Source organism: Citrobacter sp. Cpo100 (assembly GCF_030332595.1).
Taxonomy (GTDB): domain Bacteria; phylum Pseudomonadota; class Gammaproteobacteria; order Enterobacterales; family Enterobacteriaceae; genus Citrobacter; species Citrobacter portucalensis.
The window spans coordinates 116,823-174,493 of sequence record NZ_JAOWHM010000033.1 but is presented as its reverse complement, the minus strand read 5'-3'; the positions used below and the strand labels follow the sequence as shown (position 1 = coordinate 174,493).

Genomic DNA, 57,671 nt, shown 5'->3' with positions numbered 1-57,671 from the left:
AGATCGACGTCGCGCTCGGATCCTACGGCGAGAACCCACGGGGAATTACGGACAAAATGACCAGTTCCGACATGCTGCGTATGGCGGAGGCCCTGAATACAAAAGTGGTGATCCCTTTCCATCACGATATCTGGTCAAACTTCCAGGCCGATCCTCAGGAGATCCGCGTACTTTGGGAGATGAAAAAAGATCGGCTGAAGTATGGCTTTAAGCCTTTTATCTGGCAGGTGGGTGGCAAGTTCACCTGGCCGCTGGACAAAGATAACTTTGAATATCACTATCCGCGCGGCTTTGACGACTGCTTCACGATTGAACCGGATTTACCGTTTAAATCGTTCTTGTGATCCACACAAAATGCCGGGCCATCCCGGCATTTTTTCCCATTTACTTTAGTATTTCCAGGCTATTTCAAATATCATCTTTTCAAATCAATTTGTATCGGAATAGCTCATGACTGAAGCACAAAGACATCAAATATTGCTGGATATGCTGGCGCAGTTGGGCTTTGTTACCGTTGAGAACGTGATTGAGCGTCTGGGGATTTCACCCGCCACAGCACGCCGGGACATCAACAAACTCGACGAAAGCGGCAAACTCAAGAAAGTCCGCAACGGCGCAGAAGCTATTACCCAGCAGCGACCGCGCTGGACGCCAATGAATCTGCACCAGGCACAGAACCACGATGAAAAAGTTCGTATTGCCAAGGCGGCATCCCAGCTTGTGAATGCGGGTGAAAGCGTGGTGATCAACTGCGGATCGACCGCCTTTCTACTGGGTCGCGAAATGTGCGGCAAGCCGGTGCAGATCATCACTAATTATCTGCCGCTGGCGAACTATCTGATCGACCAGGAGCATGACAGCGTGATTATCATGGGAGGGCAATATAACAAAAGCCAATCCATCACGCTTAGCCCGCAAGGCAGTGAAAATAGCCTGTATGCCGGGCACTGGATGTTCACCAGTGGCAAAGGGTTGACCGCGGACGGACTGTATAAAACCGATATGCTGACCGCGATGGCCGAGCAGAAGATGCTTAACGTGGTGGGCAAACTGGTGGTACTGGTCGATAGCAGTAAAGTCGGTGAACGTGCGGGAATGCTGTTCAGTCGCGCCGACCAAATCGACATGCTGATTACTGGCAAAAATGCAAACCCTGAGATTCTGCAACAGCTTGAAGCCCAGGGCGTGAGCATTATGCGCGTTTAAAGGTGCTGGCGGAAAAACGTCACTGTTGCGGCCAACGCTTCTGGCGTGATGCGATGTCGTACGCCCGCTTCCCACAGGCAGGTCAGATTGTTGTCCAAACCTGCCTGAGTCAGCGCTTGCTGTAAGCGGAAGGTTTCAACAGCGGGTACAACATCATCATCCTGTCCATGCCACAGCAGCAACGGCCTGTCAGCGAGGCGTGGTAACTGATGCGTAACATCCCATTCGGCAAGCGGGGCGATAACGGCATCAAATTCCGCCTGCTGCTCTGGGGTCTGAATCAGTAGAGGGGGAAAAAGCGTCTGCGCAAGCCGGGTAAAATAGCCAGAACCCATCAGGCTGGCTACACATTTAACCTCAGGATGGCGCGCCATTATGCCCAGTGCTGTCATTCCCCCCATCGACGCCCCACCGACGGCAAGCCGCTCATCTGAAAGCCAATTTTCCGCCACCAGCGCCGCACGTAACGTCGCAAACTCCTGCATATTTTGCTGCAAAATATGCCAGAAGCGGAACATTCGCCCCTGAGCATCACCTTTGAAGCGGGCACCGTGGTCAGGCGCATCTGGCATGACGACGCGGAACCCGGCCTGAGCCAGCGCAACGGCAAAATAGCTGTAAACCAGGCTTGAAGAGGTAAACCCGTGATAGAAGATAATACAAGGGAGTGAACATTCGCGTTTGCCAGCCGGAACGGCGTGCAGGACAGGGATACCAGCTAGCCGTCGTGTTTCAATTTCAATCATTTGTCGCCTCTTTCTTTCTGGTATGCCATGCAGCAATACTTAACGCAAGCGAATGTGTTCGGCAATGATTCATAATGTTGAGAACTGGGTTACGCTTTCGCAACATTTTCATTCGAAAATCGCGTGAGAGATAACAATTCGGGAACATTCCCCTAAAGGGAAATTAATAAGGCACTACACTATGGCTATCAGGAAACGAGATAGAGTTATGCGTCGGTTTGCCTCTTTGTTGTTGGTTATGTTTTTAAGCGCCTGTAGCGTGCTACAGGGAACGCCACAACCCGCACCGCCCGTTGCCGACCACCCGCAGGAGATCCGCCGTGACCAAAGTAATGGGTTACAGCGATTAGGGACGGTTAGCGCACTGGTAAGAGGCTCTCCGGATGATGCGCTGGCAGAGATCCGTGCCAAAGCCGCCGCGGCTAAAGCTGATTACTACGTGGTTTTATTAGTGGATGAAACCATCGTGACAGGCCAATGGTATTCACAGGCTATTTTGTATCGTAAATAACATTGGGTTGAAATTTAGTCAGCTTTACATTGCTTTGCGCCCCTATGCGTTTACCTGTGCACAATAAACCAACAGCAGGAAGCTTGAGGTTTATTATCGCGATGGAATGCCCTGCCGTGTGTAGGGGTACGAATAATGGAGCTGACGATGAAACAATCACTTGCCTTATCCTCACTGCTGCTTTCTGCCGGACTGGTAGGTACTACGGCACAGTCTGCCGAATTCGCCAGTGCTGACTGTGTTACTGGCCTGAACGAAATTGGCCAGATATCTGTCAGTAACATTGCAGGAAATCCGCAGGATGTAGAACGTATAGTCGCGTTAAAAGCGGATGAACAAGGTGCCTCATGGTATCGGATCATTCAAATGTACGAAGATCAGCAGCCCGACAACTGGCGCGTACAGGCCATACTCTATGCTTAACACATTGCCGGATGGCGTAAACTTATCTGACCTACAGTGAACTGTAGACATGATAAGACGCGAAAGCGTCGCCATCTGGCATATTATTATCGTAATCCCCCCGTTGCCCGCAGAAGCAAATCGTTCAGCACCTGCTCAGACAATCGTAGTCCCCCCCGCGTATCAAGCATCATTTGGCACCAGGCCTGCGCCACTGGCGGAGAAGAATAACGCAACATCTGCGCCCCGCAACCGAGCAGGAAAAGCTGCTGTGTAATCTCCCTTCCCATCTCCTCGCTGGGTTTACGTAAACGCTGCTGGAGCTGACGTACCATTCGATCGTAATGTCGATCTTGCCCTTTGACTTCCGCAAAGGCTTCGCTGAGCATATCGTACATGCCGGGTTGTTTGGTCAGTACCCGCAATACATCAAGGCACATAATGTTGCCAGAGCCTTCCCAGATACTGTTTACCGGCATTTCACGATACAAACGCGGCAGCTCGCTCTCCTCGCAATAGCCAATCCCACCCAGCACTTCCATCGCTTCTGCCACAAATGGCATACCGCTTTTGCAAACGGAGAATTTCGCCGCTGGCGTGAACAACCTGGCCCACAGCGCTTCTTTAGCATCAGCACAGCGGCCCCAGGCCCGCGCCAGTCGAAACAGTAACGCCGTTTGACCTTCCAGTTGGAGCGCCATCCGACCTAACACTTGACGCATCATCGGCTGTTCAATCAATGGCTTGCCAAAGACCTGCCGCTGGTGCGCATGGTAAATCGCGACGGAAAAAGCACGCCGCATCATACCGTGACTGCCGAGCGCACAGTCAAAACGCGTCATCCCCCCCATTTTCAGGATATGGCGTATACCTTCCCCTTCGTCACCCAATAGCCAGCCAATCGCATCGTGGAATTCAACCTCGCAGCTGGCGTTGGAGCGGTTGCCTAACTTATCTTTCAATCTCTCAAGACGGATAGCATTACGCTGCCCGTCAGGTAAAAATCGCGGCACAAAAAAGCAGGATAATCCCCCCTTAGCCTGGGCCAGCACTAAATGGGCATCGCTTTGCGGCACGGAGAAAAACCACTTATGTCCCACCAGCCGATACGAGCCGTCAGCAAAACGTTCTGCCTGAGTGGTATTGCTCAGCACATCTGAACCACCCTGTTTCTCAGTCATGCCCATGCCGATAAGCAGCCCACGCTTTTGCCCACCTGGCAGTAAATGCGAGTCATAACGGTCGCTTAGCAGCGGCGTAAGCCAGTCGTGAAAGGGGGCGGGTAACATCTGAAGTAACAGCGGCGTGGCGGCAAAAGTCATGGTCACCGGACACAACGTGCCAGCCTCCACCTGCGCATGCAGCATGAAACGGGCCGCCCGGGCAACAAATGTTCCCTGCCTCGCATCTTCTTCCCAGGCCAGATTATGTACGCGGTTGGCGCATAATCCCTGCATCAGCAAATGCCAGGCAGGATGAAAACGCACATCATCCAGCCGCTGCCCCTGCGGGTCGTAGCGCAACAGTTCAGGTGGAAAAGCATTGGCCAGACGGCCCAGTTCGAGCGACTCGGCAGTCCCTAGCTGCTGACCAATACTGGCGAGAAGATCGCTGTCCCAACCAGCGCCTTCGCGGATAACCGCTTCGCACAGCGCGCCATCGGACAAATATAAGTTACTGTTATTGAGCGGTACAGGTTGGTTAAAAACGGTATGCGTTTGCCAGTGCATTGTGTCTCCCTCCTTCAATGGCCGTCGCTTTAAGTATGGTCAGCCAGACAAGAGAGTGCCTGGGATTCAGGTCACAAAAAAGCCATCCCGAGGGATGGCTTAAGAGACATAGAGAATGAATTAGCCGCGCTGGCGGACGGCTTCAAACAGGCAGATACCCGTCGCAACTGAAACGTTCAATGACGAAACGCTCCCTGCCATCGGGATGCTGATCAGTTCGTCACAGTGTTCACGGGTCAGACGGCGCATACCTTCACCCTCTGCGCCCATCACCAGCGCCAGACGACCGGTCATTTTGCTCTGATAGAGAGTATGGTCGGCTTCACCTGCGGTTCCGACGATCCAGATATTCTCTTCCTGCAGCATACGCATGGTGCGCGCCAGGTTGGTCACGCGGATCAGCGGTACGCTTTCTGCCGCACCACAGGCCACTTTTTTCGCCGTCGCATTCAACTGTGCGGAACGATCCTTCGGTACGATTACAGCATGTACGCCAGCAGCATCAGCGCTACGCAGGCATGCACCCAGGTTATGCGGATCGGTGACGCCATCGAGAATCAAAAAGAACGGCTGATCGAGCGTAGCAATCAGATCCGGCAGATCGTTTTCCTGATACTGACGGCCCGGCTTCACGCGAGCAATAATCCCCTGATGTACCGCACCCTCGCTTTTCTCATCCAGAAACTGACGGTTAGCCAGTTGAATGACAACACCCTGTGCTTCCAGTGCGTGGATCAGCGGCAGCAGGCGTTTATCTTCACGACCTTTGAGAATAAAGACGTCCTGGAAGCGCTCAGGCGCACGTTCCAGCAGGGCCTGCACCGCATGGATGCCGTAAATCATTTCACTCATGAATGTACTCGTTAATAGTTTATGCGTAACGCCGGGCAACGCGAAGGTTGCCCGACTTACAGTCTATGGCTGTTATTGTGCGACTTTCTTTTTCGCCGCACGTTTAGCTTTAGTGGCGGCAGCAATTTTAAGCGTTTTTGCCGAAGGCTTTTTCGCTTTTTTATCACCTTTCTTCTCAGCCGCATTCTTATCCGCCTGAGGTTTGGCTCTGCCTTTCTTCTCGCCGCGGAAAGCGCTGTCCGGCTCGAAATTCACCTTTTTGCCCATCTGACGACGTTTACCGGTATTTTTACCCGCATCGCCTTTTTTGGCTTTTTCGCGCGCGGTTTTACCTTCATTACGCGGCGCACGTTCGCTGGAGATCAAGCTGAAGTCGATCTTACGCTCGTCCATGTTGACTGCTTCCACGCGAACTTCCACGCGATCGCCCAGGCGATACATCTGGCCGCTGGATTCCCCCGTCAGGCGCTGCCCAACCTGGTCGAAACGATAGTAGTCGTTATCCAGAGAGGAGACATGCACCAGACCATCGATAAACAGTTCATCGAGACGGACAAAGAAACCAAATCCGGTCACGCTGGCAATCACGCCTTTGAAGACATTACCCACCTGGTCCAGCATGAAGTCGCACTTCAGCCAGTCAGAGACATCGCGCGTGGCTTCATCAGCACGGCGCTCGGCCATCGAACAGTGCTGACCCAGTTGCAGCATCTCTTCCATCGAATAATGGTAGCCACCGGTTTCCGTGGTGTTGCCCTTATGGCCCTGCTCCTGCGCCAGCAGATACTTAATCGCCCGGTGCAAGGAGAGATCCGGGTAACGACGGATCGGTGAAGTAAAGTGTGCATAAGATTGCAGCGCCAGGCCAAAGTGGCCACGGTTTTCCGGATCGTAAATCGCCTGCTTCATCGAACGCAGCAGCATGGTTTGCAGCATTTCTGCGTCAGGACGGTCAGCAATCGACTCCAGCAGTTCAGCGTAATCACGCGGCTCAGGTTTGTTGCCACCAGGTAGCTCCAGCCCCAGCTCTGCCAGGACGGAACGGAACGAGTTAATCGCTTCGGTCGTCGGCTTATCGTGAATACGGAACAGCGCTGGCTCTTTGGCTTTCTCAACGAATCGCGCCGCTGAGATGTTCGCCATGATCATGCACTCTTCAATCAGCTTGTGTGCGTCGTTACGCTGCGTCTGCTCGATACGCTCAATACGGCGTTCAGCATTGAAGATAAACTTCGCCTCTTCACTTTCAAACGAGATACCGCCACGCTCTTCACGGGCTTTATCCAGCACTTTGTAGAGGTTATGCAACTCTTCAATGTGTTTAACCAGCGGTGCGTACTGCTCACGCAGCTCCTGGTCGCCCTGCAGCATGTGCCAGACCTTGGTGTAGGTCAGACGTGCGTGGGAACTCATGACCGCTTCGTAGAATTTAAAGCCGGTTAAACGGCCTTTCGACGAAATGGTCATTTCACAGACCATACACAACCTGTCCACCTGCGGATTGAGTGAACACAATCCGTTAGACAGCACTTCCGGCAGCATCGGAACTACCTGCGACGGGAAGTAAACGGATGTGCCACGGCTACGCGCTTCCTGGTCCAGCGGAGTCGGCGGGCGAACGTAATAGCTTACGTCAGCAATCGCCACCCATAAACGCCAACCACCGCCGCGTTTCTTCTCGCAATAAACCGCATCGTCGAAGTCGCGCGCATCTTCGCCATCGATAGTCACCAGCGGCAGATCGCGCAGATCGACACGTCCTACTTTCGCCTCTTCCGGCACTTCTTCTTTCAGCCCGGCGACCTGTTTCTCAACCGCCTGAGGCCAGATATATGGGATTTCATGAGTACGCAGGGCCATATCCACGGCCATGCTGGTTCCCATGTTATCGCCCAGCACTTCAACAATTTTGCCCACCGCTTTGGTGCGGCGAGTCGGACGCTGGGTCAGTTCAACGACGACCACAAAGCCCATACGAGCGCCCATTACCTCTTCCGGCGGGATCAGAATATCGAAGCTCAGGCGGCTGTCGTCTGGGACGACAAACCCAACACCAGCGTCGGTGAAGTAGCGACCGACAATCTGGCTGGTTTTCGGCACCAGTACGCGCACAATTCGCGCTTCGCGGCGACCTTTACGGTCCGCGCCCAACGGCTGCGCCAGCACCTGATCGCCATGAATGCAGGTTTTCATCTGCTCGCTGGACAGATACAGGTCATCTTTGCGGCCTTCAACGCGCAGAAAGCCGTAGCCATCACGGTGGCCAATAACGGTACCTTTCAGCAGGTCGAGACGCTCCGGCAGCGCATAGCACTGACGACGGGTGAAGACCAGTTGTCCGTCACGCTCCATCGCGCGCAGGCGACGACGCAGCGCTTCTTGCTGCTCTTCACCTTCAATATTGAGTTCAGCGGCCAGCTCATCGCGGTTGGCCGGCTTTTCACGTTTAGTTAAATGTTCGAGGATAAATTCCCGGCTCGGGATAGGATTCGCGTATTTTTCTGCTTCGCGTTCCTGGAAAGGATCTTGTGACATGTCGGTTCCTCCGTCATCATCGCTGCTGGCGGGAGTCGTTACTCCACCAGCAATAATTTATAAAGCGGTTGATTCTTTTCAACCAAATCAGCAAGTGTGTAGTTGTCCAGTTCCGTGAGAAAACTTTGCACTGCTTTAGAAAGCGCCTGTTTGAGTCGACAGGCCGGGGTAATGTGGCAAAACTCGCTGCTACAGTTGACCAACGATAAGGGTTCCAGCTCGCGAACCACATCACCAATACCAATATCCTTAGCGGGTTTACCCAAGCGGATACCGCCATTTTTTCCTCGAATAGCAGTAACAAAGCCCGCCCGGCTAAGTTGATTGATTATTTTGACCATATGATTACGGGACACGCCGTAGACTTCTGTCACCTCAGAAATACTGGTCATACGTCCTTCGGGAAGTGACGCCATGTAGATTAGCGCACGTAATCCGTAATCGGTGAAACTTGTTAACTGCACATCAACCTCAGGAAAAGGGATAAAACGGATAAACCTGGTAGTATTAATTACATTGATGATAAACCAGCCACCAGCCAGGTCGCTAATTTATTTCAGTTCGGGAAGGAAAAAAGCGAGGAACTTACGTGATTTTAAGCCGGATTCTGATGCAAAGCACCTTATCCGGCCTAAATTAGTGCAAGCGCAGCGCCGTTTGACGCTACGCTATAACCAGAATTATGCGTCGAACGGGTCGCGCAGGATCATGGTTTCAGTACGGTCTGGGCCAGTTGAGATAATATCAATCGGCACACCGGTCAGTTCTTCAATACGCTTGATGTAGTTCAGCGCTGCCTGCGGCAGACCGCTACGTTCCTTCACGCCGAAGGTGGATTCAGACCAACCCGGCATGGTTTCGTAAATCGGCTCGATACCTTTCCAGTCGTCAGCTGCCAGCGGAGTAGTCGTTACTTCGCGGCCATCCGGCATACGGTAAGCAACACAGATTTTCACCTCTTTCAAACCGTCCAGTACGTCCAGTTTGGTCAGGCAGAAGCCAGACAGGGAGTTAATCTGTACTGCACGGCGTACAGCAACGGAGTCCAGCCAACCGGTACGACGACGACGACCGGTGGTCGCGCCATACTCGTTACCTTGTTTGCACAGGAACTCGCCAACGTCATCAAACAGCTCTGTCGGGAACGGACCCGCACCTACACGAGTAGAGTAAGCTTTGATGATACCCAGAACGTAGTCCACATAACGTGGGCCCAGGCCGGAGCCGGTTGCCACGCCACCTGCGGTGGTGTTGGAGGACGTTACGTACGGATAGGTACCGTGGTCGATATCCAGCAGCGTACCCTGCGCACCTTCAAACATGACGAAATCGCCACGCTTACGCGCCTGGTCCAGCAGATCGGAAACATCAACAACCATTGAGGTCAGGATGTCGGCGATAGCCATCACATCATCCAGTACTTTCTGGTAGTCAACGGCTTCAACTTTATAGAAATTCACCAGCTGGAAGTTGTGATATTCCATCACTTCTTTCAGTTTTTCAGCGAAAGTTGCTTTATCAAACAGATCGCCAACACGCAGACCGCGACGAGCTACTTTGTCTTCATAAGCCGGACCGATACCACGACCGGTAGTACCGATCGCTTTCTCGCCACGCGCTTTCTCACGAGCGTTATCCAACGCAACGTGATAATCAAGGATCAGCGGACAAGCTTCAGACAGCAGCAGGCGCTCGCGAACCGGGATACCACGATCTTCCAGTCCTTTCATTTCTTTCATCAGCGCGGACGGAGACAGAACAACACCGTTACCGATGATGCTGATTACGTTTTCGCGAAGAATGCCTGATGGAATAAGATGGAGGACGGTTTTTTCACCGTTGATTACGAGAGTATGGCCTGCGTTGTGACCACCCTGGTAGCGCACAACATATTTAGCCCGTTCAGTCAGAAGATCGACGATCTTCCCTTTACCTTCGTCACCCCATTGGGTGCCCAGTACGACGACGTTGTTACCCATTTTTCAAAATCACCGTTTGCTTAAAAATGGATTCTACCACCGCTTTTTCAGATATACAGCACTTTTTGCATGCGAAAATCCGCAAATTAGTCTACTTATTGTTCAGCCAATCGTTTTCCTCAACATGTAGTAGACCACAACGCCCGCAACCACAAGACCTCCACCAAAACGACGCAAAATATTTTCGGGAAGTTGCGCCATTGCAGAGATCATTTTCTTCCATGCGCTGGGATAAAGCATCGGCCCCAGCCCTTCCAGCACCAAAACCAGCGCGAGCGCCAGCAAAATTGTTGAATTCATCCATCGCCCTTATATAAAAAGAAAACCACCGCATCCCTGGAGATGCCGGTGGTTTTGCTGCTTTAAAACCGCTGGAACGCGATTAGCGTGTCGCGGTATTTGGTGTCTTCATGTAGCGGAAGAAATCGCTGTCCGGGCTCATGACCATTACGTCCTGATTCCCTTCAAAGCTCTTCTCGTAAGCACGCAGGCTACGGATGAAGGCGTAGAAGTCCGGATCCTGACTGAACGCATCGGCAAACAGCTTAGCGGCTTCTGCATCGCCTTCACCGCGCATAATACGACCCTGACGCTCAGATTCTGCCAGCGTTTTAGTGACTTCATAGTCAGCCGTTGCACGCAGTTTTTCCGCCTCTTCCTGGCCTTGTGAACGATGGCGACGCGCTACCGCTTCACGCTCAGCGCGCATACGGTTGTAGATAGCCTCGGACACTTCAGCAGGCAGGTTGATTTGCTTAATACGCACGTCAACCACTTCGATGCCCAATGCCGCCATACTGTTCGGGTTGATGACCGGTACTTTACCGTTCGTTTCAGCCTGAACACGTTCAGCCGCTTCGGCAATCGCGCTATCTGCTGCCGGAGTCGCCACTTCATCTTCTGTGCCAGCAGAACCGGAGTTCAGCGCGTCACGAACTTCCAGGGTCAAACGACCGCGGGAATCGGTAACGATGTCCTTCACGTCCAGACGACCAATTTCAGAACGCAGACGGTCAGAGAATTTACGTTTCAGCAGGACTTCCGCCTGAGAAACATCGCCACCGCCCGTTGCCAGGTAGTAACGGCTAAAGTCACTGATGCGCCACTTGATGTAGGAGTCAACGATCAGGTCTTTCTTCTCTTTGGTAACAAAGCGATCGGCCTGGTTGTCCATGGTCTGAATACGCGCATCCAGCATCTTCACAGATTCAATAAACGGAATCTTGAAGTGCAGGCCAGGTGCTACGACCAGCGGCTTGTTTTCATCGTCACGCAGAACTTTACCAAAGCGCAGAGTAATACCGCGCTCGCCTTCTTTGACCACAAAGACAGACATGAACAGAACTACCAGAACGATGATGATAATCGCAATAACTGACTTACGCATCGTTATTCCCCCTGACGCTGGTAGTCGTTACGCTGCGCATTCGCGCGGCGTTGGTCCATAATATCGCCCTGACTGGTGGACGATGTGTTGCTTGCTCCAGTGCTGGAAGTCGTTGCTGGCGGCAGACGCAGCAGGTTTGAACTGCTGTCAGTCTTTGCTGCTGGCGCACTACCACCTTTCAGCATTTGATCCAGCGGCAGAACCATCAAATTGCTGCCTTTATCGTTAACCAGGACTTTGCGGGTATTGCTCAACACTTTTTCCATGGTTTCGATATACAGACGCTCGCGGGTAATTTGCGGTGCGGCTTTATATTCCGGCAGAATTTTTGCGAAGCGAGCCACTTCACCCTGCGCTTCCAGGATTGTCTGAGTCTTATACGCACGCGCTTCTTCCAGAATACGCTGCGCCTGACCGTTTGCACGCGGCTGAACTTCGTTGGTGTACGCTTCCGCTTCACGGATGTACTGCTGTTCGTTTTCACGTGCTGCGATAGCATCGTCAAACGCGGCTTTTACTTCTTCCGGCGGACGTGCAGCCTGGAAGTTGACGTCCAGCAGGGTGATACCCATGTTGTACGGACGGATCGTTTCTTCCAGTTCACGTTGGGTATCGCTACGAATAACGGTACGACCTTCGGTCAGGATACGGTCCATGGTGTATTTACCGATAACCCCACGCAGGGCACTGTCGGTAGCCTGACGCAGACTGTCATCCGCGCTGGTTACGCTAAACAGGTAACGCTGCGGATCGGTCACGCGGTACTGTACGTTCATTTCGACGCGCACGACGTTTTCGTCAGAGGTCAGCATGACGCCGGATGCGGCAAGTTCACGCACGGCTTCAACGTTGACCGGTGTCACTTCGTCGACAAAGGTCGGTTTCCAGTTCAGACCCGGTTCAACCAAATGGCTGAATTTACCGAAGCGTGTCACCACGCCGCGTTCCGCTTCTTTAATGGTATAGAAACCGCTGGCCGCCCAGATAATGACGATAGCGGCCGCTGCGATAGTAAAGACTCGACCGCCCAGTTGCGGACGCGGGCCTTGCGATGAACTACCGCCGCCAGAGCCAGTACCTTTACCGCCACCCAGACCACCGAGCTTTTTACTCAGTTTGCGGAAGATATCGTCCAGATCGGGAGGTCCCTGCTCGCGACCACCTTTGTTTCCATTTCCCTCAGGGTTGCCGCCAGGTTTGCTGCTTCCCCAGGGGTCGCGGTCTTGTCCGTTATTACCGGGCTGATTCCACGCCATTTTTGTGCTCCATATTTGTTATGCGATGCTATACCTGCGTCTTTTGCGCTGCCGTTGCGTTGGCTGCGTCCCTCAACGCCAGTCACATAGTTGACTATGCTCCTGGAGATTTCAGGACTTGCCGCCTTCCTGCCGCACAAAATCCACAAGGTATAGAGGCGAAAAAATCTTCAGGCCATATCCGTCAGATCAGACAACATAGTCTTCCAGTGCCGGTTCTTGTTTACAGAGGCGACGCCAGTCTACGATCGGCATACGAACCTGCAGACCTACGCTGCCGTCCTCCTCCATCCACTCTTTTTCTATTGCCTGAAGTTGATAAAACCGGCTTCTCAAACGCCCTTCCTGCGGCGGCAAACGCAACGTATGCTGCGCCACCTCACCGGAAAGTCGCTCAGTCAAAGCCTGAAAAAGTTGTGGTATACCAATCCCCGTTTGCGCTGATACCCAAACGCGAATGGGTTTATTCTCTTCATCTCTGTCGATACGCGGCTCAAAGTCATCCAACATATCGATTTTATTCATCACCAGCAGGGTCGGGATCTCATGCGCATCGATCTCTTCGAGCACCGTATCGACGGCCTCAATGTTTTCCTGCACACGAAAATCTGCTGCATCAATAACGTGCAGTAGCAATGTCGCCTGACGTGTTTCCTGCAAGGTGGCCTTAAACGCCGCCACCAGGTCGTGCGGCAAATGACGGATAAACCCAACGGTATCCGCCAGCACGGTCTCACCCACGTCCGCCACGTCTATTCTGCGTAGCGTCGGGTCCAGGGTCGCAAACAGCTGATCCGCTGCGTAGACCTGGGCTTCGGTGATCTGGTTGAACAGGGTGGATTTTCCGGCGTTGGTATATCCCACCAGTGATACGGTTGGGACATCCGCTTTCTTGCGCGACTGTCGCCCCTGCTCACGTTGCTTTTCAACTTTTTCCAGGCGCGACTGTATCTGCAAAATGCGATTACGCAGCAAACGACGGTCGGTTTCGAGCTGGGTTTCACCCGGACCGCGCAAACCAATCCCGCCCTTTTGCCGTTCAAGGTGAGTCCAGCCACGGACCAGACGCGTAGCCATATGGCGCAACTGCGCCAGCTCAACCTGCAACTTACCCTCATGGGTTCGCGCACGCTGGGCAAAAATATCTAAAATGAGACCAGTCCTGTCGATAACAAGACACTGGCACAACTGTTCCAGGTTACGTTCCTGGGCAGGGCTTAGAGCATGATCAAAAATCACCACCGCAGCGCCAGTCGCTTTTACGGCTTCGGCAATTTCGATTGCCTTACCTTCACCAACAAAATACTTCGGGTGCGGTGCTTTACGGCTCCCGGTAATCACCTGCATTGCTTCGACACCGGCGGAAGAAACCAGAGATTCAAACTCCTGGAGGTCTTCCATATCTTTGCCTTGCGAAAAATAGATGTGTACCAGTACCGCCTGCTCACCGGCATCATAACGGTCAAACAAGCGTCAACCCCTTAATATAAATCAACGGGGAACACAGGATCGCTGGCTCCCCGTATGTAAAACAGCTAATAACCTTATTCGGTTTCTTCGCTGTCCTGTTGCGCAGATGAACCTTGCGCGTTGCTACCGTGATGGTAGTTGCTGCCTGTGCCGCCGGTGGCATTATTGCTGTGATGAGAAACCGGACGAGACGGGACAACAGTAGAAATCGCGTGCTTATAAACCATCTGGCTGACCGTGTTTTTCAACAGGATCACGAACTGATCAAAAGACTCGATTTGACCTTGCAGCTTAATACCATTCACCAAATAAATAGAAACTGGAACACGTTCCCGACGCAGTGCGTTCAGGAACGGATCTTGTAAAGATTGCCCCTTAGCCATTCTCTCTTTTCCTTATATGCTTATTTGTACTTTGAACCTTTCGATTCTGAAAAATTGCGCACGATACGTTTCAATTGTACACATTCAGTTCGCGATAGCACCAACAACCTGTAATACTTCGTTTCGCGCCTGGTCAGGCTTTTCACTGTCAAGCCAGTGCACCCCTTCCCAACCACGCAACCAGGTTACCTGTCGCTTCGCCAACTGCCTCGTGGCGCAAACACCTCTATAAACCATTTCATCGTATGAAATTTCACCTTCAATGTATGACCACATCTGGCGATACCCTACACAACGAATGGAAGGCAAATCCGTATGCAAATCTCCACGGGCAAAAAGCGCCCGGACTTCTGCTTCAAAACCTGAAGCTAACATCTGATGAAAACGCTGCTCAATTCGCTGATGGAGCAGTTCACGGCTCGCCGGGGCGATTGCAAACTGATGCACCTGATACGGCAAAGCATCTCCTGACGTTTGCGTCAGCTCCGTTAAAGTTTTACCCGAAATGAAAAAAACTTCCAGTGCCCGGGAAAGTCTTTGCGGATCATTTGGATGAATACGCGCCGCTGCCACGGGATCGATGTCCTGAAGCTGTCGGTGTAACGCGTCCCAACCCTGCTCTGCCGCCTGCTGCTCAATTCTGGCCCTGACTACCGGGTCCGCCGACGGTAACGGCGACAGTCCTTCAAGCAAGGCTTTGAAATATAACATTGTGCCGCCCACCAGCAACGGGATACGGCCCGTGGCGGTGATGTCGGCCATTTCGGCTAACGCATCGCGACGAAAATCCGCAGCGGAGTACGCCTGCGATGGATCGCGGATATCCAGCAATCGGTGCGGTGCGGCCCGTAATTCAGCTGCATCAGGTTTGGCTGTACCGATATCCATCCCCTTGTAAATAAGGGCGGAATCAACGCTTATCAACTCTATGGGCAAAACTTTACGCAATTCAATTGCTAATGCCGTTTTACCGGAGGCCGTTGGCCCCATCAAAAAAATCGCCTTTGGCAGGCTCGCCTTACGGGTATCACTCATGTTTCAGGGCATTCATTACCGAATGTAAATCAACAGGTTGTAACAGACCACCCGGCGGTGCCTTCACGAGTTGTGGGCAGAGCCGCTCAACATCCGCTAACAGCGTAATCGCCTGTGCCATGCTCCACTGTGGATGCTCGCTCATCAGGTTACGTGCGATCCACTGTGCAATATTGCCCGGCTCGAATACGGATTGCTGCGCCAGGTAGCCTATCAGTTCAGGAATCAAGATTTGTAAATTTTGTTGGCGTAAGGGTAAAGGCACCGCCCGGATGGTCACATGCTGCGCATCCAGCTGAAATTCAATGCCCAACTCAGCCAGTTGGCTCTGTCCTTTTTGCAGTGCCACTTTTTCATCGGCGGTCACTTTTAGACGTAAAGGGATCAGTAACGGTTGAGCACAAACCGCTCCCTGACCCGGCGTTAACTGCGCCTGACGCAACCAACGCTCAGCCACCGGTAATGCCAACAACCGAATATGGCCATCACACTCGAGTAACGCGCAGTCTGCACCAACAATCGTTAGCACCCGGCCAAAGCCCTGACTGTTGCCAGTCAGAGGCGTCGATGGCGTTTCAGAGACCGGCGTTTTACGCGTTGGAGCAGGCGTCTGCATCAGTTGCTGATAAATTTCGCCCTGCTGCTTTTGGTATCCGGGTTGAGCATGAGGCCAACTGGCTCCCGCCTGACGGCCACCGCCACCACTATTGCCACTTCCAGTGCCAGCGGATGCTGAGTACCGCGGTGTCGCAGGTTCACGCGCGGGAGCCGGCTCGGCAAAATGGTTGCGTCCAGCAGCAACGCGGTTTTCCGGGATGTGCCTTGGAGCGGGTTCGTCGTCATCAGCCAACGGCAGCGGCGTTTCAAGCTGCTGTTGCAGGACGCTCAACACGCCCTGGTAAATAAAATCGTGCACCAGGCGGGATTGATGGAAACGGACCTCATGTTTAGCTGGGTGTACGTTGACATCCACTTGATGCGGATCGATTTCCAGATACAGCACAAATGCGGGCTGTTGATCGGCTCCCAGCTTATCTTCACAGGCCTGGCGGATAGCATGGTTGATCAGCCGGTCGCGCATCATCCGACCATTCACGTAGCAGTACTGGATTTCTGCCAGTGCTGCCGTTGTGTGGTTAGGATCGGCCACCCAGCCGCGCAATGTTAAATCGCCATGCTGCCATTCGATCGCCAGCGCATGTTCCAGAAACGGCGTGCCGCAAATCGCGCCCAGTCGGCGCTCTTTCTGCCCATCCGCGGCCACTGCCCGGTACTGTCGCACCACTTTGCCGTTGTGCGACAAATTTATCGTCACATCAAAACGTGCCAGCGCAATGCGGCGAATAATCTCGTCGATATGATTAAATTCGGTTTTCTCGGTGCGCATAAATTTGCGCCGCGCCGGGGTGTTGTAGAACAGATCTAGCACCTCCAGCGTGGTTCCCACCGGATGCGCAGCGGGTTTAACTGTGACATCCATGTCACGCCCTTCGGCATACGCCTGCCAGGCTTCGGGTTGTTCTTGCGTACGCGACGTCAGGGTTAAGCGAGACACGGAGCTGATACTGGCCAGCGCTTCGCCGCGAAATCCGAGGCTTACGATGGCTTCAAGATCGTCAAGCGAGGCTATTTTACTGGTGGCATGACGCGCCAACGCCAACGCCAGCTCGTCTTTTTTAATCCCGCAGCCGTTGTCACGAATACGGATAAGCTTCGCGCCGCCGCGTTCAATATCGATATCAATACGCGTCGCACCGGCATCGATGCTGTTTTCCACCAGCTCTTTCACCACTGACGCAGGCCGTTCTACCACCTCGCCTGCGGCAATCTGGTTCGCCAGCTGTGGCGGTAGAACCTGAATCGGCATGGCTAATCCTTAATTTGTTAACGTGTTACCCGGCGATATGGCGCTGGCGGTTTGCGCCGGTGCGCCCTGCGGCCCGGTTTGCATCGGGTGCGCCTGGAAATAGTTACGCAATCCTTTGTAAATCGCCTCAGCCAGTTGCTGCTGGTAATCATCGCTCGCCAACAGGCGTTCTTCGCTGTTGTTACTGATAAAGCCGGTTTCAACCAGCACTGACGGGATATCAGGCGAACGCAGTACACCAAGACTGGCGTGTTCTGGACGACGCTTATGCATCGAACCAATACGTTCTAACTGGCCGATCATGCTGGTCGCCACATCATACCCGACGCGCTGCGAATGACCGAACTGCAGATCCAGTACGGCCTGGCTGAGGTAAGGATCGGACTGGCTGTTTGCCAGCACATCGCCCGCGCCGCCCAACAACTCCGATTGCTTCTCGTGCTGTTCCAACCAGCCGGCCATCTCACTGTTCGCCCGACGGTTTGACAGCACCCAAACGGAAGCACCTGTGGCATCACGATTTGGCGCGGCATCCGCGTGAATAGAAACCAGGAAATTAGCGTTTTGTTTACGCGCGACGTCTGAACGCCCCATCACCGAGATAAAGTAATCACCATCACGGGTGAGTACGCCTTTAAACATCGGATCATCATTGAGCAAACTGCGCAGCTTGCGCGCCACGGCAATCGTGACGTTTTTCTCACGCGTGCCGCCAGGACCAATAGCGCCAGGATCCTGTCCACCGTGTCCGGCATCAATGGCAATCACCACTTTATCGCCGTTGCTGGAACTGGCGCGCGCCGCAGGGCGCGTGGAGGTATTGCTGTTAGTCACAGCCGTAGTGCGATCGTTTTCTGCTTTAAACGGATTTCGCGCTGGCTCGACAGGACGTGGGGCAACAATCGGCGCTTCAACACGCTTTGCAACCACGGGAGGTGGAGGCGGCGGCGGTGGCGCATCAGCGTTGATGGTAAACACGACGGTATAATTGCCGCCGTTCTGGCGTTTTACTGCTTCGGCTTTACCGTTCTCGGTTAAATCCACCACCAGGCGCAGAGACTGCGCATCTTTTGGCGTGCCGGAACGGATAGATTTCACCAGATTATTGCCGCTAAACAGCAGCGGTAATCCCTGAATCACACCGGTTTGTTTAATATCCAGCGCGACGGTTCGTTTCCCGTCCTGCGAAACGGCATATTCAGGATCGCCAATAAAGCTCAACGTAATCCGCGCCTGTTGATCGCCATTGGACACCTGAAGATCGGAGAGGCTGGCGGCCCCTGCCTGCGCGCACAGCAGGACCAGGGTTGCCATCAGCCAGTTTCTGATGCGATAAATCATCCCGCCACCCTTAAGGTTAATCGGCTAAACGCGCCAGCAATAAATCACCTGATGAGGAGACTGCGCTTACACGCGCCTCTCGACCTTGCGCCTGGTATTCAATGTGTATTTCGACGTCCGGGTCTGGCAGTACACCTTTACCTTGTTGCGGCCATTCCACCAGGCAGATGGCATCATTGGCAAAATAATCGCGGATCCCCATAAATTCCAGCTCCTCTGGGTCCGCAAGTCGGTATAAATCGAAGTGATATACCATCAAGTTATCGAGTGAATAGGGTTCAACCAGCGTGTAGGTGGGGCTTTTTACATTACCTTTATGACCTAACGCCTGCAGAAATCCCCGGCTGAAGGTGGTTTTACCCGCCCCCAGGTCGCCGTACAAATATATAACCGTCGCGCCGTCACAGGCTTTGGCTACCCGCAGTCCCAGGTCTAAAGTCGCCTGCTCATCAGGTAGTGGAATTACTCGATTCATCATGATAAACGTCAATCACATCAGGGTTAACAATACGCTGTAGCGTGGTAAAGAGATCCGTCGCCAGCATGCCACGCGTACCAAAACGCGCCGCCAGCACATCCGCCGCCGCTCCGTGCGCAACACATCCCGCACATGCTGCATCATACGGGGTAAGCTTCTGTCCGAGCAATGCGCCAATAATACCGGAAAGCACATCCCCCATTCCGCCGCTGGCCATCCCGGCATTGCCGGTATCAATAATACCCAACTCCGCCTGTTCAGCAGCAACAACCGTACCCGCGCCTTTCAGCACCACCACGCCTCCGTACCGTTTTACCAGACGTTGTGCACAAAGTAAGCGATCGTCTTCAATTTCTGCAATAGAACAACCCAGCAGTCGCGCGGCTTCACCTGGATGCGGCGTGATCACGCGATTGTGACGTTTATCGGGGTTGATTGCCAGCAGGTTCAGCGCATCCGCATCCCAGAGCATCGGTTTGCGAAAATTCTCCACTTTTTGCAGCGCTTTTTTGCCCCACTCCTGCTGACCAAGCCCGGGGCCTATCACCACTACATCCGCCCACGTCAGACTCTCTTCCAGCGTCTGCGGCGTCAGCGCATCGACCATCAGTTCCGGTCTGGCTGTCAAAATAGGCGCAATGTTTTCACTGCGCGTCAGCACTTTGACCAGCCCGGCACCTGCTCGCAGCGCGGCTTCCCCGGCCATGCGTATTGCGCCTGCCGTACCGTGGTCACCGCCGATAATCACCAGTCGACCGTGGGACCCCTTGTGCGAGGTGGGTCGACGCGGCGTTAGCCAGTGTGCAAGCTGTTGAGCATCAAAACGTTGTATTGGCGCATTCTGCCCCGCCAGCCAGTCGTCCAGCCCAAGTGCGTTAACATGCAGACGCCCGGTGACATCGCGCGCTTTACCGGTGAGCAGGCCCGGCTTGAGTGCAATAAAGGTAATGGTATGCGCTGCGTTGATGACCGCGCCCGGCGTCGCTCCCGTCTGCGCCAGCAGGCCGGAGGGAATGTCTATCGCCACGGTGGGGGCTGGGTGAGAATTGGCACGTTCAATCAATACCGAGAGAGACTCACGCGGCGCATGTTTTAAGCCAGTGCCTGACAGCGCATCAATAATGACGTCCACGTTATTTGGCCAATTGATATCCGTCGCGTGAATGACGCCACCAGCGTTAAGCCAGGCATCACGTGCCTGCTGCGCCTCCTCGGGGAGCGGTTTGTCACTATCCTGCGCCAGCAACGTAACTTCAAGACCCAGCGCTTTGGCAAGTCTTGCCACTACGTAACCATCACCGCCGTTGTTGCCATGACCACATAGCACCAGCCAGTGTCGGGCGTTCGGATAAGCCTCACGAGTGACCTGAAACGCCGCCTCTCCCGCCCGTTGCATCAGTTCGTAAAGCGTCAGCCCTGAACTGTCTGCCGCCTCTCGCTCCATCCGCCTGATGTCATCGGCGTGCCAGATGGAGTGTGGTATACTTGCGGGGTTTTTCTTCATTGTATGGTCCGTCATGTCAGAGCCCCTCGATCTCAATCAGTTAGCGCAAAATATTAAGCAGTGGGGGCTGGAGCTTGGCTTTCAGCAGGTCGGGATTGCCGATACCGACCTCAGCGAAGCGGAACCCAAACTGCAGGCCTGGCTGGATAAACAATACCACGGCGAGATGGACTGGATGGCCCGTCACGGCATGATGCGCGCCCGACCTCACGAATTATTGCCCGGTACGCTACGTGTCATCAGCGTACGTATGAACTATCTTCCTGCCAATGCGGCCTTCGCCAGCACATTGAAGAATCCTTCTCTGGGTTACGTCAGCCGTTACGCGCTGGGGCGCGACTACCATAAGCTGCTACGTAACCGCTTAAAAAAGCTGGGAGAGATGATTCAACAGCACTGCGTTTCGCTGAATTTTAGACCTTTTGTCGATTCTGCGCCCATTCTTGAGCGTCCGTTAGCGGAAAAAGCCGGGCTTGGCTGGACAGGTAAGCACTCACTTATCCTCAATCGCGAAGCCGGTTCATTTTTCTTCCTCGGGGAATTACTGATCGATTTACCCTTGCCGATCGACCAACCAGTAGAAGAAGGATGCGGGAAATGCGTCGCCTGCATGACCATCTGTCCCACCGGGGCCATTGTTGAACCCTATACGGTGGATGCGCGCCGCTGTATCTCTTATCTCACTATCGAACTGGAAGGCGCGATCCCGGAAGAATTTCGTCCATTGTTAGGGAATCGAATTTATGGCTGCGATGATTGCCAGCTTATTTGCCCGTGGAACCGCTATTCACAGTTGACGGCAGAAGATGACTTCAACCCGCGCAAGCAGCTTCATGCTCCGGAGTTAATAGAGCTGTTTAGCTGGAGCGAAGCGTGGTTTTTAAAAGTCACGGAGGGGTCTGCCATTCGTCGTATTGGCCACCTGCGCTGGCTGCGAAATATCGCCGTTGCGTTGGGTAATGCTCCCTGGAATGAAGCCATTCTTCACGCACTGGAAAGTCGCAGAGGTGAGCACCCACTTCTCGACGAACACATAGAGTGGGCGGTTGCTCAGCAAATCGAGAAGCGAAATGCCTGCGTAGTTGAGGTGCAGCTACCGCAGAAACAACGTTTGGTCAGGGTCATTGAGAAGGGTCTGCCGCGCGACGCTTAAGTCATCCACAGCTTGTGTATAAAAATAAAAACACATTGATATTCAAGAGGGAAAAAATCGTCAAGTGATCGCATTAACAATTTGCAATGATAATTAAATTAATAATTTCAAATAGTTAAAATGATACTATTCACCCGGCGAAGTTTTTTGCATTCCAGGAATAATACCCGAACCTGTGGATAAGTCTGTTTACAAGAGTATGTCAATGACGAAACAAAACGTCCCCAACGCGATTATTCGTTGTGGATATTTTTATTGGGGTAAGAATTTGGAGCGGGAAACGAGACTCGAACTCGCGACCCCGACCTTGGCAAGGTCGTGCTCTACCAACTGAGCTATTCCCGCTTGGGTGTGTCTGTGCTTAATAAGCACTTTCAAATTTTGGAGCGGGAAACGAGACTCGAACTCGCGACCCCGACCTTGGCAAGGTCGTGCTCTACCAACTGAGCTATTCCCGCTTGGGTGTGTCTGTGCTTAATAAGCACTTTCAAATTTTGGAGCGGGAAACGAGACTCGAACTCGCGACCCCGACCTTGGCAAGGTCGTGCTCTACCAACTGAGCTATTCCCGCAAATCTGTACTGCTTTTGTTGCTGTCGTAATTCGCATTTCTGCGTCGTTACGGGAGGCGCATTATACGAGAAATCCGTTTAGCTGCAACCCCCCTGAAAGCGTTTTTTTCGAAAATTCGCTCAAGTGATTAATTTACAATCAAGCTGAACAATTTAGCGTCAAAAAACCGGTGACGCAAGCCACCGGAGAACAAAATCAAAGATTAATAAAATGTTCGCGATAGTAAGCAAGCTCAGCAACAGATTCACGAATGTCGTCCATCGCCTGATGTGTTCCCTGCTTGGTGAAGCCCGCAAGGATTTCCGGCTTCCAACGACGCGCCAGTTCTTTGAGCGTGCTGACGTCCAGATAGCGATAATGGAAATACGCCTCCAGCTCCGGCATGTATTTAAACAGGAAACGACGATCCTGCCCGATGCTGTTGCCGCAGATAGGTGATTTCCCTTCCGGAACCCACTCTTTCAAAAAAGCCAGCGTGGCCAGTTCAGCTTCACGATCGCCCATGGTGCTCGCCTTCACGCGCTCCACCAGCCCACTTCCGGTATGCGTACGTACGTTCCAGTCATCCATTAATGCCAGCTGTTCGTCGGACTGGTGCACCGCAATTGTCGGTCCTTCAGCCAGAATATTCAGGTTGGCATCCGTCACCAGCGTGGCGATCTCAATAATGCGATCGCGCTCGGGATCCAGACCTGTCATCTCCAGATCGATCCAAATCAGGTTGTTTTCATTGGCACTCATGCTATTTTCCACCCTTCAGCGTCACATTCAGTGTGACTACATTGATCTAAAATTGTGTGTATCATAAATGTTTTGCCCATCATGGGCGACCAGGAGCCAGTCCGATTGAGTAAGAATAAACTCTCCAAAGGCCAACAGCGCCGTGTGAACGCCAATCACCAGCGTCGTCTTAAAACGTCCACGGAGAAGCCCGACTACGACGACAACCTGTTTGGCGAAACCGCTGAAGGCATCGTTATCAGCCGTTTTGGCATGCATGCCGACGTAGAGTCTGCTGACGGTGAAATTCACCGTTGCAACATCCGCCGTACAATTCGCTCGCTGGTTACTGGCGATCGCGTAGTCTGGCGCCCGGGTAAAGCGGCAGCTGAAGGCGTGAATGTCAAAGGTATCGTTGAAGCGGTACACGATCGTACTTCAGTACTGACACGCCCCGACTTTTACGACGGGGTAAAGCCTATTGCCGCCAACATCGACCAGATCGTTATTGTCTCAGCCATCTTACCCGAGCTGTCACTCAATATTATCGACCGGTATCTGGTAGCCTGCGAAACGCTACACGTTGAACCGATTATCGTGCTGAATAAGATCGATCTGCTGGATGATGAAGGCATGGCCTTCGTTAACGAACAGATGGATATCTATCGCAACATTGGCTATCGGGTGTTGATGGTATCAAGCCGCACAAAAGACGGCCTGAAACCGCTTGAAGAAGCATTAACCGATCGCATCAGCATTTTTGCCGGTCAATCGGGCGTAGGTAAATCCAGCCTACTCAATAATCTCCTCGGCCTGCAGGAAGAGATCCTGACCAATGATGTCTCTGACAACTCCGGCCTTGGACAGCACACCACCACGGCCTCTCGCCTGTATCACTTCCCGCACGGCGGCGACGTTATCGACTCCCCTGGCGTACGTGAGTTTGGACTGTGGCATCTGGAGCCGGAACAAATCACGCATGGCTTTGTCGAATTTCATGACTACCTGGGCCATTGCAAATACCGCGACTGCAAGCATGATACCGATCCAGGCTGCGCTATCCGTGAGGCTGTAGAAAAAGGGGCCATAGCCGAAACCCGGTTTGAAAATTATCACCGCATCCTGGAAAGCATGGCGCAGGTAAAAACGCGTAAAAACTTTTCTGATACAGACAACTGACAACTAAGCTAAGCATCGCTAGAATCGTCCCCCTTTTTTCAGGATCCGGCCCGTATGCCGGATCGGGAACAAATTATGGCCTGGAGGCTACCTTGTTAAACTCATTTAAGCTTTCGCTACAATACATTCTGCCGAAACTATGGCTCACTCGCCTGGCGGGTTGGGGTGCGAGCAAACGAGCGGGATGGCTGACCAAACTGGTTATCGATCTGTTCGTGAAATATTACAAGGTCGATATGAAAGAGGCGCAAAAGCCGGACACCGCCAGCTATCGCACCTTCAACGACTTCTTTGTTCGCCCGCTGCGCGATGATGCTCGCCCGATTAATACCGATCCAAACGTACTGGTCATGCCCGCTGACGGCGTGATTAACCAGTTAGGCAACATCGAGGAAGACAAACTGCTGCAGGCTAAAGGGCACAGCTATACCCTTGAAGCGCTGCTGGCTGGCAACTATCAGATGGCGGACAAATTCCGCAACGGTACGTTTGTGACCACTTACTTGTCTCCACGCGATTACCACCGTGTACACATGCCGTGTAACGGTATCCTGCGTGAAATGATGTATGTGCCGGGCGATCTCTTCTCTGTAAACATCCTGACTGCGCAAAACGTACCGAACCTGTTTGCCCGCAACGAACGTGTAATCTGTCTGTTTGATACCGAATTTGGCCCGATGGTGCAGATTCTGGTCGGCGCGACCATCGTCGGCAGCATTGAGACCGTATGGGCTGGCACCATTACCCCACCGCGTGAAGGCGTCATCAAGCGCTGGACCTGGCCGGAAGGCGAAAGCGAAGGGTCGGTGGCGCTGCTGAAAGGTCAGGAAATGGGCCGCTTTAAGCTCGGTTCCACCGTCATCAACCTGTTCGCACCTGGCAAAGTTAACCTGGTTGAGCAGTTGCAGGATCTTTCGGTGACTAAAATCGGCCAGCCAATGGCCATCTCGACCGAGACTTTCGTGACGCCAGAGGCAGAACCGGCCCCGCTGGCGAAAGAAGAGATCGAAGCAGAACACGATGCCAGCCCGCTGGTTGACGACAAAAAAGACGAAAGTTAAACATAGGAATCGCTGCTGTGCGCCTGATTATCACTTTTCTGATGGCCTGGTGCCTCAGCCTGGGGGCGTACGCTGCGACGGCCCCCGATGCCAAACAACTCACCCAGGAACTGGAGCAGGCAAAAGCGGCAAAACCTGCTCAGCCAGAAACCGTCGAAGCGCTCCAGTCCGCGCTGAATGCCCTTGAGGAGCGTAAAGGCTCTCTCGAGCGCGCCCAGCAATACCAGCAGGTTATTGATAACTTCCCCAAGCTGTCCGCAACGTTACGCGCGCAGCTTAGCAACCTGCGTGATGAACCGCGCAATGTGCCAACCGGACTCACTACCGATGCGTTAAACCAGGAGATCCTCCAGGTTAGCAGCCAACTGCTGGAAAAGAGTCGTCAGGCCCAACAGGAGCAGGATCGCGCCCGGGAAATCGCCGACTCGTTAAGCCAGCTTCCTCAACAGCAAACCGATGCCCGCCGCCAGCTCAATGAGCTTGAGCGACGCATTGGTACCGCCAACGGCAATTCCGCACAGAATCAGGCGATGCAGGCTGAATCCGCCAAACTTAAAGCCCAGGTCGATGAACTGGAGCTGGCGCAGCTTTCCGCCAATAACCGTCAGGAACTGGCGCGTATGCGCTCCGAACTGGCGGAAAAACAGAGTCAACAACTCGACGCTTACCTGCAGGCTTTGCGCAACCAGCTTAACAGTCAACGTCAGCGTGAAGCTGAGCGAGCGCTGGAAAGCACTGAACTGCTGGCGGAAAACAGCGCGGGACTGCCGGAGGGTATTGTCGACCAGTTCAAGGTAAACCGCGAGCTGTCTCAGGCCTTGAACCAGCAAGCACAGCGTATGGACCTGGTCGCTTCGCAGCAGCGTCAGGCCGCCAGCCAAACGCTGCAGGTGCGTCAGGCATTGAATACGCTGCGAGAGCAGTCTCAGTGGCTTGGGGTTTCAAATATGCTGGGAGAAGCGCTGCGAGCGCAGGTATCCCGTTTACCGGAAATGCCCAAGCCTCAGCAGTTGGATACCGAAATGGCGCAGCTTCGCGTACACCGCATGCGCTATGAGGATCTCCTCAACAAACAGCCGCAGTTGCGTCAGATTCATCAGGCCGATGGACAACCGCTGACCGCTGAACAGAGCAGCATCCTCAACGCCCAGCTACGCACCCAGCGTGAGTTGCTGAACTCATTGTTACAGGGCGGCGATACGCTGATCCTTGAGCTGACCAAGCTCAAAGTTTCCAACAGCCAACTGGAAGATGCGCTAAAAGAGGTCAATGAAGCGACACACCGCTACCTGTTCTGGACGTCAGACGTTAGCCCTATCTCGCTCTCCTGGCCTGTCGACATCGTTCAGGATCTGCGGCGTCTGATCTCATTAGATACGTTTAATCAGTTGGGCAAAGCCAGCATCATGATGCTGACCAGCAAAGAAACGCTGCTACCGCTGTTCGCGGCGTTGGTGTTAGTTGGCTTTAGCCTCTCTTCGCGCAAGCACTTCACCCGTTTCCTTGAACGCTCGTCCGCGCGGGTCGGGAAAGTCACCCAGGATCACTTCTGGCTGACAATACGCACGGTATTCTGGTCAATACTCGTCGCTTCACCATTGCCAGTGTTGTGGGCAACGCTCGGTTACGGATTGCAGGAAGCCTGGCCTTATCCGTTGGCTGTCGCGATCGGCGATGGCGTTACCGCCACGGTGCCCATGCTGTGGGCAGTAATGATCTGCGCCACCTTTGCACGTCCCAACGGTCTGTTCATTGCCCACTTTGGCTGGCCGCGGAACCGCGTCGCGAAAGCCATGCACTATTACCTGATGAGCATCGGGCTGATTGTCCCGTTGATCATGGCGGTTATTATGTTTGATAACCTCAATGACCGGGAATTCTCCGCCTCACTGGGGCGTCTGTGCTTTATTCTGATTTGCGGTGCGCTGGCTGTCGTAACCCTGAGCCTGAAACGCGCCGGGATACCGCTGTACCTCGATAAAGAGGGCAACAGCGATAACATGGTCAACAGCATGCTGTGGAATATGCTGATGGGTGCGCCGCTGATTGCCATTCTCGCCGCGGCAGTAGGCTACCTCGCCACATCACAAGCCCTGCTGGCACGTCTGGAAACGTCTGTAGCGATTTGGTTCTTATTACTGGTGGTGTATCACGTTATCCGCCGTTGGATGCTGATTCAGCGTCGCCGCCTGGCGTTTGACCGCGCCAAGCATCGACGCGCTGAAATGCTGGCGCAGCGCGCGCGGGGCGAAGAAGAACCGCCGCATTCCACCAGCCTTGAAGGCGCGATTGACGTTGATGAAAGCGAAGTGGATCTGGATGCTATCAGCGCGCAATCGCTGCGCCTGGTGCGTTCTATCCTGATGCTTATCGCCCTGCTCTCGGTCATTGTACTGTGGTCAGAAATTCATTCCGCTTTCGGCTTCCTGGAAAACATCTCGTTGTGGGATGTCACCTCCACGGTTCAGGGCGTGGAAAGCTTAGAACCGATAACGCTGGGCGCGGTGCTTATCGCGATTCTGGTATTTATCATCACCACCCAGTTAGTGCGCAACCTACCCGCGCTGCTGGAACTGGCACTACTGCAACATCTGGATTTAACCCCCGGCACCGGTTATGCCATCACCACCATCACCAAGTATCTGCTGATGCTGATTGGCGGTCTGGTTGGCTTCTCGATGATCGGTATTGAATGGTCCAAACTGCAATGGCTGGTGGCGGCTCTCGGTGTCGGTCTGGGCTTTGGTTTGCAGGAGATCTTCGCCAACTTTATTTCCGGTCTGATTATCCTGTTTGAAAAACCAATCCGCATTGGCGACACGGTGACGATTCGCGATCTTACCGGTAGCGTGACGAAAATTAATACCCGCGCCACCACTATCAGCGACTGGGACCGCAAAGAGATCATCGTGCCCAACAAAGCCTTTATCACCGAACAGTTTATCAACTGGTCGTTATCCGATTCGGTCACCCGTGTGGTGTTAACCATCCCGGCACCGTCAGAGGCGAACAGCGAGGAGGTTACGCAGATCCTGCTGACTGCCGCGCAGCGCTGTTCGCTGGTTATCGATAACCCGGCGCCAGAAGTCTTCCTGGTTGACCTGCAACAAGGCATTCAAATCTTCGAACTGCGTATTTATGCCGCCGAGATGGGGCATCGCATGCCGCTGCGCCATGAAATCCACCAACTGATTCTGGCAGGCTTCCGCGAGCACGGTATTGATATGCCGTTCCCTCCGTTCCAGATGCGTCTGGAGAGCCTCGGCGGTAAGCAAACAGGGAGAACATTAAGTTCTGCAGGAAGAGGCAGTCGCCCGGCAGGGAGTTTGTAACGCACAATGCAGGCAAGAAATACCGGATGGCGACCCGTGGGGTCTTATCCGGCCTACGGGTCTGCAATTAACCTGTAGGCCCGATAAGCTTGCGCCATCGGGCATTTCATCGCCGATTACAGACATTTTCGAGCTTAATATGCGTCCGGATCGGCAACAGGCAATAAACGCCAGATGGCCTTTATTCCACCGCCCACTCAGGCTCGTTGGTCGTGCGACGGCTGTAGTTCTGATAAATCGCCATCGCCAGCAGTGAGAAGAAGATCGGACCGCCGGTCATCCACAGTGCGCTGTTCCAGTCTCCGGCTTCAATTACCGGCTGGATGATGGTGAACACGTTGGCAAACGTCACCACCAGCACGACCACTCCCGTTGCCAGCAGCGTCGCTGCTCGGGTTTTAAAGACAACAAACGGCCTTTCCAGACCCGGACGGGATTTAAAGAACGGGAACGCCAGCGCCAGGAACAGATACGGCAGCGTCATCGAGACATTCGCCATCAGCGTCAGTTTGTTATAGAACGCCGAAGCCGTATCGCCACCAAATGAAACCAACAGGATAAACAGGCTCACCAGCAGGCACTGTAACCACATTGCCGTCGTCGGCATCCCTACGGCATTAAGTTTGGTCATCGGCGCGGGCCACAACGCCTTCGGCGTGCCCTGTATAATCGCTTTCAGCGGTGAGTAGCTGAGGGTGAAAAAAGCGCCGGTGTAGGCAAGGAACATGGAAAGCCCGGTAATACGTGCAAACCATACGCCCATCACCATTGCGGCATCAGGGGAAAGATGTAGCGCGTTACCCAACGTCATTCCGAGGCTTTTCATCAGGATATAGGTAATATTCCCGAGGTTAACTGAGCTATTACTTAATACCTGCTGCCAGTTGGTGCTAACGCCCCATAAAAAGATGGCCAGTGAATAACCAACAGAAATGACAATAGCGGCAAAGACAATGCCTTTTGCAAAGTTCTTTTCTGGTTTTTCTGTTTTATCAACCAGTCCCCCCACAGCTTCAATTCCGCCGTAAGCAAAAATGGCAAACACAACAAATGACAACATTGCCAGTCCAGACTGATATCCTGGATTAGGCGAAGAGATGAAATTAATATCCTGTGCAAAGTGGCCACCAGTTAATAACAAAATAGCGACACTCACTAACAACAGAACTAAATTAAGACACATTACGGCAATTCCACCTACAGCCGTAATACGCGCAATCTTATTAATACCCCGGGATGCCACGCAGGTCACCAGGATCATCCAACCGACTGCGAGCAGTCCGACAACCTGCGTAGGCTCAAGCCCTGCAATACGCCAGTGCTGCGTCATGTCTGCGCCAAACAAGAAGGTTGAAAAAGGTACCCAGACTTTCGCCGCAGTACTAACCATCCATATCACATAAGAAGAAAACCACATAAACGTGCCGATAAACGCATAGCGTGGTCCAACGCTATTATTCATCCACGAATAGATTCCCCCCTCTTCTTTCCGATAGGCCGAACCCATTTCCGCCATCATTAAAGCAAATGGAATAAAGAATAATAATGCAGAAAATATATACCACGGTATTGCACTATACCCCATTAAATAGAACGCGGAGGGGCTATTAGCAAAACCGAAAACTGACGTAAATATCATGAGAATGAGACCTATCAGGCTCATCTTTTTTATTGTTTGGGTCATTAAACCATCCCTTACTCTGGCAAGCGTTTAACAAACGCCGCTCACCGGTTGGCACTGCTCTCTTTGCAGAGTTCAGCGATAAAAAAATCAACACAGAATTGATACCTAAACGATATCAAATATCCAGGTGTAAATTGTGGCTATTAGAGGGGAAATGAAAAAATATGCTACAAAGTGGCGATTAAGCCACCACTTTGTATTGCAGAAGAGTAAGTTATGCGCGATCGACGGTAAATGCGATTACCTCGGCCAGGCTCTCTGCGCCCAGCGCCAGCATCACCAGACGGTCAACGCCCAGCGCCACGCCTGAGCAATCCGGCATGCCGACTTTCAGCGCTTCCAGCAGGTTGGTATCGATAGGTTGCTGTGGTAAGCCTCGTGCGGCACGTTTGCGGTTATCCTGTTCAAACCGCTGCTGCTGTTCGCGCGCGTCGGTCAATTCATGGAAACCATTCGCCAGCTCAATACCTTTGTAATAAACCTCGAAACGTTCAGCCACGCGGTGATCTTCGGTACTGATTTGCGCCAGTGATGCCTGGCTGGCCGGGAAATGATACACAAACGTCGGCTTGTCTTTACCAATATGCGGTTCAACACCCATCGTAAACAGCAGTTGCAGTAAGGTATCCCGGTCTTCTTCGGTATCAGCGATATTGCTGAGATCCAATTTCGCCGCCACTTCCCGCAGTTGGGTTTTATCCGCAGACAGCGGGTCAATCTCCAGATGGCGCTGGAAGGCCTGCTGGTAAGAAAGGCTTTCCGCAGGTGAGCAGTCCAGCACCTGCTGGAGCAAATCATCCACTTCATTCATCAGGCGATACATATCGTAGTGCGGACGATACCACTCAAGCATGGTGAATTCAGGGTTATGATGGCGCCCCATCTCTTCATTACGGAAGCTGCGGCACAGTTGATACACCGGGCCGCATCCTGCCACCAGCAGGCGCTTCATATGGTATTCAGGGCTGGTCATTAAATAGAGATTCATTCCCTGGGAGTGTCCAGGGCCAACGAAACGCGTTTCGAACGGGAACAGGTGGATGTCCGTTACCGTTGCCTGACTCATACAAGGGGTCTCAACCTCAAGCACGCCACGATCGGCAAAAAAGCGGCGAATCTCCGCTATAATTGCTGCACGTTTTAACAGATTGGGGATGGACGCGCTCGGCTGCCAGGTTGCCGTTTCGCTCATGGTTGTTTCTCCGATTTATGACAAGGGCACGAAGTCTACTCGTATCGCGCTAACGAGACAAATTTCAGGCAGCACTAATCATCACTGGCAATTGGATAAAAAAAGCGACTTAGGGTGGTTTAGTAATTAAATTAATCAAATTCAATGATAATTCCCCCCTATGACACGCTAAAAAAATCGAACACGTCAAATTTCCCGCACATCCCTAAGACTATACTATTGTACCTATAAAGGAGCAGTGGAAACGCGTTCATAACCTGTTTGAAGCCGATGAAGCATCTGATTTCAGGCAGGGATGAAATAACAACAATCTGGAGGAATGTCGTGCAAACCTTTCAAGCCGATCTTGCCATTATAGGCGCCGGTGGCGCGGGATTACGTGCTGCAATTGCTGCCGCACAAGCAAATCCCAACGCTAAAATCGCACTGATCTCAAAAGTGTACCCAATGCGCAGCCATACCGTTGCTGCCGAAGGCGGCTCTGCTGCTGTCGCGCAGGATCATGACAGCTTTGACTACCATTTTCACGATACGGTAGCAGGCGGAGACTGGCTGTGTGAGCAGGATGTCGTGGATTACTTTGTCCACCACTGCCCAACTGAAATGACGCAACTGGAACAATGGGGCTGCCCATGGAGCCGTCGTGAAGACGGTAGCGTCAACGTACGTCGCTTCGGCGGCATGAAAATCGAGCGTACCTGGTTTGCCGCGGATAAGACCGGCTTCCACATGCTGCATACGCTGTTCCAAACATCTTTGCAGTTCCCGCAGATTCAGCGCTTTGACGAACACTTCGTTCTGGATATCCTGGTTGACGACGGTCATGCTCGCGGCCTGGTTGCCATGAACATGATGGAAGGCACGCTGGTGCAAATCCGTGCTAACGCTGTTGTTATGGCAACGGGCGGCGCAGGTCGTGTTTACCGTTACAACACCAACGGCGGCATCGTAACCGGCGACGGTATGGGCATGGCGCTGAGCCACGGCGTTCCGCTGCGTGATATGGAATTCGTTCAGTATCACCCAACAGGTCTGCCAGGCTCCGGTATCCTGATGACTGAAGGCTGCCGTGGTGAAGGCGGTATTCTGGTCAACAAAAACGGCTACCGTTATCTGCAAGACTACGGCATGGGTCCGGAAACCCCGCTGGGCGAGCCAAAAAACAAATACATGGAACTCGGTCCGCGCGACAAAGTTTCTCAGGCGTTCTGGCACGAATGGCGCAAAGGCAACACCATTTCCACTCCGCGTGGCGATGTGGTTCACCTCGACCTGCGTCACCTCGGCGAGAAAAAACTGCTCGAACGTTTACCGTTCATTTGCGAACTGGCGAAAGCTTACGTGGGTGTCGATCCGGTTAAAGAACCGATCCCGGTACGTCCGACCGCGCACTACACCATGGGCGGTATCGAAACCGATCAGCACTGTGAAACCCGCATTAAAGGTCTGTTCGCTGTCGGCGAATGTTCCTCTGTTGGTCTGCATGGCGCTAACCGTCTGGGCTCTAACTCCCTGGCAGAACTGGTGGTCTTCGGTCGTATGGCCGGTGAGCAGGCAGCAGAACGCGCTGCAACGGCTGGCGCTGCAAACAGTGCCGCTCTTGATGCACAGGTTGCTGGCGTTGAAAAACGTCTGAAAGATCTGGTTAACCAGGAAGGTAACGAAAACTGGTCTAAGATCCGTGACGAAATGGGCCTGTCCATGGAAGAAGGTTGCGGTATCTACCGTACGCCGGAACTCATGCAGAAAACCGTTGATAAGCTGGCGGAACTGCAGGAACGCTTCAAGCGCGTACGTATCACTGATACCTCCAGCGTCTTCAACACCGACCTGCTGTATACCATCGAACTGGGTCACGGTCTGAACGTTGCTGAATGTATGGCGCACTCTGCTCTGGCGCGTAAAGAATCCCGCGGCGCGCACCAGCGTCTGGACGAAGGCTGCACCGAGCGTGACGATGTGAACTTCCTCAAACACACCCTCGCCTTCCGCGATGCTGACGGCACGACTCGCCTGGAATACAGCGACGTGAAAATCACCACTCTGCCACCGGCTAAACGTGTTTACGGTGGCGAAGCGGAAGCAGCCGATAAGAAGGAGAAGGCGAATGGCTGAGATGAAAAACCTGAAAGTTGAGGTGGTGCGCTATAACCCGGAAACCGATACCGCGCCGCACAGTGCTTTCTACGAAGTTCCTTATGATGAAACCACGTCACTGCTGGATGCGCTGGGCTACATCAAGGATAACCTGGCACCGGACCTGAGCTACCGCTGGTCCTGCCGTATGGCGATCTGCGGCTCCTGCGGCATGATGGTCAACAATGTACCGAAACTGGCATGCAAAACCTTCCTGCGTGATTACACCAACGGCATGAAGGTTGAAGCGCTGGGCAACTTCCCGATTGAGCGCGATCTGGTCGTCGACATGACGCACTTTATCGAAAGCCTGGAAGCGATCAAACCGTACATTATCGGTAACCCGCGTACACCGGATCAGGGTCCAAACACCCAGACTCCGGCGCAGATGGCGAAGTATCATCAGTTCTCCGGTTGCATCAACTGTGGTCTGTGCTATGCCGCGTGTCCGCAGTTCGGCCTGAACCCTGAGTTCATTGGACCGGCTGCGATTACGCTGGCGCATCGTTACAACGAAGATAGCCGCGACCACGGTAAGAAGGAGCGTATGGCTCAGTTGAACAGCCCGAACGGCGTCTGGACCTGTACTTTCGTGGGCTACTGCTCCGAAGTCTGCCCGAAACACGTCGATCCGGCTGCGGCCATTCAGCAGGGTAAAGTTGAAAGTTCAAAAGACTTTCTTATCGCTACCCTGAAACCACGCTAAGGAGTGCACGATGACGACTAAACGTAAAGCCTATGTGCGGCCAATGACGTCCACCTGGTGGAAAAAGCTGCCATTTTATCGTTTTTACATGCTGCGTGAAGGCACGGCAGTTCCGGCAGTCTGGTTCAGCATTGAACTGATTATCGGCCTGTTTGCACTCAAGCATGGTGCAGAGTCCTGGATGGGCTTTGTCGCCTTTTTGCAAAACCCGGTGGTGGTAATCCTTAACATTATCGCCCTGGCAGCAGCGCTGCTGCATACCAAAACCTGGTTTGAGCTGGCGCCAAAAGCAGCCAACATCATCGTTAAAGACGAAAAAATGGGGCCAGAGCCGATCATCAAGGGTCTCTGGGCAGTTACTGTGGTTGCGACAGTAGTCATACTGTTTGTTGCCCTGTTCTGGTAAGGAGTCCGGAATGATTAATCCAAATCCAAAACGCTCTGACGAACCCGTATTCTGGGGCCTGTTTGGTGCAGGCGGTATGTGGAGCGCAATCATTGCGCCAGTAATGATCCTGCTGGTAGGCATTATGCTGCCGCTGGGCTTTGTTCCTGATGCTTTCAGCTATGAACGCGTACTGGCATTCGCTCAGAGCTTCATCGGACGTGCGTTTCTGTTCCTGATGATCGTTCTGCCGCTGTGGTGTGGTTTACACCGTATGCACCACGCGATGCATGACCTGAAAATCCACGTGCCTGCTGGCAAATGGGTCTTCTACGGACTGGCAGCAATCCTGACCGTTGTAACGGCTATTGGTATTCTGACCATCTAAGTACATGCGTTAATTATCAGGCCCGCCATTGGCGGGCCTTTTTATTTGTGCAGCATTCCTGTCAACCAACGGGAAAATTCACGCATCGCGGGTGTCTCCGGACGCGATTGCAAACGCGTTATCCAGTAACTTCCCAAATCAATCTGCGTTAAAAACGGTTGAACGATTCGTTCCCTACTGAGTAAATGCGTGAACATTCTGACTGGTGCAATTGCCACACCGATCCCCGCCTGCGCGGCTTCCAGCATGGTGACGGACGAATCAAACACCACCACGTTGTGCGTCGGTGACGGGGGCGCCTCTCCGGCGGCCTGCATCCAAAGCGTCCATTCATCCCGCCGATACGATCGTAATAACGGAAATTTCAGGATGTCCGCAGGCGTTTGTATCTGCGAAGCCAATGTTGGCGAACACAGTGGAGACATCAACGCGCTACATAAATATTGCGCGTCGGTATCGTGCCAGGCTCCCCCTCCGTAGCGAATGGTATAATCCAGCCCTTCGGCAGCGGGATCCACGCGGTTATTATGGGTAGAAATATGCAAATCAATATGCGGGTAACTGCGCTTAAAATCGCCCAGTAGAGGAAACAGACACCCAACCGCAAAGGTCCCCACCACGCCAATTTTAAGTTTTTCCTGGGTCTGTTTGGTGGCAAAACGATCCAGCATCCCCGCCATACGATCGAAAGAGTCATTAAGTACAGGTAACAGACTTTCCCCTTCAGTGGTCAACATTAATCCACGAGAACCGCGCACAAAAAGCTGACAATTTAGCTGCTGCTCCAGCGCTTTTACATGCTGACTGATGGCAGAATGCGTCACGTTGAGCTCAATCGCGGCGCGGGTAAAACTGAGATGTCTGGCCGCGGCTTCAAAAGCCCGCAGCGAGTTAAGAGGGATATAGCTACGCGTCATCATCCGGCCTGTTAGAAAAACTTATATCTGCTGCTAAATTTAACCGTTTGTCAACACGGTGCAAATCAAACACACTGATTGCGTCTGACGGGCCCGGACACCCTTTTGCTTTTAATTACGGAACTGATTTCATGATGAAAAAATCGTTATGCTGCGCTCTGCTGCTGACAGCCCCTTTCTCCACGTTTGCCGCCGCCAAAACAGAACAACAGATTGCCGATATCGTTAATCGCACCATCACCCCGTTGATGCAGGAGCAGGCTATTCCGGGTATGGCCGTTGCCGTTATCTACCAGGGAAAACCCTATTATTTCACCTGGGGTAAAGCCGATATCGCCAATAACCACCCAGTCACGCAGCAAACTCTGTTTGAGCTAGGGTCGGTCAGTAAGACGTTTAACGGCGTGTTGGGCGGCGATGCTATCGCCCGCGGCGAAATTAAGCTCAGCGATCCGGTCACGAAATACTGGCCAGAACTGACAGGCAAACAGTGGCAGGGTATCAGCCTGCTGCACTTAGCCACCTATACGGCAGGCGGCCTACCGCTGCAGATCCCCGATGACGTTACTGATAAAGCCGCATTACTGCACTTTTATCAAAACTGGCAGCCTCAATGGGCTCCGGGCGCTAAGAGACTTTACGCTAACTCCAGCATTGGTCTGTTTGGCGCGCTGGCGGTGAAACCCTCAGGTATGAGCTACGAAGAGGCAATGACCAAACGCGTCCTGCAGCCATTAAAACTGGCGCATACCTGGATTACGATTCCGCAGAGCGAACAAAAAGATTATGCCTGGGGCTATCGCGAAGGGAAGCCTGTACACGTTTCTCCGGGACAACTTGACGCCGAAGCCTATGGCGTGAAATCCAGCGTTATTGATATGGCACGCTGGGTTCAGGCCAACATGGATGCCAGCCGCGTTCAGGAGAAAACGCTCCAGCAAGGCATTGCGCTTGCGCAGTCTCGCTACTGGCGTATTGGCGATATGTACCAGGGATTAGGCTGGGAGATGCTGAACTGGCCGCTGAAAGCTGATTCGATCATCAACGGTAGCGACAGCAAAGTGGCATTGGCAGCGCTTCCCGCCGTTGAGGTAAACCCGCCCGCCCCCGCAGTGAAAGCCTCATGGGTGCATAAAACGGGATCCACTGGAGGATTTGGCAGCTACGTAGCCTTCATTCCAGAAAAAAACCTTGGCATCGTGATGCTGGCAAACAAAAGCTATCCTAACCCTGTCCGTGTCGAGGCGGCCTGGCGCATTCTTGAAAAGCTGCAATAACTAACGATGAGGCCCAGGATATTGGGCCTCCTTTCTTTCTCTTTTTTTCCTGTTGTCATCTACACTTAACAAAAATACAGCAAGGAAAATCCCATGCGCATTTTGCCCGTCGTTGCTGCAGTTACGGCTGCATTCCTGGTTGTCGCGTGTAGCTCCCCGACACCGCCGAAAGGCGTTACCGTGGTAAATAACTTTGATGCCAAACGCTATCTGGGAACCTGGTATGAAATTGCGCGCTTCGACCATCGTTTCGAGCGCGGATTGGATAAAGTGACCGCAACATACAGCTTGCGCGACGACGGCGGCATCAACGTTATTAACAAGGGCTATAACCCTGACAGGGAGATGTGGCAGAAAACGGAAGGGAAAGCCTATTTCACCGGCGACCCAAGCAGAGCCGCGCTTAAGGTTTCTTTTTTCGGCCCCTTCTATGGCGGGTATAACGTAATTGCACTCGACCGGGAATATCGTCACGCGCTGGTTTGTGGTCCGGATCGCGACTACCTGTGGATCCTTTCACGGACCCCTACTATTTCAGATGAAATGAAACAGCAAATGTTAGCCATCGCGACCCGGGAAGGGTTTGAAGTGAATAAACTGATTTGGGTGAAACAGCCTGGCGCTTAGTGAGTGCTCAGCTTCAGACCAATAATGCCAGCAACGATCAGCCCAAGGCTCAGCAAACGTGCCGGGCTGGCAGACTCACCCAGCAGCAAAATCCCTGTAATGGCCGCCCCAACAGCGCCAATACCGGTCCAGACCGCATAAGCGGTTCCTACAGGCAACGTGCGCATTGCCCAGGAGAGCATGGCGATACTGACGATCATCGCCGCAATAGTGATAATGCTTGGCGTAAGACGCGTAAAACCGTGGGTGTATTTCAGGCCAATCGCCCAGACAACTTCGAGCAAACCTGCAATTAATAAAACGATCCAGGACATATCAGGCTCCAGAACAATGGGGCCGTCCCCGGTGAAAGAAGCGTTTGCAGGTCGTCCTGCAAAGCTAATGTGTGAAATGGCATTTTTGCCCGGAAGAAAATGAATTTCAACCTTTTTATTCACCGCCTGCTAAAAGCAAGAATTAAGCATAATTAGCGGCGTAGTTCCCGCATTTGGCACTCATCGGAGTTCTCTATGATGAAGGGCTTTCTGAAACCAGAAAGTCGATTGCCCCTCTTCTGAATGCGAAACGTTTATGCTTAAAATTTTAGTGATTGACCGGTGCCACTTTACCCGCACAGGGATAGAGGCCTTGCTTAATCATTCTGGCAGGTTCAGCTCCTCATTTCTGGTATCAGGAATCAATAATCTCCTGTTAGCAAAAGAGCATATTTTGCAATGGAAACCGCATCTGGTGATCGCGGATTTATACAGTTTTATTAGCGAGACGCACTCCAGTCCGCCAATTAAACCTTTTTTTATGAGTTGTGGCGTCATCCCACTGATTTTACTGCAATCAGCAGACAGGCAGCATGCCCCCATCGTGCCCTCTCAATCCGTAGCCCATTCGGTCTTGACCAAGCACACCACGCTGAACACACTCTCCAACACAATTCAGGAAGCGCTTCAGGTTCGCCCCGCATTAGAAATAGCCAAAAACGCCACGCCTTTGCTTACGCCGCAGGAGGAGAAAGTATTATCAATGTGGATGGATGGTGTGAGTAACAATGCCATTGCCGCCGCGCTCAGCATTCATGGCAAAACGGTCTACACCTATAAGCGGAATATCCGTATGAAACTGCACCTGGGGAACCGCTTCTCGCCGTTCCTTTCACTCCCAGGGAAGGGAGATTAACGGTACGACACGTACGTCGTACCGTTCTTCATTATTGCTGAGCTTTTGTCGCTGCACCAGAGATTGCGCTACCGCCTTCAGAGATATCCTGTCCTACGCCTCGTGTGGTATTACACGCGGTTAAAACGGAAGAAAGTACCAACACAGAAAAGATCGCAGCAATTGTCTTCTTAACCATAACGTCTTCCTTTTCTAGCCAATATTGTTTGTGTATAGCTACTTAATAATAGACAAGATCCGGGAGTGTGATGGATAAACAACCGTTTTTAGGACTATATGAAAGGATTAGCTGGCGGCGTGAGAAATTGAATTGCCAAGATGTTTGATGTCTTCACCGAAGCCGCGCGCGGTATTGCATCCCGTCATGAGGGTGCTGGTGAAAAGGAGTAGCATTACAAGACCGAGAAGACGTTTCATCATTCCTGCCCTGGAAAAAGTATGGCGCAGCAACCTGCGCCATAAGATCAAATGGAAAACTTATTTTACGCGAGAAACGTATTCGCCGGAGCGGGTATCCACTTTGATCACTTCGCCGATCTGTACGAACAGCGGAACTTTAACAACTGCGCCGGTAGACAGGGTAGCCGGTTTGCCGCCAGTACCAGCGGTATCGCCTTTCAGACCTGGGTCGGTTTCAACAACTTCCAGCTCAACGAAGTTCGGCGGAGTTACGGAGATCGGCTGACCGTTCCACAGGGTCACGATGCATTCAGCCTGGTCCAGTAGCCATTTAGCGTTATCGCCTACCGCTTTCTCGTCTGCAGCCAGCTGTTCGAAAGTGGTGTTATTCATAAAGTGCCAGAACTCACCGTCGCTATACAGGAAGGTCAGGTTCATGTCGGCTACGTCTGCGCCTTCAGCGGAGTCAGTAGACTTGAAGGTTTTCTCTACGCGAGTACCGGTCAGCAGGCGACGCAGCTTAACGCGCGCAAACGCCTGGCCTTTACCTGGTTTAACGAATTCGCTGGCTTCAACCGCATAAGGTTCGCCGTCCAACATGATTTTAAGACCAGCACGAAAATCGTTGCTATAGTACGTTGCCATAAGGCCCTCTGAAAATTGTTAACTGGTAGCTAAGCCACAAAATGGCGCATATTGTAACCCTAAATACCCCATCCAGAGAAGATTGGTTATCGCAACTTGCCGATGTTGTGACCGATCCCGATGAACTTCTGCATCTTTTGAACATAGATGCAGATGAAAAACTGTTGGCCGGACGCGACGCGAGACGGCTTTTCGCCCTGCGCGTGCCGCGTGTGTTTATTGCCCGCATGGAGAAAGGCAACCCGGACGATCCGCTTTTACGTCAGGTACTGACTGCCCAGGAAGAGTTTGTGGCCGCGCCAGGCTACTCAACCGATCCACTGGAAGAACAGCACAGCGTGGTTCCCGGTCTGCTGCATAAATATCGCAATCGGGCACTGCTGCTGGTTAAAGGCGGTTGCGCGGTAAATTGTCGCTATTGCTTCCGCCGGCATTTCCCATACGCCGAAAATCAGGGCAATAAGCGCAACTGGCAGGTCGCCCTCGACTACATTAACGCGCACCCTGAGCTGGATGAAATCATCTTCTCTGGTGGCGATCCGTTAATGGCCAAGGACCACGAACTGGACTGGTTGCTCACGCAACTGGAAGCTATCCCGCACATTAAGCGTCTGCGTGTTCACAGCCGTTTGCCGATAGTGATCCCGGCGCGCATTACAGAAGGACTGGTCGAGCGCTTTGCGCACTCCTCCTTGCAGATTCTGCTGGTCAATCACATTAACCATGCCAATGAAATTGATCAGACGTTTCGCCAGGCGATGAGCAGTCTGCGCGCCGCGGGCGTTACGTTACTCAACCAAAGCGTATTGCTGCGTGGCGTGAACGATAACGCGCAAACCCTGGCTAACCTTAGCAACGCACTGTTTGATGCCGGTGTGATGCCCTATTACCTGCACGTGCTGGATAAAGTGCAGGGTGCCGCACACTTTATGGTCAGCGACGATGAAGCGCGTCGCATTATGCGTGAGCTTCTGACGCTAGTTTCCGGCTATATGGTCCCCAAACTGGCGCGTGAAATTGGTGGAGAGCCAAGTAAAACACCGCTGGATCTGCAGTTACGTCAACAATAGCTATTACTGAGTGTCCGATTCCGGACACTCACCACGATTACTTATTATTTAAATCCCCACAAGTGGAGCCTCGCTTTTAATCTGTGCTATTTTAATTAGCGCAGTTCAATCATTCATTCGTAAATTTTATCAATAGTTTCAAATGCAGAATATTAATAAATATATGGTTAGGGAGAACCTTTTATGGCTATAAGTATTAAGGGCGTTAATACTGGCATTATTCGCCAAAAGAATGAATTTGTTGCCATGGCATTAAAAATAAAAGAACCAAGAAACAAGGAATCACTCTTTTTTCTCTCTCCACTTGGACTTAGAGATCTGCTTATCGCGCTGGAGAGCCGGCTGTACGCCATTTCTCAGCTAAACAAAGACGAGCGTATGCAATATGAAAAGGCATGCGATAAAGCCAGCAAAAAAATGCACGAGAATATTCCGTCAATTCAGGAAGATGAACTAAAAAATGCGGATATTAACCGTCGCATAAATTCGCTGATGTTAGTGGATGACAAAGGCGAGAATTTAACATTTTCTCTGACGTTACATGACGGACAAACATGCGAATTACTGGTTAATGAATTACAGATTCAGGTGTTGGCGCATGCAATTATTCACGCAATAAATAATGCTGGCATGAGAGAACTCGCGCTACGAATAACATCGCTGCTGGATTTCCTGCCGCTGTACGATGTTGATTGTCAGCAAAACGACAATCTGGAATACGACTCTTATACACAACCCGAATGGAAACATAACCTGTTTAATCATTATCTGGCGATTATTTACCGCTATACAGACAATAAAGGAAAAGCCCAGTTCTGTGGTTCGGTAGTGAAAACTCGCGCCCTTTCCGGTAGCAAAGAAGCCGAAGCCATTACTCGCCGTCTTCTCGACTTCAGCCCGCGGCTGAAAAAACTTGCCGGTGTACCGTGCAAGGTGTTTGTCAGAACGTTGACGGGTGATAAGACGCAAAAGCTCAATCAGGATCAGTGCCTGCGCGCATTACATCATTTACGCGTTCAGTCTGCGCATAAGACTCAGAATGCCTGATGGCGCTGCGCTTATCAGGCCTACGATCATTCGTACCGTAGGCCTGATAAGACGCTTTAGCGTCGCCATCCGGCATCAGCAGCAGTTCTCAATTAGGGCACTTATAAACCTGTCCAATCATCTCACTGGCGGTAGGAACAAAGCTGGACAGCATTCCCTGCGATGGGCTGCTGACGCCATAAATCACGTTACCGCCCATTGCCGCAGCCTGGTTACGCAGATCGTTTGCTGCGCCACGCATTGAGCCGCCCTCTTCGCCGTGCTGGCCTGAAAGCCAGTTGCTTTGCTTACCGGTTGCGGTGCCTATCAGTTGGCACTCTGCGCCAGGCTTGTCTTCAACAAAACGTACGCTTTGCCCGGCAGAACTCAGTTCGTTGCTGGAGCTACAACCCGCCATCAGTAGCGCGGCACCAACGATCCCTGCTAAATATTTCACGTGCATGTCATTCCCCATAATCAATTAGTTGGACGTTATGTCCGTAGCTGAATCATATACTAAAAAGATGACCAAAAGAAAAACCCCCAGACATTTCTGCCCGAGGGTTTCTCAATTCTGGGAGATGAGCACCCAAATCATTCTGGTTGCAGGAAGGCGGCCAGTTTGTTAATCCCCAGGAGCTTACTCAAGTAAGTGACTGGGGTTAGCAAACGCAGCCAACGCATCTGCAGCCTGAAGGATGCAGGGTGTGGGCAATTACATCATGCCGCCCATTCCACCCATGCCACCCATACCGGCAGCACCTAAGTCAGGCGCATCGCCTTTCGGCAGGTCGGTAACCATGCACTCGGTGGTGATCATCAGACCCGCAACAGAAGCCGCGTACTGCAGAGCAGAACGAGTTACTTTGGTTGGATCCAGGATACCCATGTCGATCATGTTGCCGTATTCTTCAGTTGCAGCGTTGTAACCGTAGTTACCGTCACCCGCTTTTACGGTGTTAGCCACTACAGACGGCTCTTCGCCGCAGTTCAGAACGATTTGACGCAGCGGAGCTTCCATTGCGCGCAGCGCAACTTTGATACCTACGTTCTGGTCTTCGTTCTGACCTTTCAGGCCGGCAATTTTAGACGCTACGCGAATCAACGCAACACCACCACCAGCAACCACGCCTTCTTCTACCGCAGCACGGGTAGCGTGCAGGGCATCTTCAACGCGGGCTTTCTTCTCTTTCATTTCAACTTCAGTCGCAGCACCAACTTTGATAACCGCAACGCCGCCTGCCAGTTTCGCTACGCGCTCCTGCAGTTTTTCACGGTCATAGTCGGAAGTTGCTTCTTCGATCTGCTGACGAATCTGAGTCACGCGACCCTGGATTGCAGCTTCGTCGCCCACGCCATCAATGATGGTGGTGGTATCTTTGTTGATAACAACGCGTTTCGCCTGACCCAGATCTTCCAGAGTTGCTTTTTCCAGCTCCATACCGATCTCTTCAGAGATAACGGTACCACCGGTCAGGGTAGCGATATCCTGCAGCATTGCTTTACGACGATCGCCGAAGCCAGGTGCTTTAACCGCAGCGACTTTCACGATACCGCGCATGGTGTTAACAACCAGAGTTGCCAGCGCTTCGCCTTCAACATCTTCAGCGATGATCAGCAGCGGTTTGCCTGCTTTCGCTACAGCTTCCAGAACCGGCAGCATTTCGCGGATGTTGGAGATTTTCTTGTCAGCCAGCAGGATGAACGGGCTTTCCAGCTCTACTGCGCCAGTTTCCGGCTTGTTGATGAAGTAAGGAGACAGGTAGCCACGGTCGAACTGCATACCTTCAACCACGTCCAGTTCGTCCTGCAGACCGGTACCGTCTTCAACGGTGATCACGCCTTCTTTACCGACTTTGTCCATCGCTTCAGCGATCAGTTTACCTACGGTTTCGTCGGAGTTAGCGGAGATGGTACCAACCTGAGCAATAGCTTTAGAGTCGGAGCACGGTACTGACAGTGCTTTCAGTTCTTCAACAGCAGCAGCGACAGCTTTGTCGATACCACGTTTCAGATCCATCGGGTTCATGCCCGCAGCAACGGCTTTCAGACCTTCAGTGATGATGGACTGAGCCAGTACGGTTGCGGTGGTGGTACCGTCACCTGCAGCGTCGTTCGCTTTAGAGGCAACTTCTTTCACCATCTGCGCACCCATGTTTTCGAACTTGTCTTCCAGTTCGATTTCACGTGCTACGGAAACACCATCTTTAGTGATGGTCGGTGCACCGAAAGATTTATCCAGAACTACGTTACGGCCTTTTGGACCGAGGGTAACTTTCACTGCATCTGCCAGTACGTTTACGCCGCGCAGCATTTTCACACGAGCGTCGTTACCGAATTTTACGTCTTTAGCTGCCATTTTCTCTTTCCCTTAAATTCGTATGTTCAGTGTCGTTCGCGGATTAGGCTTCAACAATCGCCAGGATGTCGCTTTCAGACATGATCAACACTTCTTCATTGTCGATCTTCTCAGATTTAACACCGTAGCCATCGTTGAAAATAACGATATCGCCGACTTTCACGTCCAGCGGCTGTACGGTACCGTTGTCCAGGATGCGACCCTTACCGACAGCGATGATTTCGCCACGAGTTGATTTACCTGCTGCAGAACCAGTCAGTACGATGCCGCCAGCAGATTTGGATTCAACTTCTTTACGTTTGACGATCACACGATCATGTAACGGACGAATACTCATTGATAGCTCTCCTTTGAGAAAGTCTTTATCAGTTATGGGTGACGCCGGCCCGTAAACGGTTTCCCGGCTAGTGACCAGAGAGATGGGGATGGGGTTTTGTGCCTTCAAGGGGGCAAGCGAAAAAAAATTTTTATCAGCAGAAAATCCCGTCAAAACGCCGACGCACCTCACATTTCATAACGATTTCAGTCACGTCGTCATAAGCAAATCTGATTGTGATACCATCAAAAATCTGCGCTGTAGCCCGGTCAATGGGCATAACCGGATAACAACTTATGAGCGGACTGAAACAAGAGCTGGGACTGGCTCAGGGCGTTGGCCTGTTGTCGACATCATTGTTAGGTACAGGCGTTTTTGCCGTCCCCGCGCTGGCCGCACTGGTTGCGGGCAACAACAGCCTGTGGGCATGGCCGGTGCTGATTGTTTTGGTCTTTCCCGTAGCGATTGTCTTCGCCGTACTGGGTCGTCATTTTCCCAGCGCAGGCGGTGTGGCGCATTTTGTCGGCATGGCCTTTGGTTCACGCCTGGAGCGCGTCACCGGATGGCTATTTTTGTCGGTCATTCCTGTCGGTTTGCCTGCGGCATTGCATATCGCCGCCGGATTCGGTCAGGCGATGTTTGGCTGGCATGACGAGCAGCTTTTGCTGGCTGAGCTCGGTACGCTGGCATTGGTTTGGTACATCGGCTCTCGCGGCGCAAGCTCCAGCGCGAATCTACAAACGGTCATTGCAGGACTGATTGTTGCCCTGATTGTTGCTATCTGGTGGGCGGGCGATCTGACACCTGGCGAAATCCCCTTCCCTGCGATTACCGATATTGAGCTTCCCGGCCTGTTCGCCGCGTTGTCGGTCATGTTCTGGTGCTTTGTCGGCCTTGAAGCGTTTGCTCACCTGGCGTCTGAATTCAAAAATCCGGAGCGAGACTTCCCACGCGCACTGATGATCGGCCTGCTGCTGGCAGGGTCTGTTTATTGGGCATGCACCGTTGTCGTTCTCCATTTTGGTGCCTACGGCGAGCAAATGGCGGCCGCAGCGTCGCTGCCAGAGATCGTCGTGCAACTGTTTGGCGTACAAGCTCTGTGGGTCGCCTGCATCATTGGTTATCTGGCCTGTTTTGCCAGCCTCAACATTTATATACAAAGCTTCGCCCGGCTGGTCTGGTCGCAAGCGCAGTATAAGCCGGAGAGTTATCTAGCTCGTCTGTCCCCCCGACACCTTCCGCGCAATGCGCTAAACGCCGTATTGGGCTGTTGCGTAATCAGTACTCTGTGCATCTATATGCTGCAAATCAATCTCGATGCGTTAATCGTCTACGCCAACGGCATCTTTATTATGATTTATCTGCTGTGCATGCTGGCAGGTTGTCGATTACTGAAAGGGCATTATCGCGTACTGGCGGTCATTGGCGGTCTGCTGTGCCTACTGCTACTGGCGATGGTCGGCTGGAAGAGTCTGTACGCGTTGATTATGCTGGCAGGACTGTGGCTGTTTTTACCCCGCAGGCCGGATAAGGCAACGTTGACGCCATCATCCGGCCTATAAACACTTTTGCCGGATGACGCTAACGCTTATCCGGCCTACATACTGATGCTTAATCCCGACGATCGTCTTTATGTTCGATGCTGTCGCGCTTGTCATCCTTGCGCTGAAATTCACCATCAAAAGTCTCACCGCCACCCGTTCCGGCGCTAAAACCACCGCCAGGCATACGCGAAAAACGCAAATGTGGCAGCAGTTTCATCGTCAGATGTTTTTGCACCGGGGGTAATAAAAGAAGAAGACCGAGGAAATCGGTGAAAAATCCGGGCAGCACCAACAGCAGACCGGCAATAATCAGCGATACGCTTTTGATCATTTCTGCAGCCGGACTTTCACCTGCCGCCATTTTCTGTTGCATCAGTAAAAAGTTCTTAAATCCCTGATTACGAACCAGAGACATACCGATAACCGATGTAAAAATAACCAAAATCAGCGTCATCAGGACGCCCATCACATGGGCAACCTGAATAAAGATAGATATCTCTATGTAAACATAGAGAAAAATGGCAAGTAATGGTATCCAGCGCAAAGGGATCTCCTGTTAATAACAGCCGTTTTGTTCAACTTCTGTTCGAAAAATTATGTTAATCGCATCGATTTGATATTGTGGTGGTTAGCAAAATTTCAAGTGGCTTGTACACTAATATTTAGGGTTAATCACAAAGGGGTGATCCATTTCACAGAATAATAAATAAGGGGTAAATTCCACGCTTTAAGTGATCCAGATTACGGTAGAAATCCTGAACCAGCATATGATCTCGGGTATCAGACCGATGCAGGGGATAATCGTCGGTCGAGAAACAATCGAAATCACATATATCCTGTGTGTTTAGTCAAATCATTGGCAGCTTGAAAAAGAAGGTTCACATGTTAAACAACATTCGTATCGAAGAAGACTTGTTGGGTACCAGGGAAGTTCCAGCGGACGCCTACTACGGTGTCCACACTCTGAGAGCGATTGAAAACTTCTACATTAGCAACAACAAAATCAGCGATATTCCTGAATTTGTTCGCGGTATGGTAATGGTTAAAAAGGCAGCGGCTATGGCCAACAAAGAGCTGCAAACCATTCCTAAGAGTGTGGCAAATGCCATCATCGCGGCGTGTGATGAAGTCCTGAATAACGGAAAATGCATGGATCAGTTCCCGGTAGACGTTTACCAGGGTGGTGCGGGTACCTCCGTCAACATGAACACCAACGAAGTTCTGGCCAATATCGGTCTGGAACTGATGGGTCACCAGAAAGGTGAATATCAGTACCTGAACCCGAACGACCACGTTAACAAATGTCAGTCTACCAACGACGCATACCCAACTGGCTTCCGTATCGCTGTATACGCATCCATCATCAAACTGGTTGATGCACTGAACCAGCTGCGCGAAGGCTTCGAGAAAAAAGCTGTTGAATTCCAGGACATCCTGAAAATGGGTCGTACCCAGCTGCAGGATGCTGTACCGATGACCCTCGGTCAGGAATTCCATGCTTTTAGCGTACTGTTGAAAGAAGAAGTGAAAAACATTAGCCGTACCGCTGAGCTGCTGCTGGAAGTTAACCTCGGCGCGACAGCAATCGGTACTGGTCTGAACACACCGAAAGAGTACTCTCCGCTGGCAGTACAGAAACTGGCTGAAGTCACTGGCTTCGCCTGTGTTCCGGCAGAAGATCTGATTGAAGCAACTTCTGACTGTGGCGCATACGTTATGGTGCACGGCGCACTGAAACGTCTGGCTGTGAAGATGTCCAAAATCTGTAACGACCTGCGTTTACTCTCCTCTGGTCCGCGTGCGGGTCTGAACGAGATCAACCTGCCGGAACTGCAGGCTGGTTCTTCTATCATGCCAGCTAAAGTGAACCCGGTTGTTCCGGAAGTCGTAAACCAGGTGTGCTTCAAAGTCATCGGTAACGACATCACTGTAACCATGGCATCTGAAGCTGGTCAGCTGCAGCTGAACGTAATGGAGCCGGTCATTGGTCAGGCAATGTTTGAATCCATTCACATTCTGAGCAATGCTTGCTACAACCTGCTGGAAAAATGCGTTAGTGGTATCACTGCTAACAAAGAAGTCTGTGAAGCGTTTGTATTCAACTCCATCGGCATCGTTACTTACCTCAACCCGTTCATTGGTCACCACAACGGCGACATCGTCGGTAAAATTTGTGCCGAAACCGGTAAGAGCGTACGTGAAGTTGTCCTGGAGCGCGGTCTGTTGACCGAGTCTGAACTGGACGATATCTTCTCTGCACAGAACCTGATGCACCCTGCTTATAAAGCAAAACGTTATACTGATGAAAGCGAACAGTAATCGTGTAGGGTAGTACCGGAGAAGGCACGTCATGATGACGTGCCTTTTTTCTTACTCGAAGTTACTTAAAAACAACAATTTAATATCAACTTGTTAAACAACAAGGAAGGCTAATATGATAGTTTTAGAACTTATCATCGTTTTGCTGGCAATCTTTTTAGGTGCCAGACTTGGGGGTATCGGTATTGGATTTGCAGGTGGGCTGGGTGTTCTGGTTCTCGCCGCTATCGGCGTAAAACCCGGTAATATCCCGTTCGATGTTATTTCCATCATCATGGCGGTTATCGCTGCCATTTCAGCTATGCAGATTGCAGGTGGTCTGGACTATCTGGTTCATCAAACTGAAAAACTGCTGCGTAAAAACCCGAAATACATCACGATCCTTGCACCTATCGTGACCTATTTCCTGACTATCTTCGCAGGTACCGGCAACATCTCTCTGGCAACGCTGCCAGTTATCGCTGAAGTTGCGAAAGAACAAGGGATCAAACCTTGCCGTCCGCTCTCTACTGCAGTGGTTTCTGCACAGATTGCGATTACGGCATCTCCAATCTCCGCAGCCGTGGTTTACATGTCTTCCGTAATGGAAGGTCATGGCATCAGCTACATTCACCTGCTGTCCGTGGTCATTCCGTCCACCCTGCTGGCTGTTCTGGTCATGTCCTTCCTGGTAACTGCGCTGTTCAACTCCAAACTGTCTGACGATCCGATTTATCGTAAGCGTCTGGAAGAAGGCCTGGTTGAACTGCGTGGTGAAAGACAAGTTGAAATCAAAGCGGGCGCAAAAACTTCTGTTTGGTTGTTCCTGCTGGGCGTGGTTTGTGTCGTCGTATATGCGATCGTCAACAGCCCAAGCCTCGGTCTGGTCGCTAAGCCGCTGATGAACACCACCAACGCAATCCTGATCATCATGCTGAGCATCGCGACGCTGACCACGATCATCTGCCGCGTTGAAACTGACTCCATCCTGAACTCCAGCACTTTCAAAGCCGGTATGAGCGCCTGTATTTGTATCCTGGGTGTTGCATGGCTGGGTGATACCTTCGTATCTCACAACATTGACTGGATCAAAGATACTGCAGGTAGCGTAATTCAGGGTCATCCGTGGCTGCTGGCTGTCATCTTCTTCTTTGCTTCTGCACTGCTGTACTCTCAGGCTGCAACCGCTAAAGCACTGATGCCGATGGCTCTGGCTCTGAACGTTTCCCCACTGACTGCTGTTGCGTCTTTCGCCGCGGTTTCTGGCCTGTTCATTCTGCCAACCTACCCAACTCTGGTTGCGGCAGTTCAGATGGATGACACCGGTACAACTCGCATTGGTAAATTCGTCTTTAACCATCCGTTCTTCATCCCGGGTACTCTGGGTGTGGTTCTGGCTGTCTGCTTCGGCTTCTTGCTGGGCAGCTTCATGCTGTAAGTTTTTCCTGCAGGGTGCCTGGGCGCCCTGCAGTTCCTCCTCCCCACCCCGCTTTAACTAACATCCTTCCCTCGTCCGTTGTATAGTGACCACTCTTTTGCTGGTTACTCTGTTCTTTCGAGGTGTTTATGCTTGATGTAAAGAGTCAGGATATTTCCATCCCCGATACCGTTGTGGTGCTCTGTACCGCCCCGGATGAAGCAACCGCCCAGGATCTCGCCGCCAAAGTGCTGGCGGAAAAGCTGGCTGCTTGCGTGACCCTGCTACCCGGTGCGACCTCCCTCTACTATTGGGAAGGCAAACTGGAACAGGAATATGAAGTCCAGATGATTTTAAAAACCACCGTCACACACCAGCAAGCCCTTCTCGATTGCCTGAAGTCACATCATCCGTATCAAACGCCTGAACTTCTGGTTTTACCCGTCACTCACGGAGACTTTGATTACCGCTCATGGCTCAACGCATCCTTACGCTGATCCTGCTGCTGTGCAGCACATCTACCTTTGCCGGATTATTTGACGCGCCTGGCCGCTCGCAGTTTGTTCCTGCCGATCGGGCGTTTGTTTTTGATTTTCAGCAAAACCAACACGATCTGAACCTCACATGGCAGGTTAAAGATGGCTACTATCTGTATCGCAAACAGATAAGCATTACGCCATCTCAGGCCGATATTGCTGAGGTAAAATTGCCGCCAGGCGTCTGGCATGAAGATGAGTTTTACGGCAAAAGTGAGATTTACCGTAAACAGCTGACTGTCCCGATCACGGTCAATCAGGCTAAGTCTGGCGCAACATTAACGGTCACATATCAGGGCTGCGCCGACGCCGGATTTTGCTATCCACCAGAAACAAAAACGGTGCCATTAAGTGAAGTGTCTGCTGGTTCCGCGGCCGCCTCTGCGCCAGCCCCAACCACTGCAGATCCGCAAGAGAAACCGCAGTCCGCGGCCCAACTCCCCTTCTCCGCACTGTGGGCATTGCTGATCGGAATTGGTATCGCGTTTACGCCTTGCGTACTGCCGATGTATCCGCTGATTTCCGGTATCGTACTGGGTGGCAAGCAGCGCTTATCAACCGGACGGGCACTGTTGCTGACGTTTATCTACGTTCAAGGGATGGCGCTCACCTATACCGCGCTGGGTTTGGTTGTTGCAGCCGCCGGTTTGCAGTTCCAGGCTGCGCTTCAGCATCCCTACGTCCTGATTGGCCTTGCCGTCATCTTTACGCTGCTGGCTCTGTCGATGTTTGGCCTGTTCACGCTGCAATTGCCTTCATCACTGCAAACCCGTCTCACGCTAATGAGTAACCGCCAGCAAGGCGGATCTCCCGGCAGCGTCTTTGCGATGGGGGCGATTGCTGGCCTCATCTGTTCTCCTTGCACAACGGCCCCGCTAAGCGCGATTTTGCTGTATATCGCTCAGAGCGGGAACATGTGGCTGGGAGGCGGCACACTGTATCTGTATGCGTTGGGGATGGGCTTACCCCTGATGTTGATTACCGTATTTGGCAACCGCCTGCTGCCTAAAAGTGGCCCATGGATGGAGCATGTCAAAACCGCTTTTGGCTTTGTCATTCTGGCGCTTCCCGTCTTCTTACTCGAACGTATCGTTGGCGACGAGTGGGGCGTTCGCTTATGGTCACTGCTAGGCGTCGCGTTCTTTGGCTGGGCGTTCATCACCAGCCTACAGGCAAAGCACGCCTGGATGCGTATCGTGCAGATTGTCCTGTTAGCCGCAGCACTGGTAAGCGTGCGTCCATTGCAAGACTGGGCGTTCGGCGCGCCACATGCTCAAACCCAGGCACATCTTAACTTCACGCCGGTGGCATCGGTAGATGCATTAAATCAAGCACTGGCGCAAGCTAAAGGCAGGCCAGTCATGCTGGATCTGTATGCCGACTGGTGTGTAGCCTGTAAGGAATTTGAAAAGTACACGTTCAGTAATCCGCAGGTTCAGCAAGCGCTAGGCAACACGGTGCTATTGCAGGCGGATGTGACAGCAAATAATGCCCAGGATGTCGCTCTCCTGAAACATCTACAGGTTTTAGGTTTGCCGACTATCTTGTTCTTTGATGCCAAGGGGAAAGAGCACCCGGAAGCTCGGGTTACGGGCTTTATGGATGCCGCGACCTTCAGCGCACATTTGCGCGATCGCCAACCGTGAGCGACACTTGCAACAGGAAATACGGAGGAGAATACCGTGCAACGTGAAGATGTCCTGGGAGAAGCCCTGAAATTACTTGAGGTGCAAGGGATAGCCAATACCACGCTGGAAATGGTGGCCGAACGCATCGATTATCCTCTGGATGAACTGCAGCGCTTTTGGCCCGATAAAGAGGCCATTCTGTACGATGCGCTACGCTACCTCAGCCAGCGGGTGGATATCTGGCGGCGTCAGCTTTTGCTGGATGACACGCTGAGCGCTGAGCAGAAATTACTGGCGCGCTACACTGCGCTGTCCGAATGCGTGAGCAATAATCGCTATCCCGGCTGTCTGTTCATCGCCGCTTGTACGTTTTACCCCGATCCCGGGCATCCGATCCATCAGTTAGCCGATCAGCAAAAAAAGGCGGCACATGACTTCACCCATGAGCTGCTGACGACGCTGGAAGTTGACGACCCGGCAATGGTCGCCAAACAGATGGAACTGGTGCTGGAAGGCTGCCTGAGCCGCATGCTGGTTAATCGTAGCCATGCAGATGTCGAAACGGCACACCGCCTGGCTGAAGATATCCTGCGCTTTGCCCAGTGCCGAATGGGCGGTGCGCTGACCTAAGCGAGCATTATCTGTTTTCGTCGCCTCTGCCGGATAGATTTGTGCAAACTTCAGGCATAACCATGCAGATTGCCGCAATATTAAGCGGTTGAACAATGTTTCCAGAAATTTGATTGACTGACAGACGTGAATACGGTTTAATGCGCCCCGTTGCCCGGATAGCTCAGTCGGTAGAGCAGGGGATTGAAAATCCCCGTGTCCTTGGTTCGATTCCGAGTCCGGGCACCACTATTTAGAAGAACCCGCCTATGGCGGGTTTTTTGCTTTCTGGGCTCCGCGAGATTTCTTATCGTTCTGACCACAGCAACTCCTACCCCACCTCATCACGACACTTAAACCTTTCACTGGAACCACGATGGTACTGCAAAAAATATAGCGGTATCAGGCACACCTCTTTTTCTGGCGTGCTTATCCATAGGCCAGATTTGAGTAATTTATCTGAACAACCTTGGGCACAATACTGTTGCGGGAGCGCCAGGTCGCGCCGCATTTCATTGATAAGCTCGCTGAAGGTCGCCCCCCCCTCTTCCAGATGGCGTTGTAGGGTATGCACATTCATCCCCAGGGGCTGGAGTTGGTGCGCCGCCTCGACATCTGAAGCAAACGCCAGGGAGTAAATACCAACCTTCATCTACAATTGCCATCATACCGAGCAAATAATGAGTCAACGAGGAATCTGGATGGTGAAAACAAGAATCATACAGTCAGCGCAGGGAGCCCATGCCTATCCGTTGCTGATCAAGAGCTTGCTGCTGTCGGGTGGGCGTTCTCATCCCGAGCGAGAAATCGTCTACGCCGACAAGCTGCGTTACGACTATCGCACCCTCAAACAGCGCATCCATCGCCTGGCAAACATGCTGACAGCGGCCGGTGTCATGCCTGGAGACACCGTCGCCCTGCTAGATTGGGACAGCCATCGCGCCCTCGAGTGCTTCTTCGCGGTGCCTATGATTGGTGCCGTGCTACACACGGTGAACGTCCGCTTCTCGGCGGACCAAATCGCTTACACCATGAATCATGCCGAGGACAACCTGGTACTGGTGCACGACGACTTCTTGCCGGTTGTCGAGTCACTGGCAGAGACACTGACCACTGTCCGGGGATACATCCAGCTTAGCGACGAAGAATCGAAGGCAACCAGCCTGCCGGTGCTGGGGGAATATGAGCCCCTTCTGGCCGCAGCGGGAGATCGCTTTGACTTCCCCGACTTCGATGAAAACTCGGTAGCGACCTTGTTCTACACCACTGGAACCACGGGCAATCCCAAGGGGGTCTACTTCAGCCATCGTCAGCTGGTCCTGCACACGCTCAATGAGCTGGGCCTCCTGGCAGCCTACGAGGGACAGTCGCTGCTACGATCGAACGATGTCTATATGCCGATCACTCCTATGTTTCACGTGCACGCCTGGGGCGCTCCCTATGTCGCAACAATGCTTGGTGTGAAGCAGGTCTACCCCGGTCGTTACGAACCCAACAAGCTGGTGCGGTTCTATCACGATGAGGGTGTAACCTTCTCGCACTGTGTGCCAACCATCTTGCAAATGATCCTCGAGTGCGACGAAGCCACACGGACCGATCTGTCGGGATGGAAGATGTTGCTGGGTGGCAGTTCACTGTCCCTTGGACTGGCGACACAGGCCCACCATAAGGGCATACGCATTCACGCTGGCTATGGTATGTCTGAAACCTGTCCCCTGCTCTGTATGACCCACTTAAGCGATGCCGAGCTGGCCCTTCCCATGGATGAGCAGTTACCCTTGCGGATTCGAACCGGCCTGCCTGTTTCGTTGGTGGATCTGCGTATCGTTGATGGCGAAGGTCGGGAGGTAGTGCACGACGGCGAAGCCATGGGTGAAATAGTGGTGCGAGCCCCTTGGCTGACTCAGGGCTACCTGAAGGAACCCGAGAAAGGAGCTGAGCTATGGAATGGCAGTTGGCTGCATACCGGCGACATTGCCTCTATCGATCCCCTTGGGATAGTGGAAATCAAGGATCGCATCAAAGACGTAATCAAGACGGGCGGTGAGTGGATAAGCACGCTGGAGCTGGAGAGCCTCATCAGCTCACACGCGGCGGTCAGGTCGGTAGCCGTCGTCGGGATACCTGATGAACAGTGGGGCGAACGCCCCCTGGCTCTGGTGGTTTGCAAGGAAGGAGAAGACCTGGAGCCGCAGGCCATAGCGGCACATCTACAAGGATTCGTCGACCGCGGCCACATCACTAAATGGGCGATCCCACGACAGATAAGGATAGTCCCAGAAATTCCCAAAACCAGCGTCGGCAAGATCAACAAGCGCTTGATCCGCGAGCTCGAAGCCAGCAATGGGAAGGAAAGCATTTAAGCGATCTGTCGCATTCATAGCGTAAGGTTAACAACAGTCACACTGCTTATATTTCAGGTAGCATGTCGGTATCAATGCTCTGCTGGGGATCTCACCGTCCCCGCGCGGATGCTGATCGCCCTTTAGCAAATGGGTGTCTGGGCATGTTCATCGCCACAGGCACCTTCCATCCAGCCTGATCATTTACCTAAATCTGCTTTATTCAACAACGCCAGATTCATCCTCACTCATGCTTTCTTTGCTTTGAATGAACCGGAGCGCCAAATAAAGGTCTGGTGTCAGAATCATGTCGTCATCTTTCATTGTCGGTCGACTCTCCTTAAACCAGCGTGTTAACTCCGTTTTCCGGCCCGCAAGAATTAACTTAATCTTCCGCCCCTTCAGGTCCCGTTTTAACTCATTAATGGTTGCCAGGACGCTGATATCTGAATAGGTAAAGCAAGAAACGGCGTCAATGACCACCCATTTAGGTTGTAGTACTGCACCATCGACTAAATTCAAAACGCGGCGCTTAAAATAGGCCACATTAAAATAGGTCAGCGGTGAGTTAAACCGGTACATCAACACGCCAGGGATAATTTTCACATCGGTTGTATTACCTAATGAGTGAATCATCCCATTTTCGTCAATTCCCAATAAGTGTTCAGTAGGACGGAAAACTGTGCGCAGGAACTGCAACAGACCCAACAATACCGCAAGGCCAATCCCCTGAATAACCCCAATAATCAGAACACAGCCAAAGGTGAAGAACGCCAGGCGAAATGCGGGTTTATTTCTTCGCCTCAGGTTCCAGAGTCCGCGTAAATCAATTAATGACCACGATGCATAAATTAGAACAATGCCTAATGCAGATACCGGAATAAATTGTAATGGCTGCGTGAAAAATACCACGACGATTCCGATGATTAAGGCAGCAACAACGGAAACAAGCTGGCTTTTCCCTCCAGAGGAATCATTTACCGCAGTCCGGGAATCGGCTCCGCTAATCGCAAACCCCTGAGATAAACCAGACATTAGATTCGCGATACCCAAAGCCCTGAACTCAGCATCAGCATTTATTTCGTATCCGTTTTTCGCGGCAAAACTGCGAGCGGTTAGCATCAGGCTAACAAAACTGACTAACGCCAGGTTCAGCGCAGGGATCAATAAATCACGCGCCAGACCAGGCTGAAACGAGCCCCAGTGAACGACGGGCAAACCAGACTGAAAGCCCGATCCCCCAATAGTGGCAATCCCATGCTGCTGCGCAGATGTAATCCATACCAGCGCCGTTGTTATCACAATAGCAATTAATGGTGCTGGCCATTGGCTACGAAACGTTTTGATAGCTATTAAAATCACTAACGTTAGGATGGAGATCCCTAAGGTTAATAAATGAATTTCTGAGAGTCGGCCAGGCAGGGCAATGATCTTCTCAATCACTTGCTCTTCATCAAGCGTAATCCCCAATACCTTACCGAGTTGCCCGACAATAATCGTCACGGCAACCCCGTTAAGCAGACCCGTTAGAATGGGATGCGAAAGCAAGTCAGCAAGCGCGCCCAGGCGAAATTTACTGGCAAGCAGGCACCATCCCCCCATCATCACAGTCATGACAATTGTCAACTGCCAGTGAAGTTCTGGGTTTCCGGCAGAAAGAGGAACTACAACGGCTGCAATTACCGCGCAGGTCGTGGCATCAGGACCAACAATCAATTGGCGGGAAGAACCAAACAGCGCATAAGCTAGCATTGGCAAAACGCAGGAATATAACCCGACGATAGCCCCGACTCCCGCCAACTCAGCGTAAGCAATCGCAACCGGTAGTGCTACGGCAGCAACGGATAACCCGGCTTTAACATCATGTTTTAGCCAGCTTTTATCGTACGCTAATAAATTTTTTAGCCCTGGCATGTAGTTTAATACCATTTTTCCGAACACTTTATTCTCCGGATAGACCCTTACTTATAGATAAAGGTACACGTAACTGTCGCAGGCGATCCTGATATTTTCGGGAGGTAATACAGAAAATTCAGATTGGGGGTTTACTGCATATACCGCAGGATGGCTTGTGTTATGGAGGCTCAGGATATAGCTTTGCACCCGATGGTGCGGTGTTGTGATGTGCCTGATGCGCTGCGCTTATCAGGCCTACAAAATACGTTCAGCCCGGCCCCTGCAGGCCGGATAAGGCGGTACGCCGCATCCGGCGGTTTTCATCCCGCACAGACGCAAAAAAGCCCATCCGTCAGGATGGGCTTCTTCACTTTATTTGATGCCTGGCAGTTTATGGCGGGCGTC

General features: G+C 52.3%; 55 protein-coding genes and 4 tRNA genes (1 of these 59 only partly in view). 26 read left to right on the top strand and 33 right to left on the bottom strand.

Annotated features, from left to right (window positions below):
• Window positions 1-344, top strand: partial view of an L-ascorbate 6-phosphate lactonase gene (ulaG, locus tag OGX96_RS11135; RefSeq protein WP_003025649.1) — the final stretch only. 721 nt of this gene lie to the left of the window's left edge; only the last 344 of its 1,065 coding nucleotides appear in the window; its start codon lies off the left edge, out of view; it ends in the stop codon at window positions 342-344.
• Window positions 345-450: 106 nt separating this feature from the next.
• Window positions 451-1,206, top strand: coding sequence for an HTH-type transcriptional regulator UlaR (gene ulaR, locus OGX96_RS11130; RefSeq protein WP_003025646.1), 756 nt, complete (start codon window positions 451-453; stop codon window positions 1,204-1,206).
• On the opposite strand, the gene yjfP is transcribed toward ulaR, so the two are convergent.
• The gene (gene yjfP / locus OGX96_RS11125) at window positions 1,203-1,952 is read right to left on the bottom strand and encodes an esterase (protein WP_153753862.1); all 750 of its coding nucleotides are present in this window, start codon (window positions 1,950-1,952) and stop codon (window positions 1,203-1,205) included. The two genes, ulaR and yjfP, sit on opposite strands and share 4 nt — an antisense overlap.
• A gap of 181 nt (window positions 1,953-2,133) precedes the next feature.
• On the opposite strand from yjfP, the gene bsmA reads away from it, so the two are divergent.
• Both bsmA and yjfN read left to right on the top strand, forming a co-directional pair.
• Window positions 2,134-2,463 (top strand): biofilm peroxide resistance protein BsmA, encoded by a 330-nt coding sequence (bsmA, locus tag OGX96_RS11120; RefSeq protein WP_057066585.1) that lies wholly within the window; start codon window positions 2,134-2,136, stop codon window positions 2,461-2,463.
• Window positions 2,464-2,610: 147 nt separating this feature from the next.
• Window positions 2,611-2,886: a DUF1471 family protease activator YjfN gene (gene yjfN / locus OGX96_RS11115; RefSeq protein ID WP_020996263.1), complete on the top strand. Its 276-nt coding sequence runs from the start codon at window positions 2,611-2,613 to the stop codon at window positions 2,884-2,886.
• Between the two features lie 86 nt (window positions 2,887-2,972).
• On the opposite strand, the gene OGX96_RS11110 is transcribed toward yjfN, so the two are convergent.
• The 15 genes from OGX96_RS11110 to nnr all read right to left on the bottom strand — a co-directional run bounded on the left by OGX96_RS11110 (window position 2,973) and on the right by nnr (window position 20,697).
• Window positions 2,973-4,595 (bottom strand): isovaleryl-CoA dehydrogenase, encoded by a 1,623-nt coding sequence (locus OGX96_RS11110; protein WP_198802558.1) that lies wholly within the window; start codon window positions 4,593-4,595, stop codon window positions 2,973-2,975.
• A 120-nt stretch (window positions 4,596-4,715) separates the two neighbouring features.
• The gene (rlmB, locus tag OGX96_RS11105) at window positions 4,716-5,447 is read right to left on the bottom strand and encodes a 23S rRNA (guanosine(2251)-2'-O)-methyltransferase RlmB (protein ID WP_003830482.1); all 732 of its coding nucleotides are present in this window, start codon (window positions 5,445-5,447) and stop codon (window positions 4,716-4,718) included.
• Window positions 5,448-5,519: 72 nt separating this feature from the next.
• On the bottom strand, window positions 5,520-7,982 hold the full coding sequence (gene rnr, locus OGX96_RS11100) for a ribonuclease R (protein WP_063941659.1): 2,463 nt from the start codon (window positions 7,980-7,982) through the stop codon (window positions 5,520-5,522).
• Window positions 7,983-8,020: 38 nt separating this feature from the next.
• Complete coding sequence (nsrR, locus tag OGX96_RS11095) at window positions 8,021-8,446, bottom strand: nitric oxide-sensing transcriptional repressor NsrR (protein ID WP_003830485.1); 426 nt, start codon at window positions 8,444-8,446, stop codon at window positions 8,021-8,023.
• Between the two features lie 216 nt (window positions 8,447-8,662).
• On the bottom strand, window positions 8,663-9,961 hold the full coding sequence (gene purA, locus OGX96_RS11090; protein WP_003025606.1) for an adenylosuccinate synthase: 1,299 nt from the start codon (window positions 9,959-9,961) through the stop codon (window positions 8,663-8,665).
• Window positions 9,962-10,063: 102 nt separating this feature from the next.
• Entirely contained in the window at window positions 10,064-10,261 is a 198-nt protein-coding gene (locus OGX96_RS11085) for a DUF2065 domain-containing protein (RefSeq protein ID WP_003025602.1), read from the bottom strand.
• A gap of 82 nt (window positions 10,262-10,343) precedes the next feature.
• Window positions 10,344-11,348, bottom strand: coding sequence for a protease modulator HflC (gene hflC / locus OGX96_RS11080; protein WP_003830491.1), 1,005 nt, complete (start codon window positions 11,346-11,348; stop codon window positions 10,344-10,346).
• Window positions 11,349-11,350: 2 nt separating this feature from the next.
• Window positions 11,351-12,604, bottom strand: coding sequence for an FtsH protease activity modulator HflK (gene hflK / locus OGX96_RS11075; protein WP_008786005.1), 1,254 nt, complete (start codon window positions 12,602-12,604; stop codon window positions 11,351-11,353).
• A 189-nt stretch (window positions 12,605-12,793) separates the two neighbouring features.
• The gene (gene hflX, locus OGX96_RS11070) at window positions 12,794-14,074 is read right to left on the bottom strand and encodes a ribosome rescue GTPase HflX (RefSeq protein ID WP_198802554.1); all 1,281 of its coding nucleotides are present in this window, start codon (window positions 14,072-14,074) and stop codon (window positions 12,794-12,796) included.
• 74 nt (window positions 14,075-14,148) lie between these two features.
• Window positions 14,149-14,457, bottom strand: coding sequence for an RNA chaperone Hfq (gene hfq / locus OGX96_RS11065; RefSeq protein ID WP_003025584.1), 309 nt, complete (start codon window positions 14,455-14,457; stop codon window positions 14,149-14,151).
• 84 nt (window positions 14,458-14,541) lie between these two features.
• On the bottom strand, window positions 14,542-15,492 hold the full coding sequence (gene miaA, locus OGX96_RS11060; protein WP_198802546.1) for a tRNA (adenosine(37)-N6)-dimethylallyltransferase MiaA: 951 nt from the start codon (window positions 15,490-15,492) through the stop codon (window positions 14,542-14,544).
• Window positions 15,485-17,359 (bottom strand): DNA mismatch repair endonuclease MutL, encoded by a 1,875-nt coding sequence (gene mutL, locus OGX96_RS11055; RefSeq protein WP_198802544.1) that lies wholly within the window; start codon window positions 17,357-17,359, stop codon window positions 15,485-15,487. The genes miaA and mutL overlap by 8 nt, the downstream gene beginning before the upstream one ends.
• A 9-nt stretch (window positions 17,360-17,368) precedes the next feature.
• On the bottom strand, window positions 17,369-18,700 hold the full coding sequence (gene amiB / locus OGX96_RS11050) for an N-acetylmuramoyl-L-alanine amidase AmiB (RefSeq protein ID WP_003830500.1): 1,332 nt from the start codon (window positions 18,698-18,700) through the stop codon (window positions 17,369-17,371).
• A 16-nt stretch (window positions 18,701-18,716) separates the two neighbouring features.
• The gene (gene tsaE / locus OGX96_RS11045; RefSeq protein ID WP_008786002.1) at window positions 18,717-19,178 is read right to left on the bottom strand and encodes a tRNA (adenosine(37)-N6)-threonylcarbamoyltransferase complex ATPase subunit type 1 TsaE; all 462 of its coding nucleotides are present in this window, start codon (window positions 19,176-19,178) and stop codon (window positions 18,717-18,719) included.
• Window positions 19,150-20,697: a bifunctional ADP-dependent NAD(P)H-hydrate dehydratase/NAD(P)H-hydrate epimerase gene (nnr, locus tag OGX96_RS11040; RefSeq protein ID WP_286583022.1), complete on the bottom strand. Its 1,548-nt coding sequence runs from the start codon at window positions 20,695-20,697 to the stop codon at window positions 19,150-19,152. Before nnr ends, tsaE begins: the two co-directional genes overlap by 29 nt.
• On the opposite strand from nnr, the gene queG reads away from it, so the two are divergent.
• Window positions 20,696-21,835, top strand: a complete 1,140-nt coding sequence (queG, locus tag OGX96_RS11035) for a tRNA epoxyqueuosine(34) reductase QueG (protein WP_048215092.1) — start codon at window positions 20,696-20,698, stop codon at window positions 21,833-21,835. The two genes, nnr and queG, sit on opposite strands and share 2 nt — an antisense overlap.
• Window positions 21,836-22,104: 269 nt before the next feature.
• Here queG and OGX96_RS11030 read toward each other — a convergent pair.
• The 4 genes from OGX96_RS11030 to orn form a co-directional block, all read right to left on the bottom strand.
• Window positions 22,105-22,180: transfer RNA gene (locus OGX96_RS11030), tRNA-Gly, on the bottom strand.
• 37 nt (window positions 22,181-22,217) lie between these two features.
• Window positions 22,218-22,293: transfer RNA gene (locus OGX96_RS11025), tRNA-Gly, on the bottom strand.
• Window positions 22,294-22,330: 37 nt separating this feature from the next.
• Window positions 22,331-22,406: transfer RNA gene (locus tag OGX96_RS11020), tRNA-Gly, on the bottom strand.
• A gap of 196 nt (window positions 22,407-22,602) precedes the next feature.
• Window positions 22,603-23,148, bottom strand: a complete 546-nt coding sequence (orn, locus tag OGX96_RS11015) for an oligoribonuclease (RefSeq protein ID WP_020996267.1) — start codon at window positions 23,146-23,148, stop codon at window positions 22,603-22,605.
• A gap of 105 nt (window positions 23,149-23,253) precedes the next feature.
• Here orn and rsgA point away from each other — a divergent pair, with 105 nt between their 5' ends.
• The 3 genes from rsgA (at window position 23,254) to mscM (ending at window position 28,699) form a co-directional block, all read left to right on the top strand.
• Window positions 23,254-24,306: a small ribosomal subunit biogenesis GTPase RsgA gene (gene rsgA / locus OGX96_RS11010; protein WP_170974257.1), complete on the top strand. Its 1,053-nt coding sequence runs from the start codon at window positions 23,254-23,256 to the stop codon at window positions 24,304-24,306.
• A 92-nt stretch (window positions 24,307-24,398) separates the two neighbouring features.
• Window positions 24,399-25,367: an archaetidylserine decarboxylase gene (gene asd / locus OGX96_RS11005; RefSeq protein ID WP_048212901.1), complete on the top strand. Its 969-nt coding sequence runs from the start codon at window positions 24,399-24,401 to the stop codon at window positions 25,365-25,367.
• A 17-nt stretch (window positions 25,368-25,384) separates the two neighbouring features.
• Window positions 25,385-28,699 (top strand): miniconductance mechanosensitive channel MscM, encoded by a 3,315-nt coding sequence (mscM, locus tag OGX96_RS11000; RefSeq protein WP_008785996.1) that lies wholly within the window; start codon window positions 25,385-25,387, stop codon window positions 28,697-28,699.
• 181 nt (window positions 28,700-28,880) lie between these two features.
• Here mscM and yjeM read toward each other — a convergent pair whose 3' ends face one another.
• Together yjeM and epmA are read right to left on the bottom strand one after the other, a co-directional pair.
• Window positions 28,881-30,383 (bottom strand): glutamate/gamma-aminobutyrate family transporter YjeM, encoded by a 1,503-nt coding sequence (gene yjeM / locus OGX96_RS10995; RefSeq protein ID WP_008785995.1) that lies wholly within the window; start codon window positions 30,381-30,383, stop codon window positions 28,881-28,883.
• 214 nt (window positions 30,384-30,597) lie between these two features.
• Complete coding sequence (gene epmA, locus OGX96_RS10990; protein WP_003830517.1) at window positions 30,598-31,575, bottom strand: elongation factor P--(R)-beta-lysine ligase; 978 nt, start codon at window positions 31,573-31,575, stop codon at window positions 30,598-30,600.
• 324 nt (window positions 31,576-31,899) lie between these two features.
• Between epmA and frdA the strand changes: the two genes are divergently transcribed.
• Genes frdA through frdD form a run of 4 tightly spaced genes read left to right on the top strand, consistent with a single transcriptional unit; the run spans window position 31,900 to window position 35,190 of the window.
• A complete protein-coding gene (gene frdA / locus OGX96_RS10985) occupies window positions 31,900-33,690 on the top strand; it encodes a fumarate reductase (quinol) flavoprotein subunit (protein WP_003830519.1) in 1,791 nt (596 codons plus the stop codon).
• Window positions 33,683-34,417: a fumarate reductase iron-sulfur protein gene (frdB, locus tag OGX96_RS10980; protein ID WP_003025540.1), complete on the top strand. Its 735-nt coding sequence runs from the start codon at window positions 33,683-33,685 to the stop codon at window positions 34,415-34,417. Before frdA ends, frdB begins: the two co-directional genes overlap by 8 nt.
• Window positions 34,418-34,427: 10 nt before the next feature.
• Complete coding sequence (gene frdC / locus OGX96_RS10975) at window positions 34,428-34,823, top strand: fumarate reductase subunit FrdC (protein ID WP_003025537.1); 396 nt, start codon at window positions 34,428-34,430, stop codon at window positions 34,821-34,823.
• Between the two features lie 10 nt (window positions 34,824-34,833).
• Complete coding sequence (gene frdD / locus OGX96_RS10970; RefSeq protein WP_003025535.1) at window positions 34,834-35,190, top strand: fumarate reductase subunit FrdD; 357 nt, start codon at window positions 34,834-34,836, stop codon at window positions 35,188-35,190.
• A 41-nt stretch (window positions 35,191-35,231) separates the two neighbouring features.
• On the opposite strand, the gene ampR is transcribed toward frdD, so the two are convergent.
• Entirely contained in the window at window positions 35,232-36,107 is an 876-nt protein-coding gene (gene ampR, locus OGX96_RS10965; RefSeq protein WP_020996269.1) for a LysR family transcriptional regulator AmpR, read from the bottom strand.
• Window positions 36,108-36,238: 131 nt separating this feature from the next.
• Here ampR and blaCMY point away from each other — a divergent pair, with 131 nt between their 5' ends.
• Both blaCMY and OGX96_RS10955 read left to right on the top strand, forming a co-directional pair.
• Window positions 36,239-37,384: a CMY-2 family class C beta-lactamase gene (gene blaCMY / locus OGX96_RS10960; RefSeq protein WP_286583018.1), complete on the top strand. Its 1,146-nt coding sequence runs from the start codon at window positions 36,239-36,241 to the stop codon at window positions 37,382-37,384.
• A 93-nt stretch (window positions 37,385-37,477) separates the two neighbouring features.
• Window positions 37,478-38,011, top strand: coding sequence for a lipocalin family protein (locus OGX96_RS10955; protein WP_001221666.1), 534 nt, complete (start codon window positions 37,478-37,480; stop codon window positions 38,009-38,011).
• Here the strand turns inward: OGX96_RS10955 and sugE are convergent.
• Window positions 38,008-38,325: a quaternary ammonium compound efflux SMR transporter SugE gene (sugE, locus tag OGX96_RS10950; protein WP_000118520.1), complete on the bottom strand. Its 318-nt coding sequence runs from the start codon at window positions 38,323-38,325 to the stop codon at window positions 38,008-38,010. The genes OGX96_RS10955 and sugE overlap by 4 nt on opposite strands.
• Window positions 38,326-38,581: 256 nt before the next feature.
• Here sugE and OGX96_RS10945 point away from each other — a divergent pair, with 256 nt between their 5' ends.
• Window positions 38,582-39,181, top strand: a complete 600-nt coding sequence (locus OGX96_RS10945; protein ID WP_032942159.1) for a helix-turn-helix transcriptional regulator — start codon at window positions 38,582-38,584, stop codon at window positions 39,179-39,181.
• Between the two features lie 31 nt (window positions 39,182-39,212).
• On the opposite strand, the gene ecnB is transcribed toward OGX96_RS10945, so the two are convergent.
• From ecnB to efp, 3 genes are all read right to left on the bottom strand, one after another.
• A complete protein-coding gene (ecnB, locus tag OGX96_RS10940; RefSeq protein ID WP_003025482.1) occupies window positions 39,213-39,359 on the bottom strand; it encodes a lipoprotein toxin entericidin B in 147 nt (48 codons plus the stop codon).
• Window positions 39,360-39,466: 107 nt separating this feature from the next.
• The gene (gene ecnA / locus OGX96_RS10935) at window positions 39,467-39,601 is read right to left on the bottom strand and encodes a lipoprotein antitoxin entericidin A (RefSeq protein ID WP_048236299.1); all 135 of its coding nucleotides are present in this window, start codon (window positions 39,599-39,601) and stop codon (window positions 39,467-39,469) included.
• Between the two features lie 57 nt (window positions 39,602-39,658).
• Window positions 39,659-40,225 (bottom strand): elongation factor P, encoded by a 567-nt coding sequence (gene efp / locus OGX96_RS10930; protein WP_003025478.1) that lies wholly within the window; start codon window positions 40,223-40,225, stop codon window positions 39,659-39,661.
• Between the two features lie 41 nt (window positions 40,226-40,266).
• On the opposite strand from efp, the gene epmB reads away from it, so the two are divergent.
• Both epmB and yjeJ read left to right on the top strand, forming a co-directional pair.
• Entirely contained in the window at window positions 40,267-41,295 is a 1,029-nt protein-coding gene (gene epmB, locus OGX96_RS10925) for an EF-P beta-lysylation protein EpmB (RefSeq protein ID WP_286583015.1), read from the top strand.
• Between the two features lie 183 nt (window positions 41,296-41,478).
• On the top strand, window positions 41,479-42,342 hold the full coding sequence (gene yjeJ, locus OGX96_RS10920; protein WP_286583012.1) for a YjeJ family protein: 864 nt from the start codon (window positions 41,479-41,481) through the stop codon (window positions 42,340-42,342).
• An 88-nt stretch (window positions 42,343-42,430) separates the two neighbouring features.
• Here yjeJ and OGX96_RS10915 read toward each other — a convergent pair whose 3' ends face one another.
• The 3 genes from OGX96_RS10915 to OGX96_RS10905 all read right to left on the bottom strand — a co-directional run bounded on the left by OGX96_RS10915 (window position 42,431) and on the right by OGX96_RS10905 (window position 45,017).
• Window positions 42,431-42,784: a DUF4156 domain-containing protein gene (locus OGX96_RS10915; protein ID WP_003025468.1), complete on the bottom strand. Its 354-nt coding sequence runs from the start codon at window positions 42,782-42,784 to the stop codon at window positions 42,431-42,433.
• 252 nt (window positions 42,785-43,036) lie between these two features.
• Window positions 43,037-44,680 (bottom strand): chaperonin GroEL, encoded by a 1,644-nt coding sequence (groL, locus tag OGX96_RS10910; RefSeq protein ID WP_048236304.1) that lies wholly within the window; start codon window positions 44,678-44,680, stop codon window positions 43,037-43,039.
• Window positions 44,681-44,723: 43 nt separating this feature from the next.
• Complete coding sequence (locus tag OGX96_RS10905; protein WP_000027827.1) at window positions 44,724-45,017, bottom strand: co-chaperone GroES; 294 nt, start codon at window positions 45,015-45,017, stop codon at window positions 44,724-44,726.
• Window positions 45,018-45,292: 275 nt separating this feature from the next.
• Between OGX96_RS10905 and yjeH the strand changes: the two genes are divergently transcribed.
• A complete protein-coding gene (yjeH, locus tag OGX96_RS10900; protein WP_008785985.1) occupies window positions 45,293-46,558 on the top strand; it encodes an L-methionine/branched-chain amino acid transporter in 1,266 nt (421 codons plus the stop codon).
• A gap of 49 nt (window positions 46,559-46,607) precedes the next feature.
• Here yjeH and OGX96_RS10895 read toward each other — a convergent pair whose 3' ends face one another.
• Window positions 46,608-47,084 carry an FxsA family protein gene (locus tag OGX96_RS10895; RefSeq protein ID WP_003025457.1) on the bottom strand — a complete coding sequence of 159 codons (477 nt, stop codon included), beginning with the start codon at window positions 47,082-47,084 and terminating at the stop codon, window positions 46,608-46,610.
• Window positions 47,085-47,422: 338 nt separating this feature from the next.
• Between OGX96_RS10895 and aspA the strand changes: the two genes are divergently transcribed.
• From aspA to OGX96_RS10865, 6 genes are all read left to right on the top strand, one after another.
• The gene (gene aspA, locus OGX96_RS10890) at window positions 47,423-48,859 is read left to right on the top strand and encodes an aspartate ammonia-lyase (RefSeq protein ID WP_003830668.1); all 1,437 of its coding nucleotides are present in this window, start codon (window positions 47,423-47,425) and stop codon (window positions 48,857-48,859) included.
• A gap of 115 nt (window positions 48,860-48,974) precedes the next feature.
• Window positions 48,975-50,276 (top strand): anaerobic C4-dicarboxylate transporter DcuA, encoded by a 1,302-nt coding sequence (dcuA, locus tag OGX96_RS10885; protein WP_003830670.1) that lies wholly within the window; start codon window positions 48,975-48,977, stop codon window positions 50,274-50,276.
• Window positions 50,277-50,404: 128 nt separating this feature from the next.
• Window positions 50,405-50,752, top strand: a complete 348-nt coding sequence (gene cutA, locus OGX96_RS10880) for a divalent cation tolerance protein CutA (protein WP_003025447.1) — start codon at window positions 50,405-50,407, stop codon at window positions 50,750-50,752.
• Window positions 50,728-52,437: a protein-disulfide reductase DsbD gene (locus tag OGX96_RS10875; protein WP_286583010.1), complete on the top strand. Its 1,710-nt coding sequence runs from the start codon at window positions 50,728-50,730 to the stop codon at window positions 52,435-52,437. The genes cutA and OGX96_RS10875 overlap by 25 nt, the downstream gene beginning before the upstream one ends.
• 36 nt (window positions 52,438-52,473) lie before the next feature.
• Window positions 52,474-53,049: a transcriptional regulator gene (locus OGX96_RS10870; RefSeq protein ID WP_008785982.1), complete on the top strand. Its 576-nt coding sequence runs from the start codon at window positions 52,474-52,476 to the stop codon at window positions 53,047-53,049.
• 152 nt (window positions 53,050-53,201) lie between these two features.
• Window positions 53,202-53,277: transfer RNA gene (locus tag OGX96_RS10865), tRNA-Phe, on the top strand.
• A gap of 82 nt (window positions 53,278-53,359) precedes the next feature.
• Here OGX96_RS10865 and OGX96_RS10860 read toward each other — a convergent pair.
• A complete protein-coding gene (locus tag OGX96_RS10860; protein ID WP_286583007.1) occupies window positions 53,360-53,680 on the bottom strand; it encodes a hypothetical protein in 321 nt (106 codons plus the stop codon).
• Window positions 53,681-53,729: 49 nt separating this feature from the next.
• Between OGX96_RS10860 and OGX96_RS10855 the strand changes: the two genes are divergently transcribed.
• Entirely contained in the window at window positions 53,730-55,391 is a 1,662-nt protein-coding gene (locus OGX96_RS10855; RefSeq protein WP_286583004.1) for a fatty acid--CoA ligase, read from the top strand.
• A 198-nt stretch (window positions 55,392-55,589) separates the two neighbouring features.
• Here OGX96_RS10855 and OGX96_RS10850 read toward each other — a convergent pair whose 3' ends face one another.
• Window positions 55,590-57,311, bottom strand: a complete 1,722-nt coding sequence (locus OGX96_RS10850) for a SulP family inorganic anion transporter (RefSeq protein WP_286583002.1) — start codon at window positions 57,309-57,311, stop codon at window positions 55,590-55,592.
• A 135-nt stretch (window positions 57,312-57,446) separates the two neighbouring features.
• Here OGX96_RS10850 and OGX96_RS10845 point away from each other — a divergent pair.
• A partial coding sequence (locus OGX96_RS10845; RefSeq protein ID WP_286582998.1) for a hypothetical protein occupies window positions 57,447-57,671 on the top strand: 225 nt, incomplete at its 3' end.

Bases quoted from the DNA above. Each gene is read 5' to 3' on its own strand.
- ulaR (WP_003025646.1), top strand. From the start codon at position 451: ATGACTGAAGCACAAAGACATCAAATATTGCTGGATATGCTGGCGCAG.
- yjfP (WP_153753862.1), bottom strand. From the start codon at position 1,952: ATGATTGAAATTGAAACACGACGGCTAGCTGGTATCCCTGTCCTGCAC.
- bsmA (WP_057066585.1), top strand. From the start codon at position 2,134: ATGGCTATCAGGAAACGAGATAGAGTTATGCGTCGGTTTGCCTCTTTG.
- yjfN (WP_020996263.1), top strand. From the start codon at position 2,611: ATGAAACAATCACTTGCCTTATCCTCACTGCTGCTTTCTGCCGGACTG.
- OGX96_RS11110 (WP_198802558.1), bottom strand. From the start codon at position 4,595: ATGCACTGGCAAACGCATACCGTTTTTAACCAACCTGTACCGCTCAAT.
- rlmB (WP_003830482.1), bottom strand. From the start codon at position 5,447: ATGAGTGAAATGATTTACGGCATCCATGCGGTGCAGGCCCTGCTGGAA.
- rnr (WP_063941659.1), bottom strand. From the start codon at position 7,982: ATGTCACAAGATCCTTTCCAGGAACGCGAAGCAGAAAAATACGCGAAT.
- purA (WP_003025606.1), bottom strand. From the start codon at position 9,961: ATGGGTAACAACGTCGTCGTACTGGGCACCCAATGGGGTGACGAAGGT.
- OGX96_RS11085 (WP_003025602.1), bottom strand. From the start codon at position 10,261: ATGAATTCAACAATTTTGCTGGCGCTCGCGCTGGTTTTGGTGCTGGAA.
- hflC (WP_003830491.1), bottom strand. From the start codon at position 11,348: ATGCGTAAGTCAGTTATTGCGATTATCATCATCGTTCTGGTAGTTCTG.
- hflK (WP_008786005.1), bottom strand. From the start codon at position 12,604: ATGGCGTGGAATCAGCCCGGTAATAACGGACAAGACCGCGACCCCTGG.
- hfq (WP_003025584.1), bottom strand. From the start codon at position 14,457: ATGGCTAAGGGGCAATCTTTACAAGATCCGTTCCTGAACGCACTGCGT.
- miaA (WP_198802546.1), bottom strand. From the start codon at position 15,492: ATGAGTGATACCCGTAAGGCGAGCCTGCCAAAGGCGATTTTTTTGATG.
- mutL (WP_198802544.1), bottom strand. From the start codon at position 17,359: ATGCCGATTCAGGTTCTACCGCCACAGCTGGCGAACCAGATTGCCGCA.
- amiB (WP_003830500.1), bottom strand. From the start codon at position 18,700: ATGATTTATCGCATCAGAAACTGGCTGATGGCAACCCTGGTCCTGCTG.
- tsaE (WP_008786002.1), bottom strand. From the start codon at position 19,178: ATGATGAATCGAGTAATTCCACTACCTGATGAGCAGGCGACTTTAGAC.
- queG (WP_048215092.1), top strand. From the start codon at position 20,696: ATGTCAGAGCCCCTCGATCTCAATCAGTTAGCGCAAAATATTAAGCAG.
- nnr (WP_286583022.1), bottom strand. From the start codon at position 20,697: ATGACGGACCATACAATGAAGAAAAACCCCGCAAGTATACCACACTCC.
- orn (WP_020996267.1), bottom strand. From the start codon at position 23,148: ATGAGTGCCAATGAAAACAACCTGATTTGGATCGATCTGGAGATGACA.
- yjeM (WP_008785995.1), bottom strand. From the start codon at position 30,383: ATGACCCAAACAATAAAAAAGATGAGCCTGATAGGTCTCATTCTCATG.
- epmA (WP_003830517.1), bottom strand. From the start codon at position 31,575: ATGAGCGAAACGGCAACCTGGCAGCCGAGCGCGTCCATCCCCAATCTG.
- frdB (WP_003025540.1), top strand. From the start codon at position 33,683: ATGGCTGAGATGAAAAACCTGAAAGTTGAGGTGGTGCGCTATAACCCG.
- frdC (WP_003025537.1), top strand. From the start codon at position 34,428: ATGACGACTAAACGTAAAGCCTATGTGCGGCCAATGACGTCCACCTGG.
- frdD (WP_003025535.1), top strand. From the start codon at position 34,834: ATGATTAATCCAAATCCAAAACGCTCTGACGAACCCGTATTCTGGGGC.
- ampR (WP_020996269.1), bottom strand. From the start codon at position 36,107: ATGACGCGTAGCTATATCCCTCTTAACTCGCTGCGGGCTTTTGAAGCC.
- blaCMY (WP_286583018.1), top strand. From the start codon at position 36,239: ATGATGAAAAAATCGTTATGCTGCGCTCTGCTGCTGACAGCCCCTTTC.
- OGX96_RS10955 (WP_001221666.1), top strand. From the start codon at position 37,478: ATGCGCATTTTGCCCGTCGTTGCTGCAGTTACGGCTGCATTCCTGGTT.
- sugE (WP_000118520.1), bottom strand. From the start codon at position 38,325: ATGTCCTGGATCGTTTTATTAATTGCAGGTTTGCTCGAAGTTGTCTGG.
- OGX96_RS10945 (WP_032942159.1), top strand. From the start codon at position 38,582: ATGCTTAAAATTTTAGTGATTGACCGGTGCCACTTTACCCGCACAGGG.
- ecnB (WP_003025482.1), bottom strand. From the start codon at position 39,359: ATGGTTAAGAAGACAATTGCTGCGATCTTTTCTGTGTTGGTACTTTCT.
- ecnA (WP_048236299.1), bottom strand. From the start codon at position 39,601: ATGATGAAACGTCTTCTCGGTCTTGTAATGCTACTCCTTTTCACCAGC.
- efp (WP_003025478.1), bottom strand. From the start codon at position 40,225: ATGGCAACGTACTATAGCAACGATTTTCGTGCTGGTCTTAAAATCATG.
- epmB (WP_286583015.1), top strand. From the start codon at position 40,267: ATGGCGCATATTGTAACCCTAAATACCCCATCCAGAGAAGATTGGTTA.
- yjeJ (WP_286583012.1), top strand. From the start codon at position 41,479: ATGGCTATAAGTATTAAGGGCGTTAATACTGGCATTATTCGCCAAAAG.
- OGX96_RS10915 (WP_003025468.1), bottom strand. From the start codon at position 42,784: ATGCACGTGAAATATTTAGCAGGGATCGTTGGTGCCGCGCTACTGATG.
- groL (WP_048236304.1), bottom strand. From the start codon at position 44,680: ATGGCAGCTAAAGACGTAAAATTCGGTAACGACGCTCGTGTGAAAATG.
- OGX96_RS10905 (WP_000027827.1), bottom strand. From the start codon at position 45,017: ATGAGTATTCGTCCGTTACATGATCGTGTGATCGTCAAACGTAAAGAA.
- yjeH (WP_008785985.1), top strand. From the start codon at position 45,293: ATGAGCGGACTGAAACAAGAGCTGGGACTGGCTCAGGGCGTTGGCCTG.
- aspA (WP_003830668.1), top strand. From the start codon at position 47,423: ATGTTAAACAACATTCGTATCGAAGAAGACTTGTTGGGTACCAGGGAA.
- dcuA (WP_003830670.1), top strand. From the start codon at position 48,975: ATGATAGTTTTAGAACTTATCATCGTTTTGCTGGCAATCTTTTTAGGT.
- cutA (WP_003025447.1), top strand. From the start codon at position 50,405: ATGCTTGATGTAAAGAGTCAGGATATTTCCATCCCCGATACCGTTGTG.
- OGX96_RS10875 (WP_286583010.1), top strand. From the start codon at position 50,728: ATGGCTCAACGCATCCTTACGCTGATCCTGCTGCTGTGCAGCACATCT.
- OGX96_RS10860 (WP_286583007.1), bottom strand. From the start codon at position 53,680: ATGAAGGTTGGTATTTACTCCCTGGCGTTTGCTTCAGATGTCGAGGCG.
- OGX96_RS10855 (WP_286583004.1), top strand. From the start codon at position 53,730: ATGGTGAAAACAAGAATCATACAGTCAGCGCAGGGAGCCCATGCCTAT.